General features: G+C 74.8%; 52 protein-coding genes (1 of these 52 running past the window's edge). 21 read left to right on the forward strand and 31 right to left on the reverse strand.

What is annotated here, in order from left to right; translation table 11 throughout:
• Positions 1 to 259: 259 nt before the first annotated feature.
• Complete coding sequence (locus tag ACF1AK_RS28870) at positions 260 to 694, forward strand: hypothetical protein (protein ID WP_391501763.1); 435 nt, start codon at positions 260 to 262, stop codon at positions 692 to 694.
• 74 nt (positions 695 to 768) lie between these two features.
• Here the strand turns inward: ACF1AK_RS28870 and ACF1AK_RS28875 are convergent, their stop codons facing one another.
• On the reverse strand, positions 769 to 1731 hold the full coding sequence (locus tag ACF1AK_RS28875; protein WP_391501764.1) for an electron transfer flavoprotein subunit alpha/FixB family protein: 963 nt from the start codon (positions 1729 to 1731) through the stop codon (positions 769 to 771).
• Positions 1732 to 1817: 86 nt separating this feature from the next.
• A complete protein-coding gene (locus tag ACF1AK_RS28880) occupies positions 1818 to 2603 on the reverse strand; it encodes an electron transfer flavoprotein subunit beta/FixA family protein (RefSeq protein ID WP_391501765.1) in 786 nt (261 codons plus the stop codon).
• 359 nt (positions 2604 to 2962) lie between these two features.
• On the opposite strand from ACF1AK_RS28880, the gene ACF1AK_RS28885 reads away from it, so the two are divergent.
• Together ACF1AK_RS28885 and ACF1AK_RS28890 are read left to right on the forward strand one after the other, a co-directional pair.
• A complete protein-coding gene (locus ACF1AK_RS28885) occupies positions 2963 to 4318 on the forward strand; it encodes a hypothetical protein (protein WP_391501766.1) in 1356 nt (451 codons plus the stop codon).
• Entirely contained in the window at positions 4315 to 4863 is a 549-nt protein-coding gene (locus ACF1AK_RS28890; RefSeq protein ID WP_391501767.1) for a hypothetical protein, read from the forward strand. The genes ACF1AK_RS28885 and ACF1AK_RS28890 overlap by 4 nt, the downstream gene beginning before the upstream one ends.
• 383 nt (positions 4864 to 5246) lie before the next feature.
• Here the strand turns inward: ACF1AK_RS28890 and ACF1AK_RS28895 are convergent, their stop codons facing one another.
• Positions 5247 to 7445: an ATP-binding protein gene (locus tag ACF1AK_RS28895; protein WP_391501768.1), complete on the reverse strand. Its 2199-nt coding sequence runs from the start codon at positions 7443 to 7445 to the stop codon at positions 5247 to 5249.
• Between the two features lie 256 nt (positions 7446 to 7701).
• Here ACF1AK_RS28895 and ACF1AK_RS28900 point away from each other — a divergent pair, with 256 nt between their 5' ends.
• Positions 7702 to 10785 carry a BTAD domain-containing putative transcriptional regulator gene (locus ACF1AK_RS28900; RefSeq protein WP_391501769.1) on the forward strand — a complete coding sequence of 1028 codons (3084 nt, stop codon included), beginning with the start codon at positions 7702 to 7704 and terminating at the stop codon, positions 10783 to 10785.
• Positions 10786 to 11065: 280 nt separating this feature from the next.
• On the opposite strand, the gene ACF1AK_RS28905 is transcribed toward ACF1AK_RS28900, so the two are convergent.
• The 3 genes from ACF1AK_RS28905 to ACF1AK_RS28915 form a co-directional block, all read right to left on the reverse strand.
• On the reverse strand, positions 11066 to 11866 hold the full coding sequence (locus ACF1AK_RS28905) for a family 1 encapsulin nanocompartment shell protein (RefSeq protein ID WP_391501770.1): 801 nt from the start codon (positions 11864 to 11866) through the stop codon (positions 11066 to 11068).
• Positions 11863 to 12909: a Dyp-type peroxidase gene (locus ACF1AK_RS28910; protein WP_391501771.1), complete on the reverse strand. Its 1047-nt coding sequence runs from the start codon at positions 12907 to 12909 to the stop codon at positions 11863 to 11865. The genes ACF1AK_RS28905 and ACF1AK_RS28910 overlap by 4 nt, the downstream gene beginning before the upstream one ends.
• A 167-nt stretch (positions 12910 to 13076) precedes the next feature.
• Entirely contained in the window at positions 13077 to 14447 is a 1371-nt protein-coding gene (locus tag ACF1AK_RS28915; protein ID WP_391501878.1) for an MFS transporter, read from the reverse strand.
• 188 nt (positions 14448 to 14635) lie between these two features.
• On the opposite strand from ACF1AK_RS28915, the gene ACF1AK_RS28920 reads away from it, so the two are divergent.
• Positions 14636 to 15055 (forward strand): winged helix-turn-helix transcriptional regulator, encoded by a 420-nt coding sequence (locus tag ACF1AK_RS28920; protein ID WP_391501772.1) that lies wholly within the window; start codon positions 14636 to 14638, stop codon positions 15053 to 15055.
• Positions 15056 to 15127: 72 nt separating this feature from the next.
• Here the strand turns inward: ACF1AK_RS28920 and ACF1AK_RS28925 are convergent, their stop codons facing one another.
• The 4 genes from ACF1AK_RS28925 to ACF1AK_RS28940 form a co-directional block, all read right to left on the reverse strand.
• A complete protein-coding gene (locus ACF1AK_RS28925) occupies positions 15128 to 15769 on the reverse strand; it encodes an FMN reductase (protein ID WP_391501773.1) in 642 nt (213 codons plus the stop codon).
• Positions 15766 to 16890, reverse strand: a complete 1125-nt coding sequence (locus tag ACF1AK_RS28930) for an LLM class flavin-dependent oxidoreductase (RefSeq protein WP_391501774.1) — start codon at positions 16888 to 16890, stop codon at positions 15766 to 15768. The genes ACF1AK_RS28925 and ACF1AK_RS28930 overlap by 4 nt, the downstream gene beginning before the upstream one ends.
• 44 nt (positions 16891 to 16934) lie before the next feature.
• Complete coding sequence (locus tag ACF1AK_RS28935; protein WP_391501775.1) at positions 16935 to 18161, reverse strand: MFS transporter; 1227 nt, start codon at positions 18159 to 18161, stop codon at positions 16935 to 16937.
• A 125-nt stretch (positions 18162 to 18286) separates the two neighbouring features.
• Positions 18287 to 18883, reverse strand: a complete 597-nt coding sequence (locus ACF1AK_RS28940) for a TetR/AcrR family transcriptional regulator (protein WP_391501776.1) — start codon at positions 18881 to 18883, stop codon at positions 18287 to 18289.
• A gap of 149 nt (positions 18884 to 19032) precedes the next feature.
• On the opposite strand from ACF1AK_RS28940, the gene ACF1AK_RS28945 reads away from it, so the two are divergent.
• Complete coding sequence (locus ACF1AK_RS28945) at positions 19033 to 19794, forward strand: PP2C family protein-serine/threonine phosphatase (protein ID WP_391501777.1); 762 nt, start codon at positions 19033 to 19035, stop codon at positions 19792 to 19794.
• An 84-nt stretch (positions 19795 to 19878) separates the two neighbouring features.
• Here the strand turns inward: ACF1AK_RS28945 and ACF1AK_RS28950 are convergent, their stop codons facing one another.
• Both ACF1AK_RS28950 and ACF1AK_RS28955 read right to left on the reverse strand, forming a co-directional pair.
• Entirely contained in the window at positions 19879 to 22404 is a 2526-nt protein-coding gene (locus ACF1AK_RS28950) for a collagenase (protein ID WP_391501879.1), read from the reverse strand.
• Between the two features lie 336 nt (positions 22405 to 22740).
• Positions 22741 to 23310: a DoxX family membrane protein gene (locus tag ACF1AK_RS28955; protein WP_391501778.1), complete on the reverse strand. Its 570-nt coding sequence runs from the start codon at positions 23308 to 23310 to the stop codon at positions 22741 to 22743.
• A 192-nt stretch (positions 23311 to 23502) separates the two neighbouring features.
• On the opposite strand from ACF1AK_RS28955, the gene ACF1AK_RS28960 reads away from it, so the two are divergent.
• Both ACF1AK_RS28960 and ACF1AK_RS28965 read left to right on the forward strand, forming a co-directional pair.
• Complete coding sequence (locus ACF1AK_RS28960; protein WP_391501779.1) at positions 23503 to 24099, forward strand: TIGR03086 family metal-binding protein; 597 nt, start codon at positions 23503 to 23505, stop codon at positions 24097 to 24099.
• Between the two features lie 128 nt (positions 24100 to 24227).
• Entirely contained in the window at positions 24228 to 24761 is a 534-nt protein-coding gene (locus ACF1AK_RS28965; RefSeq protein ID WP_391501780.1) for a hemerythrin domain-containing protein, read from the forward strand.
• A gap of 9 nt (positions 24762 to 24770) precedes the next feature.
• On the opposite strand, the gene ACF1AK_RS28970 is transcribed toward ACF1AK_RS28965, so the two are convergent.
• From ACF1AK_RS28970 to ACF1AK_RS28995, 6 genes are all read right to left on the reverse strand, one after another.
• Entirely contained in the window at positions 24771 to 25526 is a 756-nt protein-coding gene (locus ACF1AK_RS28970; RefSeq protein ID WP_391501781.1) for a VOC family protein, read from the reverse strand.
• Positions 25527 to 25916: 390 nt separating this feature from the next.
• Complete coding sequence (locus ACF1AK_RS28975; protein ID WP_391501782.1) at positions 25917 to 26753, reverse strand: class I SAM-dependent methyltransferase; 837 nt, start codon at positions 26751 to 26753, stop codon at positions 25917 to 25919.
• A 187-nt stretch (positions 26754 to 26940) separates the two neighbouring features.
• A complete protein-coding gene (locus ACF1AK_RS28980; protein WP_391501783.1) occupies positions 26941 to 28050 on the reverse strand; it encodes a dipeptide epimerase in 1110 nt (369 codons plus the stop codon).
• Positions 28047 to 29198, reverse strand: a complete 1152-nt coding sequence (locus ACF1AK_RS28985) for a PLP-dependent cysteine synthase family protein (protein WP_391501784.1) — start codon at positions 29196 to 29198, stop codon at positions 28047 to 28049. The genes ACF1AK_RS28980 and ACF1AK_RS28985 overlap by 4 nt, the downstream gene beginning before the upstream one ends.
• A complete protein-coding gene (locus ACF1AK_RS28990) occupies positions 29195 to 30115 on the reverse strand; it encodes a Rossmann-like domain-containing protein (RefSeq protein ID WP_391501785.1) in 921 nt (306 codons plus the stop codon). Before ACF1AK_RS28990 ends, ACF1AK_RS28985 begins: the two co-directional genes overlap by 4 nt.
• Positions 30112 to 31410: an ATP-grasp domain-containing protein gene (locus ACF1AK_RS28995; RefSeq protein ID WP_391501786.1), complete on the reverse strand. Its 1299-nt coding sequence runs from the start codon at positions 31408 to 31410 to the stop codon at positions 30112 to 30114. The genes ACF1AK_RS28990 and ACF1AK_RS28995 overlap by 4 nt, the downstream gene beginning before the upstream one ends.
• A 163-nt stretch (positions 31411 to 31573) precedes the next feature.
• On the opposite strand from ACF1AK_RS28995, the gene ACF1AK_RS29000 reads away from it, so the two are divergent.
• The 5 genes from ACF1AK_RS29000 (at position 31574) to ACF1AK_RS29020 (ending at position 37044) form a co-directional block, all read left to right on the forward strand.
• Entirely contained in the window at positions 31574 to 32206 is a 633-nt protein-coding gene (locus ACF1AK_RS29000; RefSeq protein ID WP_391501787.1) for a GNAT family N-acetyltransferase, read from the forward strand.
• Positions 32207 to 32317: 111 nt separating this feature from the next.
• Complete coding sequence (locus tag ACF1AK_RS29005) at positions 32318 to 32983, forward strand: TetR/AcrR family transcriptional regulator (RefSeq protein WP_391501788.1); 666 nt, start codon at positions 32318 to 32320, stop codon at positions 32981 to 32983.
• Positions 32984 to 33145: 162 nt separating this feature from the next.
• Positions 33146 to 34675: an MFS transporter gene (locus tag ACF1AK_RS29010; RefSeq protein ID WP_391501789.1), complete on the forward strand. Its 1530-nt coding sequence runs from the start codon at positions 33146 to 33148 to the stop codon at positions 34673 to 34675.
• 231 nt (positions 34676 to 34906) lie between these two features.
• A complete protein-coding gene (locus tag ACF1AK_RS29015; protein ID WP_391501790.1) occupies positions 34907 to 36556 on the forward strand; it encodes a cytochrome bc complex cytochrome b subunit in 1650 nt (549 codons plus the stop codon).
• A gap of 47 nt (positions 36557 to 36603) precedes the next feature.
• Positions 36604 to 37044, forward strand: coding sequence for a PPOX class F420-dependent oxidoreductase (locus tag ACF1AK_RS29020; RefSeq protein ID WP_380293382.1), 441 nt, complete (start codon positions 36604 to 36606; stop codon positions 37042 to 37044).
• A gap of 32 nt (positions 37045 to 37076) precedes the next feature.
• Here ACF1AK_RS29020 and ACF1AK_RS29025 read toward each other — a convergent pair whose 3' ends face one another.
• The 5 genes from ACF1AK_RS29025 to ACF1AK_RS29045 form a co-directional block, all read right to left on the reverse strand.
• Entirely contained in the window at positions 37077 to 37274 is a 198-nt protein-coding gene (locus ACF1AK_RS29025) for a hypothetical protein (RefSeq protein ID WP_391501791.1), read from the reverse strand.
• The gene (locus ACF1AK_RS29030; RefSeq protein ID WP_350545708.1) at positions 37271 to 37540 is read right to left on the reverse strand and encodes a DUF1876 domain-containing protein; all 270 of its coding nucleotides are present in this window, start codon (positions 37538 to 37540) and stop codon (positions 37271 to 37273) included. Before ACF1AK_RS29030 ends, ACF1AK_RS29025 begins: the two co-directional genes overlap by 4 nt.
• Before the next feature lie 398 nt (positions 37541 to 37938).
• On the reverse strand, positions 37939 to 38646 hold the full coding sequence (locus ACF1AK_RS29035; protein WP_391501792.1) for an anti-sigma factor family protein: 708 nt from the start codon (positions 38644 to 38646) through the stop codon (positions 37939 to 37941).
• Positions 38643 to 39200 carry a sigma-70 family RNA polymerase sigma factor gene (locus ACF1AK_RS29040; RefSeq protein ID WP_391501793.1) on the reverse strand — a complete coding sequence of 186 codons (558 nt, stop codon included), beginning with the start codon at positions 39198 to 39200 and terminating at the stop codon, positions 38643 to 38645. The genes ACF1AK_RS29035 and ACF1AK_RS29040 overlap by 4 nt, the downstream gene beginning before the upstream one ends.
• Positions 39201 to 39261: 61 nt before the next feature.
• Positions 39262 to 39882, reverse strand: a complete 621-nt coding sequence (locus ACF1AK_RS29045; RefSeq protein WP_391501794.1) for a hypothetical protein — start codon at positions 39880 to 39882, stop codon at positions 39262 to 39264.
• Between the two features lie 180 nt (positions 39883 to 40062).
• Between ACF1AK_RS29045 and ACF1AK_RS29050 the strand changes: the two genes are divergently transcribed.
• Complete coding sequence (locus ACF1AK_RS29050) at positions 40063 to 40452, forward strand: thioredoxin family protein (RefSeq protein ID WP_391501795.1); 390 nt, start codon at positions 40063 to 40065, stop codon at positions 40450 to 40452.
• A gap of 126 nt (positions 40453 to 40578) precedes the next feature.
• Here the strand turns inward: ACF1AK_RS29050 and ACF1AK_RS29055 are convergent, their stop codons facing one another.
• Complete coding sequence (locus tag ACF1AK_RS29055; protein ID WP_391501796.1) at positions 40579 to 41544, reverse strand: helix-turn-helix transcriptional regulator; 966 nt, start codon at positions 41542 to 41544, stop codon at positions 40579 to 40581.
• A 226-nt stretch (positions 41545 to 41770) separates the two neighbouring features.
• On the opposite strand from ACF1AK_RS29055, the gene ACF1AK_RS29060 reads away from it, so the two are divergent.
• The 3 genes from ACF1AK_RS29060 (at position 41771) to ACF1AK_RS29070 (ending at position 45417) form a co-directional block, all read left to right on the forward strand.
• Positions 41771 to 42514 (forward strand): alpha/beta fold hydrolase, encoded by a 744-nt coding sequence (locus ACF1AK_RS29060; protein WP_391501797.1) that lies wholly within the window; start codon positions 41771 to 41773, stop codon positions 42512 to 42514.
• Between the two features lie 151 nt (positions 42515 to 42665).
• Positions 42666 to 44135, forward strand: a complete 1470-nt coding sequence (locus ACF1AK_RS29065; protein WP_391501798.1) for a dihydrolipoyl dehydrogenase family protein — start codon at positions 42666 to 42668, stop codon at positions 44133 to 44135.
• Positions 44136 to 44292: 157 nt separating this feature from the next.
• A complete protein-coding gene (locus tag ACF1AK_RS29070) occupies positions 44293 to 45417 on the forward strand; it encodes a WD40/YVTN/BNR-like repeat-containing protein (protein ID WP_391501799.1) in 1125 nt (374 codons plus the stop codon).
• 128 nt (positions 45418 to 45545) lie between these two features.
• Here the strand turns inward: ACF1AK_RS29070 and ACF1AK_RS29075 are convergent, their stop codons facing one another.
• Positions 45546 to 45671, reverse strand: a complete 126-nt coding sequence (locus ACF1AK_RS29075) for a hypothetical protein (protein WP_391501800.1) — start codon at positions 45669 to 45671, stop codon at positions 45546 to 45548.
• Positions 45668 to 46870, reverse strand: a complete 1203-nt coding sequence (locus ACF1AK_RS29080) for an epoxide hydrolase family protein (protein WP_391501801.1) — start codon at positions 46868 to 46870, stop codon at positions 45668 to 45670. Before ACF1AK_RS29080 ends, ACF1AK_RS29075 begins: the two co-directional genes overlap by 4 nt.
• Before the next feature lie 188 nt (positions 46871 to 47058).
• On the opposite strand from ACF1AK_RS29080, the gene ACF1AK_RS29085 reads away from it, so the two are divergent.
• Both ACF1AK_RS29085 and ACF1AK_RS29090 read left to right on the forward strand, forming a co-directional pair.
• Positions 47059 to 47835, forward strand: coding sequence for a GNAT family N-acetyltransferase (locus ACF1AK_RS29085; protein WP_391501802.1), 777 nt, complete (start codon positions 47059 to 47061; stop codon positions 47833 to 47835).
• Between the two features lie 128 nt (positions 47836 to 47963).
• On the forward strand, positions 47964 to 48992 hold the full coding sequence (locus tag ACF1AK_RS29090) for a LacI family DNA-binding transcriptional regulator (protein ID WP_391501803.1): 1029 nt from the start codon (positions 47964 to 47966) through the stop codon (positions 48990 to 48992).
• 25 nt (positions 48993 to 49017) lie between these two features.
• Here the strand turns inward: ACF1AK_RS29090 and ACF1AK_RS29095 are convergent, their stop codons facing one another.
• The 4 genes from ACF1AK_RS29095 to ACF1AK_RS29110 form a co-directional block, all read right to left on the reverse strand.
• Positions 49018 to 50067, reverse strand: coding sequence for an ABC transporter permease subunit (locus tag ACF1AK_RS29095; RefSeq protein ID WP_391501804.1), 1050 nt, complete (start codon positions 50065 to 50067; stop codon positions 49018 to 49020).
• On the reverse strand, positions 50064 to 50990 hold the full coding sequence (locus tag ACF1AK_RS29100; protein WP_391501805.1) for an ABC transporter ATP-binding protein: 927 nt from the start codon (positions 50988 to 50990) through the stop codon (positions 50064 to 50066). The genes ACF1AK_RS29095 and ACF1AK_RS29100 overlap by 4 nt, the downstream gene beginning before the upstream one ends.
• An 18-nt stretch (positions 50991 to 51008) precedes the next feature.
• Complete coding sequence (locus ACF1AK_RS29105; RefSeq protein WP_391501806.1) at positions 51009 to 51449, reverse strand: GntR family transcriptional regulator; 441 nt, start codon at positions 51447 to 51449, stop codon at positions 51009 to 51011.
• A 94-nt stretch (positions 51450 to 51543) separates the two neighbouring features.
• On the reverse strand, positions 51544 to 53031 hold the full coding sequence (locus tag ACF1AK_RS29110; protein WP_391501807.1) for a DUF2079 domain-containing protein: 1488 nt from the start codon (positions 53029 to 53031) through the stop codon (positions 51544 to 51546).
• Between the two features lie 197 nt (positions 53032 to 53228).
• Between ACF1AK_RS29110 and ACF1AK_RS29115 the strand changes: the two genes are divergently transcribed.
• Positions 53229 to 54287: a fatty acid desaturase family protein gene (locus tag ACF1AK_RS29115; RefSeq protein WP_391501808.1), complete on the forward strand. Its 1059-nt coding sequence runs from the start codon at positions 53229 to 53231 to the stop codon at positions 54285 to 54287.
• Between the two features lie 27 nt (positions 54288 to 54314).
• Here ACF1AK_RS29115 and ACF1AK_RS29120 read toward each other — a convergent pair whose 3' ends face one another.
• On the reverse strand, positions 54315 to 54827 hold the full coding sequence (locus tag ACF1AK_RS29120) for a GNAT family N-acetyltransferase (RefSeq protein WP_391501809.1): 513 nt from the start codon (positions 54825 to 54827) through the stop codon (positions 54315 to 54317).
• A gap of 88 nt (positions 54828 to 54915) precedes the next feature.
• Here ACF1AK_RS29120 and ACF1AK_RS29125 point away from each other — a divergent pair, with 88 nt between their 5' ends.
• A protein-coding gene (locus tag ACF1AK_RS29125) for a hypothetical protein (protein WP_391501810.1) crosses the window boundary here: on the forward strand, positions 54916 to 55085 show its start. Its footprint extends 958 nt past the window's final position; the window shows 170 of its 1128 coding nt (coding positions 1-170); it begins with the start codon at positions 54916 to 54918; its stop codon lies off the right edge, out of view.

Raw genomic sequence — 55085 nt, forward strand, 5'->3', positions numbered from 1 at the left:
CCGCCGCGAACGGAGCGATCTTCGCCTCCGCCAGCGACCGCACCGCCTCCCGGAGCATCCCGTGCTCCTCGGAGACCCGGAAGAGATCGAAGTCCTGGCTCATGGTGGCCACTCCTGTTTCACGACGTTCACGACGGCACTCAGTACCCTTCATTATGCACGCGCACGACAAAAAGGGAACTCAGTGCCTTCACAGGATGGTACTGAGTTCCCTATCCTTTTTCCGGCGGTAACGACGAGTTCGCAGGGAGATGACACCGTGGTCCACGCAGCCATCGACGCCGACACCGAGTGCGCGACGCTGTACTTCCAGCGCTGCGCCTGGTGCCACAACCCGACCTTCCAGCGGTTGCTCTGTCCCACCTGCGGCTCCACCGATCTGCGGCTGGAGCGCAGCGAGGGCACCGGAGTGGTACGGCGCTGCGCCGTCGAGCAGGCCCGTACACCGCTGGCCCGGCAGAAGTCGCTGATCCGGATGGCCGAGGGGTTCGACGTCTGGTGCATCGTCAACGGCCTGCGCTCCACGGTGCCGGTGGGCACCCGGGTGCGGCTCACCGCCGCGGCCGGCTCCGAGCAGCCGGAGCTGACGGTGCTGTCGCCGCAGGAGCCGGAGCGGGCGCTGCCCGCCGAGCCGCGGCCGCTGCCGCCGGCCCAGGGCGGGTTCACCCAGCACCTGGCGGCCTTCGCGGAGTAGCCGGGGCCCACCGGAAAGGGCGTGGCACCGAGTACCCGGGGTACTCGGTGCCACGCCCTTCGGTGTCCGGACGATCAGGCCTTGCGGGCCTTGACCTCGGCGGTGAGCTGCGGCAGCACCTCGAAGAGGTCGCCGACGACGCCGTAGTCGACGAGCTCGAAGATCGGGGCCTCGGGGTCCTTGTTGACGGCCACGATGGTCTTCGAGGTCTGCATGCCGGCCCGGTGCTGGATCGCGCCGGAGATGCCGTTGGCGATGTACAGCTGCGGGGAGACCTGCTTGCCGGTCTGGCCGACCTGGCTGCTGTGCGGGTACCAGCCGGCGTCCACGGCGGCGCGCGAGGCGCCGACGGCCGCGCCCAGGGCGTCGGCCAGCTCCTCGACGACGCCGAAGCCCTCGGCGGCGCCGACGCCGCGGCCGCCGGAGACCACGATCGCGGCCTCGGTCAGCTCGGGGCGGCCGGTGGAGACCCGCGGGGTGCGCGAGACGACCGTGGCGGCGTTGCCGGTGAACGCCACGGTGACGTCCTCCACCGCGCCGGCGGCCGGGGCGGCCTCCGGGGCGACGGCGTTCGGCTTGACCGCGATGACCGGCACGCCGTTGCTGACGCGGGAGTCGACGGTGTAGGAGGCCGCGAAGACGGACTGGGTGGCGACCGGGCCGCCGTCGCCGGCGCGCAGGTCGACGGCGTCGGTGATGACGCCGGACCCCAGGCGCAGGGCGACGCGGGCGGCGATCTCCTTGCCCTCGCCGGAGGAGGTGACCAGCACCGCGGCCGGCTCCGCGGACGTGGCGATCTGGGCCAGCGCGTCGACCTTGGGGACGACCAGCTGGTCGGTGAACTCGGGGGCGTCGGCGACGTACACCTTCGCGGCGCCGTACTCGGCGGCCTTGGCGGCCAGCTCGGCGGCCTTGTCGCCGGCGCCGAGGACGACGGCGGACGGCTCGCCGATGCGGCGGGCCAGGGTCAGCAGCTCCAGGGCCGGCTTGCGGACCGCGCCGTCGGCGTGGTCGACCAGGACGAGGATCTCAGCCATGTGCTCGATGTCTCCGTGATTCGGGGGGCAGCAGGGGTGGCGGGTGACACGCACGGGGGCACGTCACCTGCGGGATGACCGGATGACTAGATGAACTTCTGGCCGGCGAGGAATCCGGCGAGCGCCTTGCCGCCCTCGCCCTCGTCCTTGACGACCGTGCCCGCGGTGCGCGCCGGACGCGCCGTCACCGACTCCACCGCCGTCCACGCACCCGCCAGACCGACCTGCGCCGCCTCGATGCCCAGGTCGTCCAGGTCCAGGGACTCCACCGGCTTCTTCTTCGCCGCCATGATCCCCTTGAACGACGGGTACCGGGCCTCCCCCGACTGGTCCGTCACCGACACCACCGCCGGCAGCGCCGCCTCCACCAGCTCCGTCGCCGCGTCACCGTCCCGACGGCCCCGGACCACACCGCCCTCGACCGACACCTCCGACAGCAGCGTCACCTGCGGCACACCCAGCCGCTCCGCCAGCAGCGCCGGCAGCACCCCCATCGTCCCGTCCGTCGACGCCATCCCACCGATCACCAGATCGAACCCGGTCCGCTCCAGCGCCTTCGCCAGCACCGCCGACGTCCCGATCACGTCCGAACCGTGGATGTCCTCGTCGTTCACGTGCACGGCCCGGTCCGCACCCATCGACAGCGCCTTGCGCAACGCGTCCTTCGCGTCGTCCGGCCCCACCGTCAGCACCGTCACCTCGGAACCCTCATGGGCCTCCGCGATCCGCAGCGCCTGCTCCACGCCGTACTCGTCCAGCTCCGACAGAAGGCCGTCCACGCCCTCCCGGTCGGTGGTGTGATCGTCCGAGAAACGACGGTCCCCCGTCGCATCCGGCACGTACTTCACACAGACAACGATCCTCAAGCTCATGAGCGGTTCTCCTGGTACGGGTGCACTGGTCGGATGCACTGGTCCACGGCCTCGGCCGCGTCGAGGGTACTGAGTGCCAGATCGGCCCTCGGCGGATCCGGCCCGTCGGCTCTCCTCGACAGCCTACGAGGCTCTCCGGAGAGAATACGGCACTCAGTACCCCTCGTAAAGGAACTCAGTACCCTTCGCGGCCTTCCGGGCGCCACGGGACGGGCCGCGGCGGGCCGGGACGGCGGGCCGCAAGGTTTGTGCAAGACCGGCCAGGAGCCCTCATGGAATCCGCCAGACCGCCCGGGCACACACCCGCCGGGGCCGCCGAGACCCGGGGCCCCGGTCCGGGATCAAGGAGGGGGAACGACATGACCTTGGTGCACGGGGAAGTCGACGAAGTCAACCACGGGGAACGGTGCGGTGCGCAGCAGCAGCCGCCGCAGGAGCACCACGACCGGGCGGACGCCCACGACCGGGCGGAAGGACCGGACGGGGCGGCGGACGGGGGCGCGGCGCGCCGCACGCGGCCCTGGGCCACGCTCACCGACTGCAAGGAGGTGCTGGTCGTCGTCCACTCGATGGTCTACGGCCAGCGGCTGCACGACATCTATCCGCTGCTCGCCGCCGACCTGCGGGTGCACGTCCAGTTCACGGTGCCGCCGCACGCGTTCAACGGGGGCGCGGCGGCCCACGTCCGACGGCTCGGGGGCACGGTGCTGCCGTGGGCCGAGGCCGTCCGGCGGGAGTTCGACCTGGTGCTGGCCGCCGGCTCGCAGGGCCTGGAGCAGCTGCGCGGCCCGCTCGTCCGGCTGCCGCACGGGGCCGGACACATCAAACTGGCGCCGGCCGGCCCCGGAGCCGGGCGCACGGTGGCCGGGCTGGGGCCCGAGTACGTCGTGTGGCACGGGCGGCTGGTGCCCACCGCGCTGGCGCTCGCCCACGAGGACGACCGCGCCGAACTCGCCCGCGGCTGCCCGGAGGCACTGCCGATCGCCGAGGTGGTCGGCGACGGCTGCTACGACCGGATCGCCGCCGCGCTCCCCGACCGCGAACGGTACCGCGCCGCGCTCGGGCTGCGGCCCGGCGAGCGGCTGGTGCTGGTCTGCTCCACCTGGGGCAGCGGCTCGCTGTTCACCCGGCTCGACGCCGTGCTGCCGCGGCTGGCCGCCGAACTGCCCCGGCACGGCTACCGCACGGCGCTGCTGGTCCACCCCAACGTGGCCGCCGCGCACAGCCCGTGGGCGGTCCGGTCGTGGGCGACGGCCACCGCGCGCGGGGCGGTCACCGTGCTCGCGCCCGAGGAGGACTGGCGCCCGCTGCTCGTCGCCGCCGACTTCGTCATCGGCGACCACGGCTCCGTCACCCTCTACGGCACCATGACCGGCGCACCGATCCTGCTCGCCGAGTACCCGCACCGGGACGTCAACCCGCGCTCACCCGGCGCGCTGCTCGCCCGCACCGCGCCCGCGCTCAGCCCGTCCCACCCGCTCACCGCCCAACTCGGCTACGCCGCCGAGCAGTACCGGCGGGAGGAGTACGCGGCGATCGCGGCCCGGATCAGCTCCCGGCCGGGCGCCTTCGACCGCCGGATGCGGCGGCTGCTCTACCGCGTCCTCGGGCTCGGCGAGCCCGCCCACCTGCCGGAACCGCCCGCGCTGCCGCTGCCCGCACCGCTCTGGGCGGCGGGTGACGGGGCCGGCCGGGCGCCACGGGGGGACGGGTGACCGTGCTGCACACCGTGCGGCTCGCCCCGGCCGACGGCCCGGCGCCGTCGGCCGGGGCGCCCGGCCCGCACGTCGAGGCCCGCATCCACTCCCCCGCCGGGGTCTGCCACGGGCTGCTCGCCACCCGCCCGCCGGCCGGCCGCTCCGGCGGGCCGCTGAGCCGCGTGTTCGTCGACGAGCACCTGGCACTCGACCTCGCCGACCCCGGCGCCGCCCGGTGGCGCCACCACGCCGACGTGCTCCACCTCGGCGCCACCGCCCCCGGCCGGCTCGCCGCCGTCCTGCGGGCCCACCCCGGCTGCGCGGTGGCCACCGCCGACGGGGCGGGCGGCACGCTGCTCGTACTGACCCGCACGGGCGGGCGCCTGACGCTGCGGCCCCGCCCGGGGAGCAGCGGCCCGTCCTCCCCCGCCCAACGGCTGGCCGCCGGCTCCCTCACCCACGCCTGGCTCGCCGCCGGGCGCACCCTCGGCGAACTCACCGCCCTCACCACCTCCGCCTACACCTCCCGCCCACCCTGCCCGGCCTGCTCCCGCGCCACCTGAACCGCCCCGCCACCGGTGCGACGGCAGCCCTGCCGGCCGGCCGCCCGGTCGGGGACGGGCCGCCGGGCGCTGCGCGCGTGGTCCTGGGTCCACGGCGGTGAGGCAGGCGGAACGACGACCCCATCCCGGGATCCGCAAGCCGGCCGGACCACCGAACGCTAAGCGGGCGCCCCCCCGGAGGGTGGGGCAGGCGGGACGGCAACCCCTCCCACCGGCCCCACCCCACACCGGAATCCGCCAACCGCACGAGCCGCCAAACGCTACGCGGGCGCGCCAGGAGTCCCCGGGGGGCGATCGAGGCGGGCCCCGCAGGGCCGCCCCGCTTCGGGGTGACGGCCACCGCCCGCCGGCCTGGGGCCGCCGCTACCGCCGGGTCCCACGGGTCAGGTGGGCGGCAGGGTGGCGAGGGCGGTGGTGAGGCGGGTGGTGTCGGGGGCGGAGAGGGCTTCGTAGCGGGCCAGGGAGGCGCGGTAGTGGGCGGCCGCTTCCGTCAGGTCGCCGCGGGCGCGGGCGAGGTCCCCGGTGAGTTCGAGGACGCGGGCCTCCCAGTGGCGGGCGCCGGCCGCGCGGAACGCCGTGAGGGCCTCGGTGTAGCACCGGGCGGCCTCGGTGTGGGCGCCGAGGGCCGTGTGGGCCTGGCCGAGGATGGCGAGTGCCCGGGCCGCCTCGTACGCGGCGGGGACGGCGACGAGGTCGCGGTGGGCGCCGGTGATGACGGGGACGGCCTCGGCGGGGCGGCCGTCGGCGAGCAGGACCTCGCCGAGCGCGAGGCGGGCGAGCGCGGTGCCGCGGACGTCCCCCCCGGCTTCCCGGAGCCCGGCCGCCGTGTGCAGGCAGTCGGCCGCCTCGGCGAGCCGGCCCGCCGTGCGGTGGGTCTGGCTGAGGCCGTACAGTGCGCCGGCCTCGGCGAGTGGCCGGCCGAGTTCGCGGGCCAGCCGGAGCGCCTCGGCGAACCAGTCGGCGGCCCGCTCCCCCTCGCCCGCGTTGCGCAGGCCGGTGCCGCCCGAGGTGAGCATCCGCAGCAGGCCGTCGGGATCGCCCGCCGTGCGGGCGGCGGTGCGCCCGATCCGGTGGGCGTCGATCCACAGCCGGGCCGGACGCAGCCGCAGGAAGAGCGGCCACATGGCGTCGACGAGCTGCCAGGCGGTGGCGGCCCGGCCGGTGGCGGCGGCCCAGCGGACGGCGTCGGCGAGCCGGCCGGTCTCCGTGTCGAGCCAGCGGACGGCGGCCTGCTCGTCGGTGAACTCCCGGGCGCCCGGCACCGGTTGGGTGGTGTAGTCGCGGCGCAGGGTGCGGTGGCCGGGGCTGAGCAGCGCCTCGGCGGCGGTGGCGGAGGCGAGGTACCAGTCGAGCACGCGGTCGACGGCGGCCCGCCCCTCCGGCCGGTCCCGCACCTCGTCGGCGCGTGCCCGGGCGTGCAGCTTCACCAGGTCGTGGAAGCGGAAGCCGTCCTCCATCTCCTCCAGCAGGTGGACGTCGATGAGCCCGCCGAGCAGCCGGTCGGCCTCCGCCCGTTCCAGGCCGCCGACCGCGCAGACCACGTCGAGGGTGAAGACCGGGAACGGCAGCAGGCCGAGCAGCCGGTACAGCCGCACCGCGTCCGGCCCGAGGACCTCGAAGGACGCGTCCAGGGCGTGTCGCACGGCTTCTCCCTCGACGTCGAGCGCGGCGAGCCCCTGGGACTCCTGGCCGAGTGCCTCGGCGGTGGCGGCGAGCGGGCGGCCGGGGCGGGCGGCGATCCGGGCGGCCGCCAGGCAGACGGCGAGCGGGAGCCGTCCGCAGCGTTCCACCACCAGGGCGGCGGCGCGCTGTTCGCGGGCCACCCGGTCGGCGCCGACGCGCTGGGCGAGCAGTTGCACCGAGGCGTCGTCGGAGAGCACGTCGACCGGCCGGAAGACGGCGCCGTCTATGCCGAGCCCGGTGAGCCGGCGGCGGCTGGTGACGACGACCACCGCGTGTTCCGAGCCGGGCAGCAGCGGGCGGACCTGGGCGGCGGTGGAGGCGTTGTCGAGCAGCACGGCGATCCGGCGGTCGGCGGCGAGCGAGCGCCAGAGCGCGGCGACCTCGGCGAGGCTGCGCGACACCGGCGCGATGCCGAAGGCCCGCAGGAAGCCGCCGAGCGCCTCGGCCGGGTCGGCGGGCCCGCCCGGGGCGTGGCCGCGCAGGTCGGCGTAGAGCTGGCCGTCCGGGAAGCGGCCGGCGAGGCGGCGCAGCCACTGGGCGGCGAGGGCGGTCTTGCCCACCCCGGCCGGGCCGGTGACCACCACGGTGACGTCGGCGGCGCCGCCCGGAGCGTCGTCCAACTCGCGGTCCAGGGCGGCGAGGTCGGCATCGCGGCCGACCAACCGTCTCGGGGTGGGCGGCAGTTGACGCGGTACCGGAAGCGTGGGAGCGGTGGCCGGCGGGGCGGCCTGGCCGTAGACGGTGAGGTGGTGGATCTCCCCGGCCTGGACGACCGAGCCGCCGACCCGGGCACCCGAGACCGAGTTCCGGGTCGCGGTGTGCGCTTCGCGCGGTCCGTGCGGTTCACGCTCTCCGTGCGGCTGATGAACTCCCGCCCCGCCGAACCGATCCTGCCCCACTGGCTCCCCCTACCGGTAGAACGATGGACTGCCGTGACGGGAGCGGCCGATGTGCACGGGCAATCGGCGTCGCGTCCATATCACATGAGGCTCCGTCGGACCGTGTTAAGTGTCAACAATGCCTCGTCGCACAGCGGGAGACGGTATGGATCCGGCCCCCGCAATCGTGGGATGCTCCCTGCGACAGCAAGCTGGTAGCCAACCGGCGGGGGGCGTCACAATGGAGTTCCATCTTCTGGGTCCGATTGAACTTTCGGTGAACGGCGAGTTGTCGGCAATTCGCTCGGACAAGGGCCGGCAGCTGCTGGCCGCCCTGGCACTGGAGGTCGGCCGCCCGCTCAGCCACGAACTGCTGGCCGGCCGGCTGTGGGACGAGGGGCCCCCGCCCAGCGCGGTGGCCAGCATCTACAGCCATGTCTCCCGCATTAGGAGCCAGTTGCGAAAGGCCGTGGCCGCCGAGGGGCTCGACGCCTCCCGCGACGCCCCGGCCATCGATTGCCGATCGCACACATATGCGCTTCGTGCCGATCCCCAATTGATCGACTGGCACCGTTTTGTCGACCTGTCTCTGCGTGCCCGCCAACTCGCCGAGAACGGCGAGGACATCCAGGCCCGTACCGTCCTGGGCCGGGCCGAGGAAATCTGGCGCGGCGAACCGCTCGCGGGTCTGCCCGGCAGCTGGGCGCAGTCCACCCGCACCACGATGGCCGACCAGCGCCTCGCCACCACCCTGCTGCGGATCGAGATCGACCTCCGGCTCGGCCGCTTCGCCGAGGTCGTCCCCGAACTCACCGCCCTGCGCGAGGAGCGGCCCACCGACGAGCGCGTCGCCGCCCACCTGCTGGTCGCCCTGCACGGCGCCGGCCGCCAGGCGGACGCGCTCACCGTCTACCCCACCGTCGTCCGCCGGCTGCGCACCGAACTCGGCACCGGGCCCGGCGAGGCCCTGGTCCGGCTGCACGAGCGGATGCTCGCCGGCGAGCCGCTCACCGGACCGGCCGGTCGCACGACCGCCGCCCGCGCGACCGCCGCCCCGCGCCCCTCCCCCGCCCCGCACGCCGGTGGTCCGCCGCCCGCCCCGGCGGGCCGCCGCCTGATCGGCCGCCGGGAGGACCTCCGCCGTCTGCTCGGTGGCCCCGAGGACGCCGTCGAGCAGGGCGCCGTGGTGGCCGTCTCGGCGATCCTCGGCATGGCCGGCGTCGGCAAGACGACGCTGGCCCTGCACGCCGCCCATCTGATGCGGGGGCGGTTCCCCGAGGGCTACGTCCACCTCAACCTCGGCGCCCACGCCGTCAACCGGAGCCCGCTCGCACCGCAGGCGGTCGCGACCTCGCTGCTGCGCCGGCTGGGGGTGCCGGCCACCACGATCCCGCTCGACAGCGAGGACCTGTTCGCGCTCTGCGCCGAGGTGCTGGCCACCCGCAGGGCGGTCGTCGTGCTCGACGACGCGGCGACCGCCGCCCAGCTGCGACCGCTGCTGCCGACCTCGCCCGCCGCGCTGATCCTCGTCACCAGCCGCCGCCGGCTCGCCGAACTCCCCGGCTCCAGACCGGTCTTCCTGGACATCCTGCCGGTGGACGACGCGGTCGCCCTGTTCACCTCGGTGGTCGGACGGGAGCGTGCCGACGACCGGAGCCGGATCGTCGAGATCGTCGACCGCTGCGGGCTGCTCCCGCTGGCCATCGAGATCGCCGCCAGCCGGTTCAAGGCCCGGCCGTCCTGGACCCTGGACCACCTCGCGCTGCGGCTCTCCCGCAAGACCGGGCGGCTCGCCGAGATCCGGCACGACACCGAGAGCGTCGCCCGCGCCTTCGAGATGTCCTACCGTTCGCTGCCCGCCGAGCAGCAGGAGGCCTTCCGGCTGCTCGGCGCCCACCCCGGGCCGGACATCGGCCTGCACGCGGCGGCGGCGCTGCTCGGCCGCCCGGTCGACGAGACGGACCACCTGCTGGAGGCGCTGCTGCACTGCCACCTGCTGCAGGAGAACGTCCCGGAGCGATATCAACTCCACGATCTTCTCCGGGAATACGCGCTCGCACTGATGAGCGATGAAGGTGCCGAGGAGGAGGCCGGGGCCGCGTTGCGGCGGCTGCTCGGATTCATGCTCCACGCGGCCGACCAGGCGGACCGGCTGCTGTATCCCCGTCGTTCACGCCTCCCTCTCCCGCAGTTTCGCCAATTGCCGGGAATGGAAACGTTGTTGTACGACCTTGACCTCGATTCGCACGAGTCGGCGCGGGACTGGCTGGACACCGAACAGGCCGCCCTGGCGGCGCTCGCCTCGCACGCCCGCACCACCGGCCATCCGGAGACCGCCGCCTGGCTGGCCCACGTGCTGGCCGGCCGGCTGGACGCCCAGGCCTACTGGAGCGAGGCCCACGACCTGCACCAGGCCGCCGCGTCGCACTGGCGTTCGGTGGCGAACGACCGCTGCGAGGCCCGCGCCCTGATCGACCTCGGCGCCACCCTCGCCAACGCCTCCCGCTACCCCGCCGCCTTCGAGGCGCTCGACCGCGGCCTCACCCTCGCCCGCGCCGAACAGGACGCCGACGCCACCGCGGAGGCCCTGAGCCTGCTGGGGAGCCTGCTCTGGCACCGGAGCTCCCTGCCCGAGGCGCTGGCGCACCTGGAGGAGGCCCTGCACATCCGAAGAGAAGGCGGCGACCTCTGGAACACCGCGCGGTGCCTCGCCAACATCGGCACCGTGGAGAATTCCCTGGGAAAGAGAGAAAAAGCGCTCGCCTCCTATGAAGCCGCCCTTCCACTGGCCGTACGGTTCCAGGACCGAACACTCGAATTCCGTATCCGGAACAATCTCGGAGACGTCCATCTGGGAATTCACGACCACCCGGCCGCACGGTGGCACTTCGAACGCGCGCTCACCATCGCCAACGATTCGACCCCGCCCTTCGACCTGGCCGTGGCGCACGCCAACCTGGCGGCCGCCCTCCCGATGCCCGACGAGTTCGACCGGGCCGTCACCCTGTACCGGTCGGCGCTGGCGACGTTCCGCGCCTCCGGGAGCATCCGGCACGAGGCGAACGCCCTCAACAGCCTGGCGGCCGCCCTGCTGGCCACCGGCCGCCCGGCCGAGTCCCGCGACCAGTACGCGATCGCGCGGCAGTTGGCCCACTCGGTCGGCGCGGCGCGGGAGGAGGCGGCCGCCCTGCGCGGACTCGCGGGCTGCGAGCTGGCCCTCGGCGCCGCCGGCCGGGCCGTCACGCTGCTGAGCGAGGCCGTCGCGCTGGCGGACCACATCAAGGCGGCCGACGAGGCCGCACTGGCCCGCGAGGCACTCGCACGGGCCCGCCGTGAGGACGAAGCCTCCGGCGCTAAATAGCGGGCTTATCACTCAGCGCCCTGCGAACTCAAGGCCGATTTGTTCCAGCACGCCTCGGGCTGATTTACTGATCGCGTTCCAGAACGACTTGGCGCCTAGCGCAGGAATGTGCGGTCAGACGTGTTCAAGATCATTACTGCAACTGCTCTTTCACTCTCCCTCGGCATCGGTTTCGGCGGGGCCTCCATTTGGGACATCGCCATCTGGTGTTGACACGGCCGAACACGACGGGGCCGGTGCGGTTCGCACCGGCCCCGTTCGCGTCCGGGGTGCCGGGGTGTCAGGCCGTGGCGAGGGGGACGGCGGCCTCGGGGGTGAGGACGCGGGCCGTGAAGGTCTCGGTCAGGTACAGATTGACGGTGTCGGCGGTGTGGGAGAGGTAGCCGACGCTGACGTCCTGGCCGAGCTGGAGTTCGAAGTCGCCGCCGCGGGTGGACAGGAGCAGGGCGCCCTCGATGGCGGGGGCCCAGATGAGTTCGCCGTCGAGGAGACGGGCGATGTGGCTGGCGACGGGGTAGCCGTGGTCGGAGGTCTCGTTGACCGCGGTGTAGGCGTCGGCGCCCAGCAGGAGCGCGTAGGGGCCGCCGACGCCGGCCAGGCGGAGGGTGGTGAGGGCCCTGCTCACGGCCTCGGGGTACTCGCGGACATCGGTGGGGAGCGGGACGGCGGGGTTGGTGGCGGCGGCGCGGATGCCCTCGATGCCGGCGGCGGGGTAGCCGTCGAAGACGGCGCGGTCCTCGGTGAGGGCGAGGCTGCGGGCGGCGTCCTTCACGGGCTGCCAGTCGGAGTCCCGGGAGCCGCGTTCGACGTCGTCCACGGCGGAGCGGTCGACCGGGAAGGGCACCCGGAGTTCGACGAGCGGCCGCACCTCGCGGGCGTGGGCCTGGACGCCGGGGTTGGGCGGTTCGATGGCGGTGAGGTGGCCGGTGCCGACCGCCGCGAGGGCGGGGCCGTCGGGGCCGTTCAGGTCGACGACGCGACGGCCGGCGAGGTGGAGCTTGAAGGTCTGCCGGGCCTCCTCCTCGATCTCCGCCCAGGCCGCGGCGGAGACGGGAGCGAGCTCGCGGTGCAGGTTGTTCATGACGCGGGGGTGCCTTTCAGGCTGCCGATGGCGAGGGAGCCGTCGGGGACGGCGGCGGAGGGGGCGGCGGACGGGACGGGGGCGGGGACGGGCGCGGGGACGGCGGCCGGGACGGCGGCCGGCGCGGGCGGCGGGTCGTCCAGGAACTCGGCCGTCGGGACGTGGAACAGGGTGCCGGTGGCCGCCGTCGAGAAGTCGAGCAGCCGGTCGTGGGCGCCGGGCGGGCGGCCGACGAACATGTTCTCCAGCATCTCCTCGGTCACCTCCGGGGTGCGCGAGTAGCCGATGAAGTACGTCCCGAACTCCCCGCCGCCGGCGAAGGAGCCGAACGCCATGTTGAACCGCATGATCTGCCGTTCCTCGCCGTCCGGGCCGGTGACGCTGGTCAGCGCGACGTGCGAGTCGGCGGGCTTCACGTCGTCGGCGAGCTCGATGTCGGTGAGCTTGGTGCGGCCGACCGCGCGTTCCTGCGCCTCGACGGGGAGGCGGTTCCAGGCGTCCAGGTCGTGCAGGTACTTCTGGACGATCACATAGCTGCCGCCCGCGAACCGCGGGTCCTCCTCACCGATCAGCACGGCGGCGTCGGCGGCCCGGCCCTCGGGGTTCTCGGTGCCGTCGACGAAGCCGAGCAGGTCGCGGTCGTCGAAGTAGCGGAAGCCGTGCACGGCGTCGACCACGGTGGCGCCGCCGGCCAGACGGTTGGTGAGCTGGCCGGCGAGTTCGAAACAGAGGTCCATCCGGGCGGCGCGCAGGTGGAACAGCAGGTCGCCGGGGGTAGCCGGGGCGTGGTGGCGGGCGCCGGCGATCTCCCGGAAGGGGTGCAGTCCGGCCGGGCGGGGGCCGTCGAAGAGCCGGTCCCAGGCGTCCGAGCCGATGCCGGTGACACAGGTGAGCCCGGCGTCGGGGGCGCGGAAGCCGACCGCGCGGCGCAGGCCCGCCAGATCGGGCAGCAGCGCCCGGACGGTGGGCTCTCCGCCGGGGTCGACGGTGAGGACGAGGAAGATCGCGGCGGTGGTGAGCGGGGTGAGGACGGGCTGCGGCATCGGCGGACTCCGGTCTCCGGGGTCTGATCATCCGTACGATTACACCCCGGACCGGACATTTCGGCGCGGTCGACGGGCCGGGCAGGGGAGGCGGGTGGACACCGGACGGCCCCTCACCGGCCGGGACCGGCGAGGGGCTCGGGGCTCGGGAGAGGCCCGGACGGGTGTCAGACGGACCTGCGGCCGCGAAGGCCGAGGGCGGTGACCAGCGCGCCGAGGGCGACCGCCGCGACCGGGATCACCAGCGCGGCCCGGAAGCCGTCCAGCCCGGACCCCCCGCCGCCGGTGACGGCCAGGTGGACGGCGGTGACCGCGGAGAGGCCGAGCGCCGCGCCGAACTGGAAGGCGGTGTTGAGCAGCCCGCCGGCCAGCCCCTGCTCCTCCTCGGCGACGCCGTCGGTGGCGGCGATGGTCAGCGGCCCGTAGGCGAGGGCGAAGGCCAGGCCGGTGAGGATCATGGTCGGGAACATCATCGGATAGCTCCAGTCCGGGCCGACCGGGAGGAACAGCGCGTAGGACAGCGTCGCCAGGCCGAAGCCGCCGAGGATCACCCGGACGACGCCGAACCGCTCCACCAGCCGGGGGGTGAGGGTCGGCGCGAGCACCGCGTCCACCCCGACGGCCAGCAGGGCGAGACCGGTCTGCAGCGGGGTCCAGCCGCGCAGGTCCTGGAGGTAGAGGGTGACGGTGAACTGGAAGCCGAAGAAGGAGCCGGCGAACAGCAGCGCGCCGAGGTTGGCGCGCAGCAGCGGGCCGGAGCGCAGCAGGCCGAGGCGGACCAGCGGGGCGGCGGAGCGCCGTTCGACGGCGACGAAGACGGCCAGCAGGGCCAGTCCCCCGGCCGCCTCGGCGAGGGTCGGGGCGGCGGTGGCGTCCGGTTCGCCGATCCGCACCACGGTGTGGACCAGCAGCAGCACGGCGCCGGTGAGGGTGGCGGCGCCGGCCAGGTCGAAGCGCTCGCCGGGGCGGCGGGCGGCCGGCCGGTCGCGCGGGAGCAGCGGCAGGGCGGCGAGCAGCAGGGCGCCGGCGAGCAGGACCGGGGCGAAGAAGACCCAGCGCCAGCTGATCGCGGTCAGCAGGCCGCCGGCCACCAGGCCGAGCGAGAAGCCGGCGGCGGCGGTGCCCGCGTAGAGGAGCAGGGCGCGGTTGCGGCGGGGGCCCTCGGCGAAGGCGGTGGTGATGATCGCCAGGCCGGCGGGGGTCATGAAGGCGGCCGCGAGGCCGGTGGCGAAGCGGGCCAGGATGAGCACCCAGGGGGCGCCGGCGAGGCCGCCGGCGCCGGAGAAGAGGACGAAGACGGTGAGCCAGAACAGGAAGGTGCGGCGCCGTCCGAGCAGGTCGGCGGTGCGGCCGCCGAGCAGCATGAAGCCGCCGTAGCCGAGCACGTAGGCGCTCAGCACCCAGCTGAGCGAGCCGGTGTCCATGCCGAGGTCGGCACGGATCGAGGGGAGCGCCACGTTGAGCATCGCGACGTCGATGCCCTCCAGGAAGATCGCGCCGCACAGGACGAGGAGGACGGCGCTCTCGCGGCCGGTCAATCGGGCGGAGGGGGGCGGTGCGGCGGGTGCGGGGGCGGGTGTGCCGGTTGCGGGCACGGCTGAGGACGCGGACACGGAGGTCTCCTGGGAGTGCGTGGGAAGGCGGGGATTCCGGACCGGGCGGTTCTCCGTCGTCCAGTCGGTTCCCTCTTGTAACCACCAGCCATCCTGAGGCAGCATCAGGGACCATGGAAGAAGGCACTGTGAAGTCACCGACGCACTGCACGGTTACCGAGGACGACTACGACGTGCTCCAGTGGGACACCCGGGAGGACTGCGAGGTGCGGCAGATCCTCGACCGGATCGCCGACAAGTGGTCGCTGCTGGTGATCGCACTGCTGGACCGCGGCTCGCTGCGCTTCACCGAGCTGCGGCGGGAGATCGACGGGGTCAGCCAGCGGATGCTGACCGTCACGCTGCGGCAGCTGGAACGGGACGGCCTGGTCGAGCGGACGGTGCACCCGGTCGTGCCGCCCCGGGTGGACTACGCGCTGACCCCGCTGGGGCGGACGCTGCACGAGACGGTCCGCTCGCTGGTCACCTGGACGGAGACGCACCAGCGCGAGATCGCGGCCGCCCGGGCCTCGTACGACGCGCGCACGGGCTGAGCGCGGGCACGACGAGGGGCGGGCCCGGTTTCCCGGGACCCGCCCCTTCGTGTGGTGCGCGGAGCGCCGCCGTCAGACCCGCAGGGCCGCCAGCTGCTCGGCGAACGGGACCACGCTCTCCGTCTCCTCGGAGCCGCCGTCCGCCGCCGGCCCGTGGGGGGCGCGGCCGGCGAGCAGTCCGGCGAGTTCGCCGGCCGCCCGGTCGATCCGGCCCGGCAGGCCGTCGGTGAGCCGGTCGCCGGTGGTGCCCCAGTCGTCGGTGGCCGCGTAGACCGCGGTCGGGACGACCACCGAGCGCAGGTAGCTGAACAGCGGGCGGACGGCGTGCTCCAGCGCCAGCGAGTGCCGGGGCGTGCCGCCGGTGGCGGCGATCAGCACGGGCTTGCCGCTGAGCACATCGGGGTCGATCACGTCGAAGAACGACTTGAACAGCCCGCTGTAGGAGGCGGTGAAGATCGGCGTCACCGCGATCAGCCCGTCGGCGCGGGTCACCGCCTCGACCGCCTCGCGCAGCGCGGCGCCGGGGAAGCCGGTGACGAAGTTGTGCGCGATGTCGGTGGCGAGGTCGCGCAGTTCGATCACCGTCACCTCCACCTCCCGCCCGTCGAGGGCGAGCCGGCGGACCGTCGCCTCGGCCAGCCGGTCCGCGAGCAGCCGCGTCGAGGACGGCTTGCTCAGGCCGGCGCTGACCACCGCCAGTCGGTACGCGGTCACTTGGCCACCTCCACGTTCTCCTCGGTGTTCTGCTCCTGCTCCCGGCGGGCGCGGTCGGCCGCGACCAGCGAGGCGTGCGTCGGCGCGTCCGGGACGCCGGCCGGGCGGCCCTTGGCGAACTCCTCGCGCAGCACCGGCACGACCTCCTCGCCGAGCAGGTCCAGCTGCTCCAGCACGGTCTTCAGCGGCAGGCCGGCGTGGTCCATCAGGAACAGCTGGCGCTGGTAGTCGCCGAAGGTCTCGCGGAAGGCCAGGGTCTTCTCGATGACCTCCTGCGGGCTGCCGACGGTGAGCGGGGTCTGCTCGGTGAACTCCTCCAGCGACGGCCCGTGTCCGTACACCGGCGCGTTGTCGAAGTACGGGCGGAACTCGCGCACCGCGTCCTGCGAGTTCCTGCGCATGAACACCTGCCCGCCGAGGCCGACGACGGCCTGCTCGGGGGTGCCGTGCCCGTAGTGGGCGTAGCGCTCGCGGTAGAGGTTGATCAGCTTCCGGAAGTGCTCCTTGGGCCAGAAGATGTTGTTCGCGAAGAAGCCGTCACCGTAGTAGGCGGCCTGCTCGGCGATCTCCGGGCTGCGAATGGAACCGTGCCAGACGAACGGCGGGACGCCGTCGAGCGGGCGCGGGGTGGCCGTGAAGGACTGCAGCGGGGTGCGGAAACGGCCCGACCAGTCGACCACGTCCTCGCGCCACAGCTGGTGCAGCAGCGCGTAGTTCTCGATCGCGAGCGGGATGCCCTGGCGGATGTCCTTGCCGAACCACGGGTAGACCGGGCCGGTGTTGCCGCGGCCCATCATGAGGTCCACCCGGCCGTCCGCGAGGTGCTGGAGCACCGCGTAGTCCTCGGCGATCTTCACCGGGTCGTTGGTGGTGATCAGCGTGGTCGAGGTGGAGAGGATGATGCGCTCGGTCTGGGCCGCGATGTAGCCGAGCAGGGTGGTCGGCGAGGACGGCACGAACGGCGGGTTGTGGTGCTCGCCGGTCGCGAAGACGTCCAGGCCGACCTCCTCCGCCTTGCGGGCGATGGCCACGGTGGCCTTGATCCGCTCATGCTCGGTCGGGGTGCGGCCGGTGGTCGGGTCGGGGGTGACATCGCCGACGGTGAAGATTCCGAACTGCATGTTGCTCACCACGCTCCAGGCTGAATCCCGCTGGGAAACCCGGCTCAGGATCCGATCGTCAAAGTTTCAACCACTTTAGCATCCGCCCCCCGGGTGTTATTCCCCCCAGCGTCCGGGCCCTGGTCCGAGACCGCACTACGGCCCCGCAGGGCGTCCGGGAGCAGGGTCAGCAGGCCCGCGACGGCCAGCGCGACGCCCAGCCAGAGGACGGCCCGCAGGCCCCAGAGGTCGATGGCGACGCCGCCCAGCAGGGAGCTGAGGATGACACCCAGCGTGATGAAGGCGTTGTGGACGGTGTTCACCAGCGGACGGGCGTTGCCGATCCGCTGCACCCGCGAGGCCATCGCCGGGTTCATGGTGACGCCGACCAGGCCGACCCCGAGCAGCAGGCCGACCGCCGGCACCCGGTGCTGGGCGAAGAGCGCGAGGCCGGCCAGGAAGAGGGTGTTCAGCGCCAGGCCGACGGCGAGCACCGGCAGCGCATGGCGGTCGGCGAGCCGGCCGACCACGGTGTTGCCCACCACGGTCGCGGCGCCGTAGGCGACCAGCAGCAGCGGGACGGAGCCGGCCGGGAAGCCGGTGATCCCGGTGAGGACCGGATTGACGTAGCTGAACAGCGAGAAGGTCGCACCGATGATCAGGGTGCTGGTGGCGAAGGCCAGCCAGAGCCGCCCGTTGCGCAGGGCGCCCAGCTCCGCGCGGAGCGAGCCGCCGCCCTCGGCGTGGTCGGCGTCCGGCACCCCGGCGACGGTGGCCAGCGCGACCGCCACGGTGAGCACCGCCACCGCCCAGAACGCCGCCCGCCAGCCGAGGTGCTCGCCGATGACGGTGGCCAGCGGCAGGCCGAGCAGGGTGCCGAGCATCAGGCCGTTCATCAGCACGGCGATCGCCCGGCCGCGCAGCTCGGGGCGGGCCAGCTGGGTGGCCATCGAGATCGAGATGCCGAAGAAGGCCTGGGCGGCGACCCCGCTGATCACCCGGGCCACCAGCATCACCGGGTAGCCGGAGGCGGTCGCGGCGAGCAGGTTGCCGACCAGGAAGACCGCGAACAGCAGCATCAGCGCCCGTTTCTGACGCAGCCTCAGCAGGGCCACGGTGAGGAACGGACCGCCGAAGGACATCGCGACGGAGAAGGCGGTGATCAGGTAGCCGATCTGCGGGACGGTCGCGTCGAGGCCCTGCGCCAGCTGCGGCATCAGCCCGGCGACGGCGAACTCACTGGTCACCATCGCGAAGATGCCGAGGGCGAGGACGTAGACGGCACGTGGCATGGGAGTGCTCCCCCGATAGTTTTGGATTGATCAGTTCAAAATAAGGGCAGGCCAGGGCAGGGGCGGGCCGCGGCGGGCGCGGAGCGGGCCGCGAGCCGCCGGGAGGGACGGGCGGACCCGTCCGGTCAGGGGGTGAGCGCGTCCACGGCGGTGGCGGCCACGGCCTCGACGGCGGCCCGGTCGGCCCCGCCCTTGGCGGCGACCCGCATCCCGGCGATCACCGCGTTCACGAACCGGGCGAGCTCGTCCGGCTCCCGGCGCGCGGCGATCTCGCCGGCCCGCTGGCCGGCGCCGATCGCGGCCGCCAGCGCACCGAGCCGCACCCGCTGGTCGCGCTCCAGCACCGCGGCCGCCTCCGGGTCGCGCCCGGCCAGCTCGACGACGGTGTTCACGGTCAGGCAGCCGATGCTGCGCCCCTGCGGGCGGTTCTCGAACTCCCCGTCGACGACCCGCGCCAGCAGGATCCGGATCCGCTCCAGCGGGGGCAGGTCCGGGTCCTCCAGCAGCGCCACCTGCGGAACGGTCATCAGCGCGTTGTAGCGGTCCAGCGAGCGCCGGAACAGGTCGCGCTTGCTGCTGAACGTGTTGTAGATGCTGCTCCGCCCGAGGCCGGTCGCCTCGCAGAGGTCCTGGGTGGAGGTGGCCTCGTAGCCGTTCGCCCAGAACGCCCGCATCGCCGCGTCCAGCGCCCGGTCCTCGTCGAAGGTGCGCGGTCTCGCCATGGCAGCACCGTAGCTGTTTTGGACCGCCCAGTGCAATACCGGCCCGGCGCCCCGCTCCCCCGGCCGGCGGAGCGGTGGCGCGCGACAATGGGAGGAGCCGGGAGGAACCGGGAGCGGCCTGCCGGAGCACCCCGAAGGGCGGCGAACCGATGGCGGCGTACATCGCGGTGAGCGCGCTGAGCCACGAGGGCCTGGTGCGCGCGCAGAACGAGGACAGCCTCGTCGCCGGGCCGTGGACGCTCTGCGCGACCGTCACCACCAACCCGCAGACCCTGCTCTTCCCGCTCGGCCCGCCCTGTCCGGTCGCGGTCGCCGACGGACTCGGCGGCCACCCCGGCGGCGAGGTCGCCAGCGCCCTGGTCGCCCGGCGGCTGGCGGCGGCCGGGCCCGGGCTCGACGGCGAGGAGAGCGTCCGGGACGCCCTGCAGACCTGCAACCGGGACGTCTACGCGGCCGCCGGCGGCGATCCCGGGCTGGCCGCGATGGGCACGACGGTGGCCGGCCTGGTGCTGCTGGAGGACCGCGTCGTGGTCTTCAACATCGGCGACAGCCGGGTCTACCGGATCGGCGACGGCGCCCTGCACCGGGTCAGCGTGGACGACAGCCCGCCGCTGCCGCCCGGGCGGCGCACCACATCGGTGGTCACCCAGACCCTGGGCGGCTCGCTCGGGCTGACCTTCGTCGAGCCGCACGTCCGCAGCGCCCCGCTGGCCGCCGGCGACCGCTACCTGGTGTGCAGCGACGGGCTGACCGACCCGGTGCCGGAGGAGGAACTCGCGGTGCTGCTCGACCGTCCGCCGGCGGAGGACGAACGGGCCGACGGGCGGGCGGTGTTCGAGCTCTGGAAGGCCGCGATCGAGGCCGGCGGGCCGGACAACATCACGCTCGCGCTGGTGCGGGTCGGGCAGTAGCCGCCCGCGGCGCGGCAGGGCCCGGCGGCGCGGTGCGCCGCCGGGCCCCCTCGGTCCGGGCCGGGGCCGGCCACGGCTCCTCGGTCAGTACTCGGCCTTGATGCTCGCGCCGGAGAAGCCCTGCTGGGCGTAGAGGCTCAGGAAGACGTAGCCGGCCGGCGGGTTGGTGATGGTCAGGGTCTCGGTGTTGCCCGCGTCGGCGGACCTGGCGGTGTAGGAGCCGGTGTAGGCCCAGCCCCGGTCGTTGAAGTAGAGGTCGGCGTTGCCGGTGCCGCCCGTGCTGGTGAGGCGCAGCTGCGTCACCCCGGCCGGGAGGTACAGGTAGAAGTGCGCGTAGTTGCCGGTGGTCGCCGCCAGGTCGGCGCGCCCGCAGTTGCGGTCCAGCTGACGGGGGTCGGCGCCGGTGCACTGGACCGGGCCCGGGCCGCCGACGGTGACGTCCTGGCGGGTGCTCGCGGTGGCGCCCTTGTCGTCGGTCACCGTGAGCGTCACGGTGAAGGTGCCGGCCCGGGTGTACGTCGTGGCCGGGTTGGCCGCGGTGCTGGTGGTGCCGTCGCCGAAGTCCCAGGCGCGGGAGGCGATCGTGCCGTCCGGGTCGGTCGAGCGGTCGGTGAAGGTGACCGACTGCCCGGAGACCGCGGCGGTGAAGGCCGCGGTGGGCGCCCGGTTGCCGGGCGGGTTGGTGTCGCCGCCGCAGGCCCCGGCGGCGCAGGCGGTCAGCCAGCGGTCGAAGTCGGCGTCGTAGCGGGTGCCGATGGTGGTCTTCAGGATGGTGCGGGCGCCGGCCCAGTCACCGGCGCGGTACTTGGCGAGCACGGCGTCCAGGTCGGCGCGGTGCTGCTCCAGCATGTAGCGGACGGCCAGGTAGCCCCAGCGGTAGACGCGCTCCTGGTCGCCGTAGGCGGTGTCGAAGAGCTCGGAGAGCCGGTAGGTGTGCAGGCCGGCGGCGGTGACCGCCGCGTTGTAGGTCTCCTTGCGGTACGAGTAGGAGACGTACTCGGCGAACCCCTCGACCCACCAGATGGTCGGGGTGCTCATGCCGGCGTCGAAGTCGCCGTACATGTCGAACCGGCCGTCGAGGTAGTGGGTGTACTCGTGGTTGAGGTTCCAGATCTGGAAGTCCGGCGTCCAGTCGGCCTCGTAGGCGAGGAAGCGCGGCTGGTTGCCGGGCTCGTCCGGCTTGCCCTCCAGGTACATGCCGCCGTTGTTGGTGTCGATGCCGTAGATGCCGGCGGCGAACACCGCGTAGTCGAAGCGGGTGTGGAAGACCACGACCTCGATCGTGGTGTTCCGGTCGTCGGCGACCGGGCCGTTGTCCTTGGCCACCGCGTGGAAGAAGGCGTCCTGGCCGTTGAGACTGGAGCAGGTGGTGCCCAGCTGGCCGGCGTCCAGCTTCTGGGCGAGCACGCGGATGCTCGGGCTGCAGCTGTGGTCGACGGTCAGCACGGCCGACCGCAGCCGGGCGGGAGCGTCACAGGTGCCGTAGTAGGCGCAGTTGCCGCTGTCGTAGGCGTCGCCCATCTCCGCGGCGGCGGCCCACTGGTAGGAGGTGCGGTCGCCCGGCGAGGACCGCTCGGCCAGCCCCTTCACCAGCGGGCGGACCCTGGGCCGGAGCGGCTCGTACTGCAGGAAGCGGCCCAGCTCGCGGGTCGCGTTGTAGACCAGGAAGGTGTAGTCGCCGCCGAGCAGGGCGCCGTTGGCGGTGGCGAAGGCGGAGAGCGCGTCGAGCACGCCGGGGTCGGCCTGCACCGCCTCGACGAAGCCCTTCGTCTGGTGGCCTCGCCACAGCACGGTGAACACGCTGTTGAGCGCGTTGCCCATGTTCACCGGGTTGTGGGTGGCGGCGTCGTACGCGCCGAGCAGACGCTTGACCACCGGCAGGTAGCGGACGTTCTCCTGCGCGCTGTCGATGAGGGTGATCGCCTCCCCGAGCGTGCCCGCGTTGGCGGCGGAGACGTCGCGGGAGTGCGCACTGTTGAAGAAGGCGTCCAGTGCGCCGCGGATCGAGGTCTGCAGGGCGGTGCCGTAGGTGCCGACGTCGGACGCGTGGTACCACTGCACGTAGTAGCCGGCCCGCAGGAACAGCACCAGCTGGGCGGTGGAGGCGGAGTTGTCGCCCGGGTAGGTGGCGGCGTTGTCGCGCAGGGCGTCGGCCACGGTAACCATCTGGGACTCGCGGAACGTCCGGTTGGCGTCCCCTCCGGTCAGCAGGAACAGGCTGTTGACGCAGCCCAGGTCGGCCGCCTTGACGGCCTGCACCAGGGCGCCGCCGGTCCGGCCGAAGTCGGGGATGTTGCAGGGCTGTCCGGCGAGGGCCGCGGGGGCTCCCGCGCCGAAGGCCTTGGCCAGTGCGGCCTGCTGCTCCGCCTTGCGCTCCGCCGCCGGCAGGCGTTCGGCGCGCCCGGGGTCGCTGGTCGAGAACGGGGCGCGCTCACGCGGCGACGCCGGCTTCTTCGCGTCGTGGCCGTCCGGCGCGTCACCGATCGCGGGCCGCGGGGCCAGGCCGGCGGGGCCGGCCGAGGTGGCGGGCGAGCCTGCGCCGGGCTGCGGCGAGGCCGGGGCGGGGGCGGCCTGGGCGCGCGGGGCGAACAGGCCGACCGCCACGAACATCACCAGGAAGAACGTCAGCAACCTGGCGACACGGGGGTGTTGGTGCAAGGGACGTGCGGTTCTCACGTGGGGGCCTCCGGGCCTTCGTCGGCCGCGTGGGGGTGCGGCCGGTGGGAGTGGTGAGGACCGTTGCGACGGCGCCGTTGGGGCGGTGGCCGTCGAGCACCGGTGGGGAGTGTGACATGTACAATGGCATGCATCACATGGCGGAGGAAGACCCAGAACCGGCAACTGCCGCTTCCCCACAGGAACTTCACGAAACGACCGCAGACGGCAGGGGCCGCCGGTCGGTCGACCGGCGGCCCCTGCCGTCCGTGACACCGCCGCCGTGGCGGCTCAGTCGCGGACGAGGAGCACCACGCCCGCGGTGACCAGGCCGAGCACGACGGCGGCCGCGCCGTACGACAGCCGGTGCGAGCGCACCACCGGCAGGTAGCGGTCCACGGCGTAGCGGCCGGGGCCGGTCAGCGCCAGCCCCGCCGCGGCGGCGATCAGCAGCAGTTCGTACTCGCTGCCGCCCTTCATGGCGAAGAAGCTGCCGTTCCAGGTGACGGCGAGGGCGTTGAGCATGGTGCCCAGGATCGCGGCGGCCGCCAGCGGGGCCAACAGGCCGACGGCGAGCGCCAGTCCGCCGCCGACCTCGGTGAGGCCGGCCACGACGGCCATGAACGTGGCCGCCGGGTAGCCCTTCGACTCGAAGAACGCGCCGGTGCCGTCGATCCCGCCGCCGCCGAACCAGCCGAAGAGCTTCTGGCTGCCGTGCGCGGCCATGGTCAGGCCGAGGGCCAGGCGCAGCAGCAGGAGGCCGGCGTCGTAGGCGTGCGGGGAGGTGACCGCGGGTCCGGAGTGTCTCCCGGCCGCGACGGGGGTGGTGGGGGCGGTCGTGCTCGGGCTGGTGCTCGGCATGCGCGTCTCCATCGAGAAAAAAGGGGGGTCGTCGATGCTGGCGGACTTGTTCAAATTCGAACCAGCGGGGTGATGCGACCGTACCCGCAAGTTTGAATTTGAACAACTATCCGGACGGAAGATTTTGGCGTGGCCGGGTCAGCATTGGTGTAGACCGGCGTACGAAGGTGCCTGGCGGGGCAGGCTCAGGGCATGGCACATCGCAAGGAACACCGGCGGGCGGAGGGCCGGGGCACCCCGTACGCCGACGCCCTCACCGCCTTCACCGAACGGGTGCGGCTGGTCACCCCCGACCAGTGGGACGCACCCACCCCCTGCGCCGACTGGACCGTGCGCGATCTGGTCAACCACCTCACCGGCGAGCAGCTCTGGGTGCCCGAACTCCTGATGGGCTCCACCATCGCCGAGGTCGGCACCCGCTTCGACGGCGACGTCCTCGGTGACGACCCGGTCGGCGCCTGGACCGCCGCCTCGGCGGCCGCCCGCGACGCCTTCGCCGTCCCCGGCTCCACCGAGCTCACCGTGCACCTCTCGTTCGGCGACGTCTCCGGCCAGTACTACCTGGACCAGCTCACCGCCGACGCCGTCGTGCACGCCTGGGACCTCGCCGAGGGCATCGGGCGGCTCACCCGGCTGCCGGACGACCTGGTCGACTTCGCGCTCGCCGAGTACACCGGCTACGGGGACCTCTCCGGCAGCGGGCTGTTCGACCCGCCGCTGCCGGTGCCGGACGACGCCGGCCCGCAGACCCGGATGCTCGCCCTCACCGGGCGCCGGGACCGCCCCTGACCTGCGGCTCCACCCGGCCTGCCGGTTCCACCCGCACCCCCCGGGGCCGCGCCGCCCGGGCAACGGGCCCGGCGCCGGATACTGGAGGTGGAGGGGCGGAACCGCAGCAGAGCGGAGAGGCGGGCGCCATGAGCCGCAGGCCGGACATCCTCGGCGAGTTCACCGCGGAGCACCGCGCGGTGGAGGACCTGCTCGCCCGGATCGAGGCCGCTGCGCCGCTCTCCGGCGCGGCCGGGCCCGCGGCTCCGGGGAGCGCGGCCGGGCCCGCGGCACCGGGCGGCGCCGCGGAGCCCGCGGACCGGCTGGTCGGACAGCTCACCGACCTGCTGTTCAGCCACTGCGCGGCGGAGGAGGAGCACCTGTTCCCGGTCGTCCAGCACGACGTGGCCGGCGGCGGCGCCCTGGTGTTCCGGTGCATCCACGACCACCTCGCGATCGGCCAGTACCTCGCCGACCTGCAGTCCCTCCCGCCCGGTGACCCCGCGCTGGAGCCCCTGCTGCGCGGACTCGCCGAGCTGCTGCGCCGGCACCTGGCCACCGAGGAGAAGCAGCTGTTCCCCGCCGCCCGCAAGGCGTTGCCGGCCGCCGCCCGCAACGCGCTCGCCGAACGGCTGCGGGCCGATCGGGCGGAGATCGCCGAGGCGGGGCCGCCGGGGCCGTGAGCCCGCGGCTCAGGGCTTGGCGCTGATCACCGCGAACCGGCCGCCCTCCGGGTCCTGGAGCCGGGCCACCCGCCCGTACGGCGAGTCGAACGCCGGGCCCAGCGCGGCGCCGCCGAGCTCCTCGGCCCTGGCCAGCGCCGCGTCGGTGTCCGGCACCGAGAAGGACACCTCCCAGTGCGGCGGCATCCCCGCCGGTCCCCCCGCCTGCTCCCGGGCGAGCGCGGCGACGCTGCGCCCCTCGGCCCGCAGCACCACCCGGTCGTGCTCCCAGCGGACCTCGAACCGCTCCGGGTCCCGGCCGTCCCAGCGGAACACCTCGCCGTAGAAGAGCGCGGCCGCGAACGGATCCGGGGTGCGCAGCTCGATCCAGACCGGCGAGCCCAGGAGGTCCAGGCGCCGGGCCCGGCCCAGCGGCCCCTCCCAGATGCCGAACACCGCGCCCAGCGGGTCGGCGGCGAACGCCACCCGGCCCGCGTCGAAGGACAGCGGCCCCACCGCGAGCGTGGCGCCGCGCTCACGGACCGCGTCTGCGGCGGCGTCCGCGCTCTCCGTGCCGAAGTAGCTGGTCCAGGCGACCGGCATGTCCCAGCCGCCGGTGGCCACGCCCAGGCCGGCCACCGCCTGTCCGCCGGCCACGGCGTGCACGTACGGGCCGAAACGGTCCGGACCCGGCTCGAACTCCCAGTTCAGCAAAGGCCCGTAGAAGGCCTTGGCCACGTCGAGGTCGCGCGCCATCAGGCTCACCCAGCACGGGACGGCCGCCACGCAGCGCACCTCGGCCGTTGTCCCACCGCTGACCATCGCGACCACCTCCGAGACCCCGGCCGCCGGGCCCCTCCCGACTCCCACGGCCGTCCGGCCGTCCGGGCGACTTCAGCCTAGGACGTACCGGACGGTTCGGGGAGGATCAGCGCGCGGGGTGGGGTGTGGGCGTGGTGAGACCCTGGTGAGGAGCGTGCATGGAAGGCTCCGCGCCCCGGGCGGTTCGGGGCACGGGCGGGTCGGGGCACGGGCGCGCCTCCGAAGCCCTGCACCGGGGGCCGGCGGCGGTCGCGGGGTTCCGGGCGCAGACGCCGGCCGAGGGGTCCGGCGCCCTTGCACCCGGACGGGTGAGCCGGTGCACGGACCTGACCGCGGCCGGGACGGCTGCCGGGGTCAACGTCCCTTCCGTGCGGAGGAGTCGAGCCGGGCGACCAGGTGGAGGCGGTCGCCGTCGGCGGTGTCGGCGGGCCGGTCGCCGTCCGTCCAGGGCGGTTCGGTGCGCGGGCCGGGCCGGTCGTGGAGGGCGAGGACGGTGAAGCCGTGGACGGCGAGCAGGTGGCGCAGCTCCTGGGGGAAGAGCAGCCGCCAGGCGGAGTGCTGCTCGACCGGCGGCGCGCCGTCGTCACTGGCCCACCTGCGGGTGCGGCGCAGCAGTTGGGCGGCGTGGTCGATCCACAGCACGGTGCGCGAGGTGTGGGTGACGCCGTCGTGGGTGACGCTGTCGAGCCGCGGGGCGTCGAGGAGTTCGGTGCGGCCGAGGAAGAAGGCGCCGTTGCGCATCTCGGCGACGAGCAGGCCGCCGGGGCGCAGGTGGTGGCGGAGCCGGCCGAACAGGGCGTCGAGGTCGGCGTTGGTGTGGCAGTAGAGCAGCGCGCTGTCCAGGCAGAGCACGGCGTCGAACTTGCCGGGCAGGGTGAAGTCGCGCATGTCGCCGACGTGGTAGGCCGGTCCGGGGTGGCGGGCCCGGGCGTGGGCGATCATCTCCGGGGAGCTGTCGAGGCCGGTGACGGTGCGCCCGGCCGTGCGGTGCAGCCAGCCGGCGTCACGGCCGGTGCCGCAGCCGAGGTCGAGGACGTCGGCCCCGGCGCCGTGCTCGCGGAGCATCGACTCGGCCCACCGGGCGGCGGTGAACCCGGGGTCGGGGAAGCGGAGTTCGTAGAGTTCCGGGCGGTCGGTGAGCAGGTTGCGGCGGGCGGCGGCCGGGTCGGGGGCCGGGCGGTGGTGGTTCATCGGGCCTCGCTGGGGAGGGGACGGCACGCCGCCCGGTGCGGCCGGGCGCACGCGGCGGCGAAGCCGGGGACGACGCGGCGGGGGCCGGGGGCGGACGCGGCGGGCAGGGGGCCGGGGGCACCGCGGAGCCGGTCGGCCGGACGCAGCCGTACCGGCGGGGCGAGGGTCCGTACGGCGCGCGGCGCCCTCACCGGCCGGCCACCGGCCGCGGCCCCGTGGTGACGGGTGCGGCGTCCTGCCCGGGGAGCGGTGCGGCGGCGGGGGCGGGCAGCACGCCGAGGCCGGCCCGGTCCGGGGTGCGGACAGTGCCGTCGGCGCCGCCGATGCCCTGCCAGGGGTCGTGGGCGAGCAGCAGGTGGCCGTCGAGGTCGAGCCACCGCGCCCGGTCCGCGAGGTGGACGGCGGGCGCGATGCCGAGCGAGCTGGCGGCCAGGCAGCCGAGCATCAGCTCGGTGCCGCTGCCGCGCAGGGCCTCGACGATGCGCAGCACCTGGTGGACGCCACCGCACTTGGCGAGCTTGAGGTTGACGCCGTGCACCCGCCCGGCGAGCCGGCAGGCGTCCTCGTAGCCGACGGCGTCCTCGTCGGCGATCACCGGGACGGGCGAGCGTTCGGCGACGGCGGCGAGCGCGTCGGGGCGGCCCGGCGGGATCGGCTGCTCGACCGCCTCGACGCCGGTGGCGGCGAAGGCGGGCAGCAGTCGCAGGGCCTGCTCCGGGGTCCAGGCGCCGTTGGGGTCGAGCAGCAGCCGGGCGTCCGGGGCGGCCTCGTGGACGGCCTGCACCCGGGCCAGGTCGAGGCCGGGGTCGGCGGCGCCCGCCTTGATCTTGAGCACGGTGAAGCCGGCGTCGGCGAGCCGGGCGGCCTGGACGGCGGCGCGGGCGGGCGGGTCGATGCCGATGGTGCGGGCGGTGGCGGCGGCGACCGGTCCGGCGCGGCCGAGCAGCCGGTGGACGGGCTCGCCGGCCCGTTTGCCGACCAGGTCGAGCAGCGCGGCCTCGACGGCGGCCAGCACCCCGGCGGGCAGCGCCGCGTAGGGGGCGGTGCCGTCGCGGAGGTCGGCGAGCGCCTGCTCGGGGTCCGGTCCGGCCTCCAGCGCGGGGCGCAGGGCGTCGAGGGAGCGCCGGATCCGGTCGGTGGGAAGGTCCAGCCAGACGCTGCTGACCGCCTCGCCGTGGCCGGTCAGCCCGCGGTGGCCGAGGGAGAGGTGGACGGCGTCGCGTTCGGTGGTCACCGAGCGCGAGATGCGCAGCGGTTCGGCCAGCCGGAGCCGGACGGTGCGGACGTCGAGCCTCATCGGCACTCCTCGGTACGGGCGGGGGCGAAGCCGGGGACGCTCACGGAGGCCCCGGCCGGGACGGCGTCGGCGGGCACGCCGCGGTCGGTGCGGCAGCGGGCCCAGCCGGTGACCTCGGCGGCCGCCGGGTGCGGGATCTCGACCGGGCGCGGCGCGGCCCGGGCGGCGTCCAGGCCGTGCCGCCGGCAGAACGCGTCGTCGTACACGGTGCCGAGGTAGCGGTGCGGGCCGTCGGGGAAGACGGTGGCGACGGCGGCGCCGGGGTGGGCGCGGGCGGCCCAGGCCGCGACCAGGGCGACCGCGCCGGTGGACCAGCCGCCGCTGACGAAGGCGCCCCGGGCGAGGCGCCGGCAGGCGTCGACCGCCTCGGCCGGGCCGACCCAGTGCACCTCGTCGAAGGCCTGGTGGGCGACGTTGCGCGGGTGGATGGAGCTGCCGAGGCCGCGCATCAGCCGGGGCCGGGCGGGCTGGCCGAAGATGGTGGAGCCGACGGAGTCGACGCCGATGATCCGCAGCCGGGGCCAGCGGCGGCGCAGTGCCTCGGCGAGCCCGGCGCTGTGGCCGCCGGTGCCCACGCTGCAGACCAGCACGTCCAGCTGGTCGAGGTCGGCGGCGATCTCCTGGGCCATCGCCCGGTAACCGGCCGCGTTGTCGGGGTTGTTGTACTGGTCGGGCCAGTAGGCGTCGGGCAGCCGGTCGAGCACGGCGCGCAGCCGGGCGAGCCGGGCGGCCTGCCATCCGCCGTGCCGGGCGGGCTGCTCGACCAGCTCCAGCCGGGCGCCGTAGGCGCGCAGCAACTGCCGCATGGGGGGTTCGAGTTCGCTGTCGCCGACCAGCACGACGGGGTGGCCGAGGGCTTGCCCGGCGAAGGCCAGGCCGACCCCCATGGTGCCCGAGGTGGACTCCACCACCGTGGCGCCGGGCCGCAGTTCGCCCCGGGCGTGGGCGCCGCGGAGCATGGCGACGGCCGAGCGGGCCTTCATGCCGCCGGCGCTCAGCCCCTCCAGCTTGGCCCAGAAGCCGGGGTGCGGGTGCGGCAGCGGGGTGGTGATCCGGGCCAGCGGGGTGCCGCCGAGCAGCGGCAACAGGGCCGGGTTGCCCAGGAGTGGGCGGTCCACGGCCGCACCGGGGTCGAGCAGGGCGGTCACCGGCCCGCACCTCCGTACAGGTGGAGGACGCTCGGTCCGCCGTCGAGCCAGAAGAAGGGGTAGGGCTCGGCGCTGACGGCGCTGACCCCGTCGCCGAGCAGGCACGGCAGGACGGCGCTGCCGGTCTGCGCGAACAGCACCAGGGGCTTGCCGGTGGCCCGGGCGTGGGCGAGCAGCGGGTCGAGGGTGCCGTTGCCGAGGGTCATGCCGGAGGCGAGGATCGCGTCGCAGTCGTCGAGGTGGGCGAGGGCGTCGGTGTGCACCGGCTCGTCCCATTCGGTGCTGCCGCCCTTGAGGTCGCAGGGCAGGTAGCCGACCTCGTGCGAACGGAGCTGTTCCAGGAGGGAGTTGACGACACCGACGACCAGCACCCGGCGGACGGCGGCGAGCGGCAGCAGCCCCACCACGGCGGAGGCGCGGACCCGTGACTTCACCAGCGAGGAGCCGGCGGGCAGGCCGTACCGCCGGGCGCCGTACGCCGGTGCGTGCGGGCGGCAGTGGCCGAGGTAGGCGTCGAGCGCGGCGACCCGGACGGCGGTGCGCGGGTGGTCGAGCAGGTCGCCGACGCTGGCGCCGACGCAGTCGGTGACCGTGTCGGCGGGCAGGTCGCCGGGTTCGACGGCGCAGGAGCCGACGGCGGCGCCGAGCCGCAGGCTGAGCACCTCGTTGCGGTAGCCGCGGGAGCGGCCGCTGTGCCGGACGGCCTGCACGGTGCTGAAGGCGAGGGCGATCCGCAGGGAGGCCGGGTCGGGTCCGTACGCCCCCGTACGGACCCGCCCGGTGATCAGGTCGAGCACGGGGCGGGGGGCGGCGGCCCCGGCGGCCGGACTCGCGCTCGGGCTCGGGCTCGGATGCGGACCAGCGCTCGCGCCCGGGCCCGGGATGGTGATCGGGCCGACGGCGGTGGCGGCGCTCATGCGGACACCTCCGCGGGCTCGGCCGGAGCGGCGGCGGGCGCGAGGCGGGGGGTGAGCCCGGCGAGCAGCCGCTCGGCCGAGCGGCGCGCCCCGTCCCCGCCGGTGTCGGCGGTCATGACGTGCCCCAGGTACTCGTTGTTGCTGGTCGCGGGCCGCACGGCGCGGCCGGATCCGGCGAGGCTCAGCTCGACCACCGCCGGGTCGCGCCGCACCGCGGCCTCGCCGTCGAAGCCGTCCAGCAGGCCGTCCTGCCCGCCGTCGGGCACCAGGAAGGCGATGGCGGCGCTGGTCACGCCGGTCGGGCGGACGGCGAGGTCGGGACGGCGGCCGAGGGCGAGGTCGACGGCGGCGGCGGCCAGGTCGACCCCGGTGACCCGCCGGACCAGTTCGGTGATCCGGTTGCCGGCCGGGCGGGGGTTGACCTCGACCACGCGCGGCCCCGTGGGGGTGAGCTTGATCTCGGTGTGGGCGACGACCCGGTCGAGGCCGAGCGCGGCCAGCGCGGCGACGGCGGTGGCGGCGGCGGCCTCGGCCTCGGCCCGGTCGAGGGCGGCCGGGAACATGTGGCCGGTCTCGACGAAGGCGGGCGCGCCGCCGATGCTCTTGTCGGTGATGCCGACGACGTGCGCGACGCCGTCCGCGGAGACCGTCTCGACGCTGACCTCCGGCCCGGTGAGCAGTTCCTCCAGCAGCACCACCGGCTCCCGCCGCTGTCCCCGCGCGTTGACCGGGAAGTCCTCCAGCGCCTCGACCGCCGCGAGGAGCTCGGCCTCGTCACGGACCGCGCGGACGAACATCCCGGCGCACAGGTCGACCGGCTTGACGACCAGCGGGTAGCCGATCGCCCCGGCGGCGGCCCGGGCCTGCTCGCGGCCGGCGCAGAGCGCGTACGCCGGCCCGGGGACGCCCGCCCCGGCGAGCCGGCGGCGGGTGAGGTCCTTGCGGCAGGCGGCCTCCACGGCCTCGGGCGCCGGTCCGGGCAGGCCGAGCCGGCGGGCCACCCGGGCCACCTGCGGGAGGTAGTAGTCGCACGAGGAGAGCACGCCGTCGAAGCCGAGCAGCGCGTGCAGCCGTTCGGCGAACCGGAGCAGCGCGTCCGGGTCGTTGGTGTCGGCGGTGAGGACGTTCTCGGCGGCGAGCAGGGGGTGCGGGCCGTCACCGGGGACGGCGGCGCGCAGGTAGTGGTGCAGGTCGCGGGTGAGGAAGGTGAAGCGGTGGCCGCCCTCCCCCAGGGCCCGTGGCAGCAGTCTGCTCATGGAGCCGACCCAGCTCTCGATCACCAGCAGATGCGCCACGGCTCTCCCTTTCGACGGACTCGGCGGACAGGCAGGACCGTAACGGGATCCGTTTTCATTTTCAACGCGCCGGACCGTGTTGTCCGTCGATGCGTCAGATGAAACTGGTTTTCATGTACTCTTGCCCCCACCCGCCGCGCCCCAGCCCTGTCGGAGTTGCCTGATGGACCGTCAGTTCCCTTACGTCGTACGCCATGCGCTCCCGCAGGACGTGCCCGGCGCCCGGCGGCTGATCCTGGACACCTTCTACCGCGAGTTCGGCTACGGCTACGTGCCCGACTGGCACGCCGATGTCGTCGACCTCCAGGGCCACTACCTGGACCACCCCCGGCACGCGCTGCTGGTCGCCGTGCACGGCGAGGAGGTGGTGGCCACCACCGCGCTGCACTCCACCGGACCGGCCCACCCGCCGCACCCGCGCGAACTCGCCCGGCGCTACCCGTCCGGGACCACCGCGCAGCTGGTCCGGGTCTACGTCCGGGCCGAGCACCGCCGGCACGGGCTGGCCCGCGAGCTCGTCCACCGCGCCCGCGCGTTCGCCGCCGGGGAGGGCGGGTACCGGCGGCTCTACCTCCACACCAACACCGCGATCCCCGGCGCCGAGGCGTTCTGGCGCAGCCTCGCGGAGGAGGTCTACGACGCGCGGCCGACCGGCGAGCACGGCCCGGGGGTGGCCACCGTCCACTTCGAGATCCCGCTGCACCGGCCCGCGGTCGCGGCCGGCCCCGGGCGGCTCGGCGGGGCCGCGGGGCGGAGCGCCGGCGAAGGGGTCGCCGCAGGCGTCCGCACGATGTGACGCAGGTCACACCCGGGAGCGAAATTTCCGGGGACGGATTCCCCGTTCAGCCCTTCGTAGGACTAAGCGGGGAGTGACTCCCCGGAACCCGCCCCCGGGAGGAGTGCACCCGTGACCACCGTCGCCCCCCGCCCGGCCCCCGCCGCGGGGCCGGCCCGCGCGCCCCGGCTGCGCGCGGACGCCAGCCGCAACCGCGAACGGATCGTGCTGGCGGCCCGGGACGCGTTCGTCGAGCACGGCGCGGACGCGCCGCTGGACGATATTGCGAAGCGGGCGGGCGTCGGAAACGCTACGCTCTACCGGAACTTCCCCACCAGGACGGCACTGATCCGCGAGGTGGCGCTGCTCGTCAAGAACCGCATCGTGGCGATCGCCGACCGGGCGGCCGCCGAGGTCGCCGGCCCGTTCGACGCCCTGGAGCGGTTCGCCCACGAGACGGTCGACGAGAAGGTCGGCGCGCTCTGCCCGCTGCTCACCAACCGGGTCGACATGTACGATCCGGACCTGGTCGAGGCGCGCGAGCGCCTGCTGGCCGTCGCCGGCGGCCTGCTGGAGCGGGCGAAGGCGGCGGGCGAGGTCCGTCCGGACGTCGACCACGGCGACCTGTTCATCGCCCTGAGCCAGCTCACCCGCCCGCTGCCGGGCACCGAGTGCCACGTCCTGGACGGGTTCGTCCACCGGCACCTGCAACTGTTCCTGGACGGCATGCGGGCACCCGCCCCGTCCGTCCTGCCCGGCCGGGCCGCGACCTTCGAGGACTTCCACGGCGACCACTGACCCACCGCGCCGGCCGACCGGCGCGCCCTGACGACCCATCCGAGGACCATCACCGCGGGGACGCGGTGCGGCCGCCCGTGCGCGCCCACCGCTGCTGTCCGCGGCCCCTGAGCGACTCCGCACCGCCCCGACCGCACACCGCACCCCTAAGTGAGTACCTCCATGCCACAAACCGACGCCCAGCCCGCCCTCCAGCCCGATCCGAGGCGCTGGAAGGCCCTGATATTCATCGGTCTCGCGCAGCTGATGGTCGTCCTCGACGCCACCATCGTGAACATCGCGCTGCCGTCCGCCCAGCAGGACCTCGGCATCACCGACGGCAACCGCCAGTGGGTGATCACCGCGTACGCCCTGGCCTTCGGCGGCCTGCTGCTCTTCGGCGGCCGGGTGGCCGACCTGTGGGGGCGCAAGCGCGCCTTCGTGGTCGGCCTGACCGGCTTCGCCCTGGCCTCCGCGCTGGGCGGCGCCGCCGTCAACACCACGATGCTGCTCGGCGCCCGCGCCCTCCAGGGCGTCTTCGGCGCGCTGCTGGCGCCCGCCGCGCTGTCGCTGCTGGCCGTGATGTTCACGGAGGCCAAGGAGCGCGCCAAGGCGTTCGGCATCTACGGCGCGATCGCCGGCGGTGGCGGCGCGATCGGCCTGATCCTCGGCGGCCTGCTCACCGAGTACATGAACTGGCGCTGGACCTTCTTCGTCAACATCCCGTTCGCCGTGGTCGCCGCCGCCGGCGCCGTCCTGGTGATCCGCGAGCCGGCCGTGGGCCGCAACCGCAACCGCCTCGACGTCCCCGGGGTGCTGCTGGTCACCACCGGTCTGGTCGCCCTGGTCTACGGCTTCACCCGGGCCGAGTCGGACGGCTGGAGCTCGGGCGTGACGATCGGCCTGTTCATCGCCGCCGCCGTGCTGCTGGCCGCGTTCGCCGCGGTCGAGCGCAGGGTCAAGGCGCCGCTGCTGCCGCTGCGCGTCGTGCTGGACCGCAACCGCGGCGGGGTCTACCTGTCGCTGGGCCTGGCCGTGATCGGCATGTTCGGTCTGTTCCTGTTCCTGACCTACTACCTGCAGATCGTGCTCGACTACAGCCCGGTGCTGACCGGCGTGGCCTTCCTGCCCATGGTGGCGGGCATGATCACCGGATCGACCCAGATCGGCGCCCGGCTGATGACCCGCGTCCCGGCGCGGTTCCTGATGGCGCCCGGCTTCCTGGTCGCCTCGCTCGGCCTGCTGATCCTGACCCAGATCGACCTGGACAGCTCCTACCCGGCGCTGATCCTGCCCGGTCTGGTCCTGATGGGCCTCGGCATGGGCACCGCGTTCATGCCCGCGATGAGCCTGGCCACGCACGGCGTCCAGCCGCGCGACGCGGGCGTGGCGTCCGCCATGGTCAACACCTCCCAGCAGGTCGGCGGCGCCATCGGCACCGCGCTGCTGAACACCATCGCGGCCAGCGCCACCACCACCTGGCTGGCGGCCCACGCAGCCGGCGCCACCACGCCGGACGCCGCCCGGGCGGTGCAGTTCCAGGGCATGGTGGAGGGCTTCTCGACCGCGATCTGGTGGTCCTTCGGCATCCTGGTCCTGGCGGGCGTGATCGCCTTCACCCTGATCAACGCCGGCCGCCCCGGCTCCGGCGGCGCCGGCAAGGGCGCCGACTCGGACGCGGCGGCCAACGAGGTGCCGGTGCTCGTGCACTGACCCCACGGGGTTCGCGACGGTGCGCCGCGGCCCGTCCGGTGTCCTGAGGACACCGGACGGGCCGTTCGCCGTTTCCGGGGCCGGACGCGGACGCCCCCGGACGCCCCGGGGAGGCGCCCGGGAGGCAGCCGGGAGGCACCCCGATGGAAGTGGGGAGCGATCCCCGATTATTCTGGTCGGACTTCGAAACGGGGATCACTCCCCGCTTCACTCCGACCGAGGTGCGTGGACATGACCCGGAATCAGGGAAACGGCGGCGGGCGCGGACAGCGCGCCGCCGACTGGACCGACGGCCGGCTGGGGATCTACACCCTGGCCCGGGCCAACCTGCGGAAGATCTTCCCGGACCACTGGTCCTTCATGCTGGGCGAGATCTGCCTCTACAGCTTCGCGATCATCATCCTGACCGGTGTCTGGCTGACGCTGTTCTTCAAGCCGAGCATGGGCGAGATCGTCTACGACGGCTCGTACGTGCCGCTCAAGGGCGTGCCGATGTCGGAGGCGTACGCGTCGACGGTCGACATCAGCTTCGAGGTGCGCGGCGGTCTGCTGATCCGGCAGATCCACCACTGGGCGGCGATCGTCTTCATCGCGGCGATGTTCGTCCACATGATGCGGGTCTTCTTCACCGGCGCGTTCCGCAAGCCGCGCGAGATCAACTGGATGTTCGGCTTCCTGCTGCTCTTCCTCGGCATGCTGGACGGCTTCTTCGGCTACTCGCTGCCCGACGACCTGCTCTCCGGCACCGGCATCCGCTTCGTCGAGGGCGCGATCCTGGCCGTCCCGCTGGTGGGCACGTACGTCCAGATGTTCCTGTTCGGCGGCGAGTTCCCCGGCACCGACATCGTGCCGCGGTTCTTCACCGTCCACGTGCTGCTGATCCCGGGCATCATGCTGGGCCTGCTGGTCGCCCACCTGATCCTGGTCTTCCACCACAAGCACACCCAGTGGGCGGGCCCGGGCAGGACGGAGAAGAACGTCGTCGGCATGCCGCTGATGCCGGTCTACCTGGCCAAGGCCGGTGGCTTCTTCTTCCTGGTGTTCGGCCTCACCGCCGTCATCTCGGCGATCGCCACGATCAACCCGGTCTGGGCGTACGGCCCCTACCGCCCGGACCAGGTGTCCACCGACGCCCAGCCCGACTGGTACATGGGCTTCGCCGAAGGGCTCGTCCGGGTGATGCCCGGCTGGGAGGTCGGCCTGGGGGGCCACACCCTCAACCTCGGGGTGCTGATCCCGTTCTCGCTCTTCCCGCTGATCCTCGGCGCGATCGCCGTCTTCCCGTTCGTGGAGGGCTGGGCGGCGAACGACCGGCGCGAGCACCACCTGCTCGACCGCCCGCGCAACGCCCCGGTCCGCACGGCGCTCGGCGCGGCCTGGATCTCGCTCTACCTGGTGACGCTGGCCGGCGGCGGCAACGACCTCATCGCCACCCACCTGCACCTGTCGCTCAACTCCATCACCTACGCCGTCCGGGTGGGATTCTTCGTCGTCCCGGTCGTGGTCTTCGTCGTGACCAAGCGCTGGTGCCTCGGCCTCCAGCGCCGTGACAGGGAGAAGGTGCTGCACGGCCGCGAGACCGGCGTCGTCCAGCGGCTCCCGCACGGCGAGTACGTGGAGGTGCACGCCCCGCTCGCGCCCGCCGCACTGCACCGGCTCACCTCGCACGAGCAGCCGCGTGCCCTCGAACTGCCCGCCCCCGTGGACGACAATGGAGTGGCCCGCCCGGCCGGGGTCCTTGACCGGGCCCGGGCGAGGCTGTCCCGTGGGCTTCACGGCGAGGGCGCCCGGATCCCCGGGCCCACCGCCGAGGAGTTCCACCGGGCCGCCGCGCACCACGTCACCGAGCACCGGGAGACCGGCGACGGTCACGGCCGCTGAGGCCGTGCCGCCCGCGACCACCCGCCGAACCGGAGAGGGAGGACACCGTGCACGACCGTACCGACCAGCTGGCCGACAGCAGATACCTCCTGCTCACCACCTTCGGCGAGGACGGACGCCGGATCCGCTCGCAGAGCTGGGTGATCGCCGACGGCACCGCCCTCGGCATCTGGACGCCCGCCCACTCCGGCGAGGCCGAACGGATCCGCCGCCACCCCAAGGTCCTGGTCGGCCCGTGCGACGCGCACGGGCGCCCGACGGGGCGTCAGCTCCCGGCCCGTGCCGCCGTCTGCGACGCGGACGCCACCGCCCGCTACCGCACCTCGCTGATCAACAAGTACGGGCTGACGGCGTTCCTGGCCCTGGCCCGCAGCCGGATGCGGCTCGGGCTCGCCGGAACCGTCGGCATCCGGATCACGCTCAACGAGCTGGAGCAGCGGCTGGTCGGGCCGGAGTGGCAGGTGCCGACCACGTACTGCCCGAACTGAGTGCCGCCGGGCGGGGGGGGCGGCGGGCAGGCTCAGGCCGGCCCGTCGTCCGGCGCGCGGGCCAGGTCCTCCGGCTCGCAGGCCTCCCGGCCGGTGCCGACGTGCACCACCTTGACCGCACGGCCCGGCCCGCCCGGCACCACCCGCTGCTCGCGGCCGCAGCGCGGGCAGATCAGCGGGATGCGCGAGCGGTGGGCGGCCGGGCCCGCGGTGCCGTCCGGTTGCGTCACGACAGCGGGTGGGTCGGGACCGGGCTGACCTCCTGGATCTCGCCGTGGGCCTTGGTGAGCAACTGCGAGGCGAGGTCGTTGAGCGCCCGCGCGGCCGCGATCTCCTCGCCGACCCTCAGCTGCTCCGGGTCGGAGGGGTGGCGGCTCGTGTACCCGTGGGCGCGCAGCTCCGTGCCGTCACCCAACCGCAGCAACGCGGCGGCGGCCGTCCGCGGTCCCTCCTCCCGGAATTCCATCTCGATGTGCCAACCGACAAGAGTCTGCATGGCGGATCACCTCCGGCGGTCGCTTCTCGTCCGGCTACCCCTCCAGAGTGCGCCGCACCTCCGGTGAACACCAGAGCAGAGGTTTTGAACGCGCTCAACCCCACGACCGCCCCGGGCCCCCGCGCCCGGGGCCGGCGCAGGAAGTCGGCCGGTCCGACTTCCCACTCCGGCCCTGGGCCGACCGACAGAGCACCATCCCACGCCGACCGGCCCCGCCGGCGGAGGCGGGAGGCCCGCACCGCGTCTTCGACGGCGGCGTGGGGGGGGGGGGGGGGCCCGGCGCCGGGCCCCCCCGCGCCCGGGGGGGGGGGGGGGGGGGGGGGGTGGGGGGGGGGGGGGGGGGGGGGGGGGGGGGGGTCTGGCGCCCGGGCCGACTTCCCACTCCGCGCCGGGTGGGGTCAGGTGGTGGGGATGGTGAGGAGGAGGGTGTCGGTGTCGAGGGTGCGGATCTCGAAGTGGGTGATGGTGGTGGGCGGGTAGGCGGTGCCGCCGGTGGTGCGGAGGGGGGTGGCGGGGGCGTAGCCGGTGGCGGGGACGTTCCAGGTGGTCACGGTCTGGTGGCCGCCGGCGGCGGAGACCGCGACCAGGTCGCACGTCAGCGGCCCCTGGACGCCGGAGAGTTCGAGGGTGACCCGGCTGCCCCAGGGGGCGGGGTCCACGCCGACCGTGGCGTGGGCGCCGGTGGCCGCGTCGGTCGCGGTGAAGCGGTGGGCGGCCGCGGTGGCGACCACGCCGGGCGCGGAGTCGGCGGTGATCACGGCGGCGGTCACCGCGGGGCCGGCGATCGTCAGCGCGGCCGCCGCGGCGACCAGCACCAGCCGCCGCACGCGCCCGCGCCGGCGGCTCTCCCGGACCTGCCCGACCAGCCGGTCCAGCAGCGCCGGGTCCGGCCGGGGGGCGGGGTCGGCCGGGTCGGCGGCGGCCGCGTACTCACCGAGCAGTGCCTCGACGGGGCGGAGTTCGGCGAGCCGTCCGGCGCACTGCGGGCAGCCGGCGGCCAGGTGGGCGTCGAAGGCGGCGCGTTCGGCGGGGTCGAGGACGCCGAGGACGTAGGCGCCGACGTCGAGGTGCACGGCCCGCGCGGGTTCGGGTCCGGACGGTGTCACGATGTCACTCCCCGTTCCTCCAGCGCGAGCCTGAGCGCGCGCAGCGCGTAGTACGCCCGCGAGCGCACCGTGCCCGCCGGGACGCCGAGTTCGGCGGCCGCCTCGGTGGCGGTGCGGCCCTTGAAGTAGGTCTCGACGATGACCTCGCGGTGCGCGGCGGAGAGGTCGCCGAGCGCGTCGGCGACCGTCATCATCCGCAGCGCACGGTCGAGTTCGTCCTCAGCCGGCATCAACTCCAGCGGCCCGGCGTCCACTTCGCGCGGGCGGGCGAGTCCGGCGCGGTGCTCGTCGATGACGATGCGGCGGGCGACGGTGGCGAGCCAGGGCCGCAGCGAACCGGCCGCCGGGTCCAGCCGGTGGAGGTTGCGCCAGGCGCGCAGCAGCGTCTCCTGCACGACGTCCTCGGCGCGCTGGCGGTCGCCGGCGACGAGGTGGAGGACGAAGCCGAACAGCGGCCCGGCGTGCTCGCGGTAGAGCGCGCGCATCAGTTCCTCGTCCGGGGCCGGCGCGCCCCGGACGGCCGGGCGGCCGTCACCGGGAGGCTCCTCGGTCACCCTCACATCCTCGCGCACGCGGACCTCCGGGTCGAACGTCGTCACGGGCCGGACGGCCGGCTCAGTAGCCGGTCCCACCGGAGCCGCCGGAACCGCTCGTGCCGGCCCGGTCACCGGTGGGGGTCACCGCGAACCAGATGCCCTGCACGCCCTGGCCCTTGGTGTCGCCGGGCTTCTCGTCGGGCGTGTAGCGGTAGAGCGGCCGACCCGCGAGGGTGAGCTGCTTGCTGCCGTCGGCGCGGGTGACGGTGCCGACCAGCTTGGCGTCGACGCCGCTGACGGAGGCCGTCGTACCGGTGGCCGGGACGGGCGGCCAGAGCGCCGCGCAGCCGCCGTTGCAGGTGGCGGTGGGCGGGTCGGCACTGTCGTGGTCGAAGCGGTAGAGGGTGTAGCCGGCGCTGTCGGTGACGATGGTGCCGAGGTGCGGGTCGTGGGTGGTCCGCAGGGCGGCGGCGGACATGCCGGGCGAGGCCGGGGCGCTGGGTGCGGCGGGCGGCCGGGCGGGCGACGAGCCGCTGTAGGACGAGCCGCAGCCCGCCACCAGGGCCGCCGCGGCCAGCCCGGTGGCGGCCAGCCCGGTGGCGGCGAGCACGGCGAGCCGTCCGCGGGGGTGCACGGGAGGGCGCCGGACTCCGTCGGTGTGATCATCGGTGGTGCCGTCGGTGCGGCGGGTGGTGCGCATGGTGACCGCTCCCCGGTCGGTGCGGGTGCACGTCGGTGCCGGACACCCTCCGGTACGGACGGGGGCGGCCGTCCGCTCAACGGACGGCGCGGTAGGGTCCGCGGAATAGCGCGCGGGCAGCAGCCGTTGTCGGGGGCACATGGCCTTGACCGCCACCACCGGAAGGGCAGGAGTCGCGACATGAGCAGTACGGTCGAGCTGACCAAGGAGAACTTCGACGAGATCGTCCCCGGCCCGGACGGCGAGGGTTTCGTCTTCATCGACTTCTGGGCGGCCTGGTGCGGCCCCTGCCGCCAGTTCGCGCCGGTCTTCGAGAAGGCCGCCGAACGCCACCCCGACCTGGTCTTCGCCAAGGTGGACACCGAGGCGCAGCAGGACCTGGCCGCGGCCTTCGGGATCCAGTCGATCCCCACGCTCGCGATCATCCGCGACGGCGTGCTGGTCTTCTCCCAGGCGGGCGCGCTGCCCGAGCCGGTGTTCGAGGACCTGATCGGCCAGGCCCGCAAGCTGGACATGGCCGAGGTGAAGCGGAAGGTGGCGGCGGAGCAGGACGGCGGGCCGAAGGCCTGAGCCCTGGCCCTCGCACGGCCCGTTCGTCATGGCGAGCCCCCGGGACGGTACAGCCGGCCCCCGGGGGCTCGCCGCCGTGTGTCCGGGGCGCGCGCGTCGGGGCGCCGTGTCACGGGCCGCCGCGTTTCAGCGCTCGCCCGCCCCGCTCCAGGCGGTGAGGCGGGCGGCGAGGGCGCGCAGTTCGTCCCGCAGGGCGTCGGGGCCGCGGACGGTGAAGGGCCAGCCGAGGCCGGCCAGCATCACGGCCATCCCGTCGAGCCGCTCGGCCCGCGCGCGGAACAGGACGCGCCCGTCCCCGGTCGCGGTGACCGTGCCCGCGGTGGGCGGGATGCGGTGGCGGGCCTCGTCGAGCGTGGTGGTGAGCACCACCTCGACCTCGTGCGTCCAGGGCACCGCGGCGAGCGACTCCAGCACCCGCTGGACCGGGTCGACGCCGGCCGGCGGCTCGAAGCCGTCCTCGCGCGGCTCGACCGCGCGGATCCGGTCCACCCGGAAGGTCCGCTGCTCCCCGCTGCGGTGGTCCAGCCCCGTGGTGTACCAGCGCCCCGAGTGGAAGACCAGCCCGTACGGGTCGAACGCGCGCTCACTGGGCGCGCCCTCCCGGTCCCGGTAGTCGAGCCGCACCCGGCGCCGGCGGCGGGCCGCCTCGGCGAGCGCGAAGAGGGCGGCGGCGGCCGGGCTGGGGCCGGTGGCGGGCGCGGCGGTCAGCCCGAGGGTCTGCTCGACGGCCGCGACCTGCTCGCGCAGCTGCGGCGGCAGCACCCGCTGGATCTTGGCGAGCGCCGACTCCCCGGCCTGCTCCCCCACCGACAGCCCGGAGCGCCGGCCGGCCAGCAGCCCGAGCACCACGGAGGCGGCCTCGTCGCCGGTGAGCATCAGCGGCGGCAGCCGGAACCCGGGCATCAGCCGGTATCCGCCGTAGCGGCCCCGCTCGGCGCGCACGGGGATGCCGAGTTCGGCGAGCCGGGCCGCGTAGCGGCGCACGGTGCGGACGTCGACCTCCAGCCGGGCGGCGAGTTCGGCGCCGGTGAGGCCGGGGCGGGCCTGGAGCAGTTCGAGCAGGGCGAGGGTGCGGCTGACCGGATGCTCCACGAGTCCTGCGCTCCTCGGGCGTGCTGCGGTTCGCCCGGACGGCGGCCGGTGTGCCGGCCGGGCCGGTCGGCGGCCCTCGCCGACGATCCCGGTTAATCCGGTCGAGTTCTGTCCGGATGTGATTCTAGGGTCGGAGTCGACGACGGGCCGCCGGGAGACCTCCCGGCTGCCCGACCGCGGCCGCGCGGCCCCGCACCATCAGGACAACAGGAGAGGACCGTTCCCCATGAGCACCTTCGTACTCGTCCCCGGTTTCTGGCTCGGCGGCTGGGCCTGGGACGCGGTGGCCGAACCGCTGCGCGCCGCGGGTCACATCGTGCACGCGGTGACCCTGCCCGGGCTCGCCGAACGGGCCGGCGAGGCCTCGCCGGAGACCGGGGCGCAGGCCCACATCGACGACCTGACCGACCTGCTGGTCCGCGAGGACCTCCGGGACGTCGTCCTGGTCGCGCACAGCGGCGGCACCATCGCCGTGAGCGGCGCGGCCGACCGGGTCCCGGAGCGGATCCGCCGAGTGGTCTGGGTCGACTCCGGCCCGATGGCCGGCGGCGTCGCGCTCGCCGAGCTCTGGGATCCCGCCTACCGCACCGCGCTGGAGGCCTCACTGGTCGACGGCTGGCGGCTGCCGCTGCCCTCCTGGGAGGTGCTGGCCTCGGGCGGCGCGGACGTGGCGGGCATCGACGAGGAGGACCTCGCCCGGTTCCGCGCGCGGGCGACCGACCAGCCGGCCCGCACGTTCACCGAGCCGGTGCGGCTGGCCGACGGGGCGGCGAAGCTGCCGAAGGCCCTGGTCTCGTGCTCGATCCCGCTGGCGCAGGTCCGGGAGATGATCGCCGCCGGGCACCCGTACTTCGCGGCGCTCGGCGGGCCGGAGTGGGAGCTGCGCGAAGTCCCGACCGGGCACTGGCCGATGTTCTCCCGTCCGGCCGAGACGGCGGCGGTGCTGGCCGAGTTGGCCGGGATCGAGTAGGACGCTCCCGGGCCCGGCCGCGCGGGCGGGGTGCCGGTGCCGCCATGCGGACCGGCGCCTCGCCCGCGTGTTCGGCTGCGCCGGGCGGGCGGGGCGTCGCAGGATGGGCACGGCACCACGGCACACCCGCGAGAGCACGGAGGAAGCACGGATGACCTCTTCCCAGTCCACCGCCCCCGAGGAGTACGACGTCATCGTGATCGGCGCCGGCCCGACCGGCGAGAACGTCGCCGACCGGACGGCCGCCGCCGGTCTGCGCACGGTGATCGTGGAGAGCGAACTGGTCGGCGGCGAGTGCTCGTACTGGGCCTGCATGCCGAGCAAGGCACTGCTGCGCCCGGTGGCCGCGCTGGCCGACGCCCGCGCGGTGGCCGGCTCCCGGGAGGCGGTCGGCGGCGTCCTGGACCCGGCCGCGGTGCTCGCCCGGCGCGACTCGTTCACCTCGCACTGGCAGGACGACGGCCAGGTGCAGTGGCTCCGCGACACCGGGATCGACCTGGTCCGCGGCCACGGCCGGCTGGCCGGCGAGCGGCAGGTGACGGTCGAGGCGGAGGACGGCAGCGAGCGGCTGCTGGTGGCCCGGCACGCGGTGGCGATCTGCACCGGCAGCCGCCCGGTGCTGCCGCAGGGCGTGCCCGGACTGGCCGACGCGAGGCCGTGGACCAACCGGGAGGCGACCGGCTCGCCGACCGTCCCCCGGCGGCTGGCCGTGGTCGGCGGCGGCGTGGTCGGCGTGGAGCTGGCCACCGCCTGGCGGGCGCTCGGTTCGGAGGTGACGCTGCTGGTCCGCGGGGGCGGGCTGCTGCCCCGGATGGAGCCGTTCGCCGGCGAGCTGGTCGCGGACGGCCTGCGGGCGGCCGGGGTGGACGTCCGCTTCGGGACGGAGGTCGCCTCCCTGGAGCGGCGGGCGGCGGAGGCGGCGGACGGCGGGTCCTCCGAGGTCACCCTGGTGCTCGGCGACGGCGGGCGGCTGACCGCCGACGAGGTGCTGTACGCCACCGGGCGTGCCCCGCGCACCGCGGACGTCGGCCTGGAGCAGGTCGGCCTGCACCCCGGCGGCTGGCTGGACGTGGACGACAGCTGCACCGTGCTCGGGATCGACGGCAGCTGGCTGTACGCGGCCGGGGACGTCAACCACCGGGCGCTGCTCACCCATCAGGGCAAGTACCAGGCGCGGATCACCGGCGCGGCGATCGTCGCACGCGCCGAGGGGCGCTCGCTGGACACCGCGCGCTGGGGCGCGCACGCCGCGTCCGCCGACAGCGCGGGCGCGCCGCAGGTGGTCTTCACCCACCCGGAGGTCGCGGCCGTCGGCCTGACCCTGGACGCCGCCGAGCGGGCCGGGCTGCGGGTGAAGGCGATCGACCACGACCTCGGCGCGGTCGCCGGTGCCTCGCTGTACGGCGACGACTACGAGGGCCGGGCCAGGGCGGTCTTCGACCTGGACCGGGAGGTGCTGGTGGGCGTGACGTTCGTCGGTCCCGGCGTCTCCGAACTGCTGCACTCGGCGACCGTCGCGGTGGTCGGCGAGGTGCCGATCGACCGGCTCTGGCACGCGGTGCCCGCCTACCCGACGATCAGCGAGGTCTGGCTGCGGCTGCTGGAGGGCTGCCGGGGCTGACCGCCCCGCCGTGCCCGTTCCGGCGGGCCGTCCGCCGGTTCCCGGCGGACGGCCCGGTGCCCGGCGCGGCGAGATGTGGCGGGCGCCCGACGGCGGGACACTGGCCCGGGGAGGGTGACCGGGCGGGGCCGTTTCGCCGAGCAGGTGGTGTGTGGCAATGAGCGAAGTGCTGTTGGCCGTCGGGACCGAGAAGGGCCTGTTCCTCGGGCGCAGCCGCGACCGGTTGGACTGGGAGTTCAGCGGGCCGCACTTCCGGATGAACGCGATCTACTCCGTCGCGATCGACCGCCGCGACCGCGGCGACGGCGGGCCCCGCAGGGACGGGGGTGTCCGGCTGCTGGTGGGCGCCGACAGCAGCCACTGGGGGCCGTCGGTCTGGCGCTCGGACGACCTCGGCGCCAGCTGGTTCGAGCCGCCCACCCCGGCGATCCGCTTCCCCGAGCACACCGGTGCCTCGCTCACCCGGGTCTGGCAGCTCCAGCCGGCCGGCCCCGAGGCCCCCGGCGTGGTCTACGCGGGCACCGAGCCCGCCGCGCTGTTCCGCTCCGAGGACGGCGGGGAGAGCTTCACGATGGTCGAGCCGCTCTGGAACCACCCGCAGCGCAGTGAGTGGGGCGCCGGGTACGGCGGCCAGGGCCTGCACACCGTCCTCAGCGACCCCCGCGACCCCCAGCGGCTGCTGGTCGCCGTCTCCAGCGGCGGCGTCTACCGCAGCAAGGACGGCGGCGACAGCTGGGAGCCGTCCAACACCGGGCTGCGGGCCGAGTTCTTCCCGGCGGAGAGCCAGTACCCCGAGTTCGGCCAGTGCGTGCACAAGATCGCCCGGGACGCCGTCAACCCGGACCGGCTCTACCTGCAGAACCACGGCGGCGTCTACCGCAGCGACGACGGCGGCGCGAGCTGGCGCTCGATCGCCGACGGGCTGCCCGCCGACTTCGGCTTCGCGATCGCCGCCCACCCGCGCCGCGCCGACACCGCGTACGTGTTCCCGCTCGGCGGCGCCGACGACCGGATCCCGCCCGGCCGCCGCTGCCGGGTGTTCCGGACGAACGACGCCGGTGACAGCTGGCAGGCGCTCGCCGAGGGCCTGCCGGGCGAGGACCACTACGGCATCGTGCTGCGCGACGCGCTGCGCACCGACGACGTCGAGCCGGCCGGCATCTACTTCGGCAACCGGACCGGCGACGTCTACGCCAGCCACGACGAGGGCGAGCACTGGTCGCTGCTGGTCTCCCACCTGCCGGACGTCCTCTGCGTCCGGGCGGCCGTGATCGCGGACTGACCCGGGAGCCGGAGCCGGGGCGGCGGGCTCAGGTGTCGTACTCGCCGTCCCACGGGGCGTGGAGGCCCAGGCCGTCGGGGTGGAGCCCGGCCTCGCCGAACCGGTGCTGCACGGCGGAGCAGCACCGGTCACCGCCCGCCTGGCGGGACGGCGTAGGTGACCGAGGCGGAGAACCGGCCGCCCCGGAAACGGCCGACGGTGCCGGTGCGGCAGCCGGGCTCGCGGGCGATCGGAATGACCTCGGGGACGCTCATGCCCGGCCACGCCGGCCCCCGCCACCGGCACCACCGGGGCGGGCCCCTCGGCGCAGGGTGCGGAAGAACGCCCGGACGTCCGCCACCAGCGGCTCCGGCGCCTGGAGCGAGGCGAAGTGGCCGCCGGTGTCGTAGGCGGTCCAGCGGGTCACGGTGTGGGACAGCTCGGCCAGGGTGCGGATCGCCCGGTCGCCGCGGAACAGCGCCACCCCGGTCGGCACGCCCGAGGGCGCCGGGCGGCCCCAGCCGTCGGCCGCGATCTCGCGGTAGAGGCGGGCCGCCGAGCCGGCCGTGCCGGTGAGCCAGAACGCGGTGACGTCGGTCAGCACGGCGTCCCACGAGGGCAGGGTCTGACGGGTCGCCACCGGATCGTGGTCGACGAAGAATTCGAGGTTCCAGGCGAGTTGGCCGACCGGTGAGTCGTTCAGCGCGTAGGCCACGGTCTGCGGGCGGGTGGACATCTGCGCCGCGTAGCCGCAGTGCGCCTGCCACCAGCGGGCGTTGGCCCCGGCCCGGGCCCGCTCGTCGGCGGTCAGCAGCGCGGACTCCGCCGCGTCGAGCGGGGCCGAGGCGTTCGGCGGCGCGTTGAGGTGGACGCCGATCACCCGGTCGGGCGCCACCCGGCCGAGCTCGGGCGAGACGATCGCGCCGAAGTCGCCGCCCTGCGCGCCGTAGCGCCGGTGGCCGAGCCGGCGCATCAGCTCGGCCCAGGCCGAGGCGATCCGGCGGACGCCCCAGCCCGGTGCGGTGGCCGGCCCGGAGTGGGCGAAGCCCGGCAGCGAGGGCGCGACGACGTGGAACGCGTCGGCCGGGTCACCGCCGTGCGCCCGGGGGTCGGTGAGCGGTCCGAGGATACCGGTGAAGTCGTGGACGGTGCTGGGCCAGCCGTGCGTGAGGACCAGCGGGAGCGCGTCCGGCTCGGGCGAACGGACGTGCAGGAAGTGCACGTTCTGGCCGTCGATCACGGTGGTGAACTGGGGGAAGGCGTTGAGCTCCGCCTCGTGCGCCCGCCAGTCGTAGCCGTCCGCCCAGTACCCGGCCAGCTCGCGCAGGTACGGCCCGGCCACCCCGTACGACCAGCCGGCCCCCGGCAGGTCGTCGGGCCAGCGGGTGCGGGCGATCCGCAGGCGCAACTCGTCGAGCTCGCCCTGGGGAACGGCGAGGCGGAACGGACGGACGGCGTCCTCGTCGGTGATCATGCGGCGACGCTAGGCGGCGAGTAGGTCCGCCGGTGTCCTACTCGCCGCCCGGCCCCACCGGTCGATCCGGTCGATCCGGTCGATCCGGTCGATCCGGTTGATCCGGACGGATCGTTCACCGAGCATGGCGGGGACGGGTACAGGGCGTGCCGAGGGGTGCGCCGACGCGCGAGGATCGGACGAACGGCGTGACGGAGCAGGATCCTGACTGGCAGTACGGCTACGGGGCGGACGGCGACGTTCTCGTGCGGTACCGGCTCGGGGAGCGGGAGGGGCGGCCCTGGGCCGATCAGCTGGAGGTGGTCGACCCGCACGCCGGCCTGGCCGCACAGGTCGCCTACGTGCGCTCGGAGTTGGCGGGCTGGGTGGTTTCCGGACCGGTCGGGCTCGGCGAGGAGCTGGTGCGGCAGGGCTCCACGGTGCTGCGCCACGGCCACACCATGGAGCGCAAGCTCACCGGCGCGGCGCCCGCCGGGGGGTGGGGGGCCTGGGCGGGGACCCCGCTGCGGGCCGGGTTCCGGGTCGTCCCGTGCGACCGGCCGGCCGAGGAGCTGGCCCCCGGCTCGCTGGCCGCCTTCGGCCCCGGCCACCCCGACCACCACCCCGAGGACGCCGAGAACGCCCGGTCCGCGGTGCAGCGGCTCGCCGAGCTGCTCGCCGGGGAGGTCATAGGGCCGCTGCTGCCGTCCAGCGCCCTGGTCGTGGACGACGCCGACCGGGTGGTGGCCGGAGCCGTGCTGACCGACTGGGACGGAATGCCCTGGATCGCCCATGTGTTCCGCCACCCGGCGCACGGCTACCCCGGTCTCGGCGCCGACCTGCTGCGGCGCACCGTCGCGGACGTCGCCCTCGCGGGCCGGACCGCGATCGGGCTGGCGGTGACCGAGGGCAACCGGGCGCGTCGGCTGTACGAGGAGATGGGCTTCACGGTGACGCGCAGCTCGCTGACGGTCATCGTCCCCTGAGGCGCCGCGGGGGTTCTGCGCCCCTCCGCGGACGTGACGGCCGGTCACGCGTACGGAGGGGCCGCCGCGTCCGTCCAGCCGGTGAAACGGCCACCGGGGCCGTCGGTGGCGGTGTGTAGGCTCGCGGCATGGCAAGGGTGACGCGGGACGACGTGGCGAGGGCGGCGGGGACGTCGACTGCGGTCGTGAGTTATGTGATCAACGATGGACCGCGGCCAGTGGCGGCCGCGACACGGGCCCGGGTGCTGGCTGCCGTCGAGGAGCTGGGGTACCGGCCGAACCGGGTCGCGCAGGCGATGGCCCGGCGGCGCACCGACCTCATCGGCATGGTCGTGCCGGACGCCCGCCAGCCCTTCTTCGCCGAACTCGCGCACACCGTGGAACGCGCGGCCGCCGAGCGCGGGCGGCTGCTGCTGATCGGCAACTCCGACTACGCCGACGAGCGCGAGGCGCACTACATCCGCGCCTTCCTCGGCATGCAGGTCGACGGCCTGATCCTGGTCACCCAGGACCCGTCCGCCCCCGGGGTCACCGGCGTGGACGCCACCGAGGGGACACCGGTCGTCCTGCTGCACCACCGCGCCGAGACCGAGCGAGGGATCGCCGTGGTCGCGGACGACGAGGGCGGCGCCCGCGAGGTCGTCCGCCACCTGCTCGGCCACGGTCACGCCGAGGTGCACTGCTTCGGCGGCACCTTCGCGCTCAGCCCCAGCGACCCGGTGACCGTGCGCACCGCGGGCTGGGCCGCCGCGCTCGCCGAGGCCGGCCTCCCCACCGAGGGCCGGCTGTCCGCGGCGCCGTTCGACCGGGTGCGGGCGCACCGCGAGGCGCTCGCGCTGCTGGCGCGCGCCGACCGGCCGACCGCCGTCTTCTGCGCGACCGACGACCAGGCGATCGGTCTGCTGCGGGCCGCCGACGACCTGGGCATCCGGGTGCCCGAGGACCTCGCGGTGGCCGGCTTCGACGACATCGCCGAGGCGGTGATCGCCGGACCTCCGCTGACCAGCGTGACCACCGCCCAGGCGGAGATGGCGCGCGCCGCCGTCGACCTGGTGCTGAGCGCGGGTGCCGACGGCGGACCGGCCCCGGCGCCGGGGGCCCGGACGTTCCCGGCCCGGATGGTGCTGCGCCGCTCCTGCGGCTGCGCCGGGGACTGAACCGCCGGGCCCGGGGCCGGGCCGCTCAGATCCCGGCCCGGGTGAGCCGGCGGAAGACGGCGGCCACGACGAGGGCGGTGAGCACCAGCAGCAGACCGGCCTCGACGAGCTGGATCGGCACGAGGTGCGACACCGGGTGGTACCGCCCCCAGGAGGTGGGCGCCGCCGCACAGACGTCGGCCACCGGCCGGCATTCGCCGGACGTCATCCTGGTGCCGTCCGCGAGCACCACTCCGTGCTCCACCAGCCAGGCGTTGGGGGGCTGGCCGAAGCCGCCCAGGGTGTTGTTGTACGGCTGCTCCTGGTCGGTCACCGGCCAGAGGGAGGGCCGCAGCATGATCATCGCGGTGTGGGCGAGCGCCACCGCCGCGCCGCTCGCCAGCACAGCGGCGACGGTGCGCCGCAGCAACTGGCCGATCAGCACGCCCAGCGCCAGGCCGAACAGCGACCAGGCGACGGGGACCACGCCGAGCACGGGGTAGGTGAAGCCCTGGAACGGCGGGTCGAAGACCCCGAAGGCCCCCCGCCGGTGCACGATGTCCGACCACCACACCCAGCTGGTCAGCCCGGCCACCAGGGCGGACAGCAGCAGCACGACGGCGCCCGGGACGGCGAGCCGGGCCGCCAGCCAGCGGCCCGGGCCGACGGACTGCGCCAGCACCAGCCGCAGGGTGCCGCGCTCGTACTCCTGGGCGAGCAGCGGTCCGCCGAGGAAGGCGCCGAGCAGGACCGGGACGGCCGTGATGGCCGGCTGCAGGATGTCCGTGAAGGCCCGGAGCAGCATCTCCAGCCGGCCGTACTGCACCCGGCACTCCAGGCTCCAGCTCTCGCCGGAGCCGCAGCCGGTCCGCCTCATCAGCTCGGTCCGGTCCTGGATGAGGACATGCAGGGCGATCAGGAGCAGCACGGTGAGGACCGCCGGAACCGCCATCGTCCGCACCGCCACCCGGCTCTGCTGCCAGGACAGCCAGAGCACGCCGCGCGGTCCCCGGGAGCGGCGGGCGGTCGCGGGCCGTCCGGCCGTGCGGTCCGCGGGCGCCGGGGCGGGCGGGCCGGTCAGGGTGCTGGTGCTCATGCGGCGGCCTCGCGATCGGGGGCGGTGACGGGGGTCAGGACCGGGGTGCGCAGGTAGGCCAGCAGCAGTTCCTCCAGGCTCGGCCGGCTCGACTCCCACGGCCCGTCGACCGGTTCGCCGGTGTGCAGCAGCGCGGTGACCTGGCGGCCCCGGACCCGCCGCTCCACGGTGGTGCCGGCGGGCAGTTCGGCCCCGTCGGCGGCGCCGATCAGCAGCTGGTGGCCGTCGAGGATCTCCTCCAGGTCCCCGGCCAGCCGGATCCGGCCCGCCTGGACCAGCAGCACGTGGTCGATGACGCCGTCGAGTTCGGGCAGGATGTGGGAGGAGACCAGGATGGTGGTGCCGCGTTCGGCGGCCTCGGCCATCAGCACGCCCATCAGTTCGTGGCGGGCGAGCGGGTCGAGGTCGGCCATCGGCTCGTCGAGCAGGAGCAGGTCGGCGCGCTTGCCGAGGGCGAGCGCGAGCGCGACCCGGGTGCGCTGGCCGCCGGAGAGCGAGCCGACGCGCGCGTCCAACGGCAACTCGCCCATCTCGACGACCCGTCGGGCGGCGTCCTCGTCCCACCCGGGGTTGAGCTCGCGCCCGAGGCGCAGGGTGCCCGCCACCGTGAACGAGGGGTAGAGCGGCTTCTCCTGGGTGACGTAGGCGACCCGCGCGCGGGACTCCGGGGTGCTCGACGTCGCGCCGAACACCCGCAGTTCGCCCTCGGTCGGCTCGATCAGCCGGGCGGCCAGGGTGAGCAGGGTGCTCTTTCCCGCCCCGTTGGCGCCGACCACGCCGCAGATCCGGCCGGCCGGGACGGTGAAGTGGCAGTCGCGCAGGGCCCATCGGTCACCCCGGTAGCGCTTGCCCAGCCCCACGGCCTCGACGGCCGGCCGCCCCTGCGCCGGTGTCGCGTCCGGTCCGGATGTCACGTCCGTCATGCGGTCCCCCCGCCCTCCCTAGTCCGTGGCGGCCGGGCCGTCCGGCCCGGCCGGCCCGTGCGGCGCCCCGGGGACGCCGGTGGCGAAGCGCTGTTCCAGCACGGAGGCCAGCAGCGCGGTGATGTCCTCGCGGTCGAGTCCGGCCGCGCGGGCTTCGTCGACCCAGCCCACCAGCCCCGCCCGCAGCGGCCCGTCGGCGGCCGCCTCGGGCCGGGCGAGCGAGCGGCGGACGAAGGTGCCGAGCCCCGGCCGGGGCTCGACCAGGCCCTCGCGCTCCAGCTCGCGGTAGGCCTTCAGCACGGTGTTCGGGTTGATCGCGGTCTGCTCGACCACCTCCCGGGCGGTCGGCAGCTTGTCCCCGGGCTGGAGCACACCGAGCCGCAGCGCCTGCTTGGTCTGCTGCACGATCTGCTGGTAGGTGGAGACGCCGCTGCGCCGCTCGATGCGGTATTCGATCACACCCGCAACACCCTTTCACTAGGTCATTAGTGGAATCGTGGCGAACCTCGGCGCCGTGGTCAAGTCGGACCCGGGGGCCCGGGGCCCGCGGGGGTCACGGACGGCGGAGCAGCCGCAGGTCGCCGTCGTCCACGACCCGCCGGTAGCCCAGCTCCCCGTACCACCCGAGCATCCGGACGGTGTCCTCGATCGCGCAGGGTGCGTGCACGCTGGGGTCGGCCAGGTCGACGGCCACCCACTGCGGGCCGTCCTGCAGCGCGTCGGCGAGCGGTGGCGCCGGTTCGCGGCAGACCAGGCCGACGGTGGTCCGGCCGGCCAGCTGCGCGGCGAGGCGGTTGGACGCGGCCACGGTGGCGCCGTCGGGTATCCGTTCCAGCAGCTCGCGGGTCTGCGCCAGGCGCGGCGAGGTGCCCCAGGCCCCGGGGGCGGCGAGCTCGTGCAGCGGGTAGACCGGGAGGGTCACGGCGGCGACCAGGCCGGCGGCCACCAGCGCGCGCCGGGCCCGGCGGACGGCGGCGGCGTCCGCCGGGGCGGGGGAAGGACCGTCCGGCGCGGGAGGACCGTCCGGCGCGGCCTGGCGGCAGGGGCGGGCGAAGGCGCCGGTCCGGTCCAGGGCGTCCACCAGGGCCGCCAGCAGCAGCGGCATCAGCACCGCGCTGTAGTGGTACCCCACGCCCCAGTAGTGCGGGTTGTCGGCGACCAGCCGCCACCCCAGGGTCGGCACGCAGAGCAGCGCCAGCGGTGACCGCAGTCCGAGGAACCCGGCGGTCGCGGCGGCCAGGCCGAGCAGCAGCCACTTCAGCGGCGGCCAGACCAGCCGCACCGCCGTGTCCCACGGCGCGCCGACGGCCTCCCCCGCGCCCAGCTGCCCCCAGTAGGCGAAGTCGCCGCCGGGGTTGAACGACGGCAGCACCACCAGCATGGTCAGCGCCGTCGCGGCCAGGCCGAAGAGCGCCACCGCGAAGCCCAGCGCCCGGATCCCGCTCCCGCGCGCCGCCCGCCCGCAGACCAGTGCCCCGACGGCGGCCACCGTCAGCCCGAGGTCCTCCTTCACCAGCACCAGCGGCAGCGCCCAGAGCAGCGCCGCGACCGGCCGCCCCCGCCCCAGCGCGGTGGCCGCGAAGGCCAGCAGCGGCACGGCGAACGCGATCTCGTGGAAGTCGTCGGCCACCGCCTCGACGATCCCCCAGGACACCCCGGTCAGACAGCCGACGGCACCGGCCAGCCGCGGACCGCCGACCTGGTGGGCCCACCGGCTCAGCGGCACCACGGCCAGTGCCATCAGCACCGCCTGGGCGACCAGCAGCGTCACGGCGCTCGGGAACGCCCGGTAGAACGGGGCGAGGGTGGCGAGCAGTGGGTGGAAGTGGTCGCCGAGCAGGTGGTAGCCGGGGCCCTTGAGCAGTACGACCGGCGCCCGCCCGTGCGCGTAGGCCCGTACCGCCTGCTCGAAGATGCCCAGGTCGTAGGCCTGGGTCAGCATGCGCCGGTGCCGGTTGACGGCGACGCAGGCGTAGAGCACGGCGAACAGCCCGGCGAGCCCCCAGGACAGCACCCGGGGCCGCCGGAGGGAGCGGAGCACCGCGCGGAGCATCCCCATGAACAAACCACCCTTCCACTATTGAATTAGTGAAAGGGTGGTGGAACTCGGGAGCGGCCGTCAACCCCGGCCGGACCGGACCGGGGGGTACCCCGCCCCGCCTACGGGGGTCAACCCCCCTGCCGGGAAGGGGGTTTCTCCGGTTCCGGGGCGCCCGGCCGGCCGCCAGACTTCCTGTCATGAGCCCACAGTCCACGGCCCTGCCGTCCCCCGTTGCGGCCGCACCGCCGCACCGCGACCCGGGCGGCAGCGACTTCGCCCAGCTCACCCGCCGCATAGCCGAGGAGGCGCTGCTCGACCGCCGCCCCGGCTACTACGCGATCCGCTTCGGCGTCACGCTGGCCGCGTTCGCGGGCGGCTGGTACGCCCTGTTCGCACTGGGCGACACCCCGCTGCAGCTCGCACTGGCGGCCGCCATGGCCGTCGTCTTCGGCCAACTTGGTCTCCTGGCACACGACCTGGCGCACCGCCAGGTCTTCTCCGACCGGCGGCGCAGCGAGCTCGGCGGGCGGATCGTCGCCAATCTGCTGATGGGCATGAGCTACGGCTGGTGGATGAACAAGCACACCCGCCACCACGCCAATCCCAACCACGAGGGCCGGGACCCGGACGTCGCGCCCGACATCGTGGTCTGGTCCCAGCAGCAGGCCCGGCAGGCGCGCGGGGTCCCCCGGTTCATCGGACGGCGGCTGGCGTTCCTCTTCGTCCCGCTGCTGCTCCTGGAGGGCCTCAACCTCAGCTACAACAGCTTCCGGGCGCTGCGCGGCCCCCAGCTGAAGCGCCGCCGGCTGGAGGGCGCCCTGCTGGTCCTGCACTTCGCGGCCTACTTCGGGGCCGTCTTCACCGCGCTGCCGGCCGGCCGGGCGGTCGCCTTCCTCGCCGTCCACCAGGCCCTGCTCGGCGTCTACCTGGGCTGCGTCTTCGCGCCGAACCACAAGGGCATGCTGATGGTGACGCCGGAGATGCGGCTGGACTTCCTCCGGCGGCAGGTGCTGACCTCGCGCAACGTCCGCGGCAACCCCGTCCTGGACACGCTGATGGGCGGCCTCAACTACCAGGTGGAGCACCACCTCTTCCCCAGCATGCCGACCCCGGCGCTCCCCCGGGCCGCCCGGATCACCCGCCGGTTCTGCGCGGAGAAGGGCATCCCGTACCACGAGACCGGGCTGCTCCGCTCCTACCGCGAGATCTTCGCCCACCTCCACCGCACCGGCGAGCCGCTGCGCGCGGACCACTGAGCGCCACGGCCCCGACGGGTCTCCCGGCTAGACGAGTTCGGCGGCGAGCAGGTCCATCAGGAGGTTGTCGTGCCAGCTGCCGTCGGAGCCGCGCTCGTACTGGCGCATCACGCCCACGGGGCGGAAGCCGACCTTCTCGTAGCAGCGGATCGCCGGGGCGTTGTCGGCCGCCGGGTCGATGACGAGCCGGTGGAAGCCGTGGTGGCCGATCAGGTGGCGGGCCAGGGTGCGGACGGCGTCGGTGCCGTAGCCGCGGCCGTGGCGGGCCGGGTCGAGGTAGATGTCCAGGCCCGCGTGGCGGTACTCGTCGTCGTCGTTGGCGTACCACTGGACGGCGCCGATGATCCGGCCCTCGGCCTCGATGACGAAGGTCTCGGTGCCGGACTCGGCGAGATCGGTGGTGACGGCGTCGGTGAGGTCGTCCCCGCCGCGCCAGCGGGCGTAGACCTCGGGGGTGCGGCGGATGGCGACCAGCGCCGGGATGTCCTCGGCGGCGGCCGGGCGGAGCGTGACGTGCGAGCCGTGCAGAATCGTCCCCATACCAGCGGATGCTGCCATGGAACGCGCCGTTCGGCGAACCGTTTTCGGCTTTGCGCGCACCGCCTGCCACCAGGGATGATTCGCCGTCGTGATACGTCTGCTGATCCTCCTCCTCTTCGTGGCGGGCTACGTCCTCTACCGGATCGTCCGCCGCAAACGGCATCTGGCATGGGCCCGCGACGGCTTCGATCCGGCGGCTTACGGGATGCCGCCGCGCGACCGCCTCGATCCCGGCCGGGCCGGGCCGCCGCCCCCGCT

Source organism: Kitasatospora sp. NPDC015120 (assembly GCF_043080305.1).
Classification (GTDB): Bacteria; Actinomycetota; Actinomycetes; order Streptomycetales; family Streptomycetaceae; genus Kitasatospora.

Excerpts from the sequence above, each read along its gene's own strand:
- ACF1AK_RS28880 (WP_391501765.1), bottom strand. The coding sequence starts at position 2,603 with ATGAGCTTGAGGATCGTTGTCTGTGTGAAGTACGTGCCGGATGCGACG.
- ACF1AK_RS28975 (WP_391501782.1), bottom strand. The coding sequence starts at position 26,753 with ATGAACCACCACCGCCCGGCCCCCGACCCGGCCGCCGCCCGCCGCAAC.
- ACF1AK_RS29070 (WP_391501799.1), top strand. The coding sequence starts at position 44,293 with ATGAGCGAAGTGCTGTTGGCCGTCGGGACCGAGAAGGGCCTGTTCCTC.
- ACF1AK_RS28980 (WP_391501783.1), bottom strand. The coding sequence starts at position 28,050 with ATGAGGCTCGACGTCCGCACCGTCCGGCTCCGGCTGGCCGAACCGCTG.
- ACF1AK_RS29115 (WP_391501808.1), top strand. The coding sequence starts at position 53,229 with ATGAGCCCACAGTCCACGGCCCTGCCGTCCCCCGTTGCGGCCGCACCG.
- ACF1AK_RS28930 (WP_391501774.1), bottom strand. The coding sequence starts at position 16,890 with ATGCAGTTCGGAATCTTCACCGTCGGCGATGTCACCCCCGACCCGACC.
- ACF1AK_RS28960 (WP_391501779.1), top strand. The coding sequence starts at position 23,503 with ATGGCACATCGCAAGGAACACCGGCGGGCGGAGGGCCGGGGCACCCCG.
- ACF1AK_RS29080 (WP_391501801.1), bottom strand. The coding sequence starts at position 46,870 with ATGATCACCGACGAGGACGCCGTCCGTCCGTTCCGCCTCGCCGTTCCC.
- ACF1AK_RS28950 (WP_391501879.1), bottom strand. The coding sequence starts at position 22,404 with ATGTTCGTGGCGGTCGGCCTGTTCGCCCCGCGCGCCCAGGCCGCCCCC.
- ACF1AK_RS29015 (WP_391501790.1), top strand. The coding sequence starts at position 34,907 with ATGACCCGGAATCAGGGAAACGGCGGCGGGCGCGGACAGCGCGCCGCC.
- ACF1AK_RS28945 (WP_391501777.1), top strand. The coding sequence starts at position 19,033 with ATGGCGGCGTACATCGCGGTGAGCGCGCTGAGCCACGAGGGCCTGGTG.
- ACF1AK_RS28955 (WP_391501778.1), bottom strand. The coding sequence starts at position 23,310 with ATGCCGAGCACCAGCCCGAGCACGACCGCCCCCACCACCCCCGTCGCG.
- ACF1AK_RS28910 (WP_391501771.1), bottom strand. The coding sequence starts at position 12,909 with ATGCCGCAGCCCGTCCTCACCCCGCTCACCACCGCCGCGATCTTCCTC.
- ACF1AK_RS29050 (WP_391501795.1), top strand. The coding sequence starts at position 40,063 with ATGAGCAGTACGGTCGAGCTGACCAAGGAGAACTTCGACGAGATCGTC.
- ACF1AK_RS28965 (WP_391501780.1), top strand. The coding sequence starts at position 24,228 with ATGAGCCGCAGGCCGGACATCCTCGGCGAGTTCACCGCGGAGCACCGC.
- ACF1AK_RS29100 (WP_391501805.1), bottom strand. The coding sequence starts at position 50,990 with ATGACGGACGTGACATCCGGACCGGACGCGACACCGGCGCAGGGGCGG.
- ACF1AK_RS29060 (WP_391501797.1), top strand. The coding sequence starts at position 41,771 with ATGAGCACCTTCGTACTCGTCCCCGGTTTCTGGCTCGGCGGCTGGGCC.
- ACF1AK_RS29065 (WP_391501798.1), top strand. The coding sequence starts at position 42,666 with ATGACCTCTTCCCAGTCCACCGCCCCCGAGGAGTACGACGTCATCGTG.
- ACF1AK_RS28940 (WP_391501776.1), bottom strand. The coding sequence starts at position 18,883 with ATGGCGAGACCGCGCACCTTCGACGAGGACCGGGCGCTGGACGCGGCG.
- ACF1AK_RS29030 (WP_350545708.1), bottom strand. The coding sequence starts at position 37,540 with ATGCAGACTCTTGTCGGTTGGCACATCGAGATGGAATTCCGGGAGGAG.
- ACF1AK_RS28935 (WP_391501775.1), bottom strand. The coding sequence starts at position 18,161 with ATGCCACGTGCCGTCTACGTCCTCGCCCTCGGCATCTTCGCGATGGTG.
- ACF1AK_RS28920 (WP_391501772.1), top strand. The coding sequence starts at position 14,636 with ATGGAAGAAGGCACTGTGAAGTCACCGACGCACTGCACGGTTACCGAG.
- ACF1AK_RS29090 (WP_391501803.1), top strand. The coding sequence starts at position 47,964 with ATGGCAAGGGTGACGCGGGACGACGTGGCGAGGGCGGCGGGGACGTCG.
- ACF1AK_RS29045 (WP_391501794.1), bottom strand. The coding sequence starts at position 39,882 with ATGCGCACCACCCGCCGCACCGACGGCACCACCGATGATCACACCGAC.
- ACF1AK_RS29095 (WP_391501804.1), bottom strand. The coding sequence starts at position 50,067 with ATGAGCACCAGCACCCTGACCGGCCCGCCCGCCCCGGCGCCCGCGGAC.
- ACF1AK_RS28990 (WP_391501785.1), bottom strand. The coding sequence starts at position 30,115 with ATGAGCGCCGCCACCGCCGTCGGCCCGATCACCATCCCGGGCCCGGGC.
- ACF1AK_RS28905 (WP_391501770.1), bottom strand. The coding sequence starts at position 11,866 with ATGAACAACCTGCACCGCGAGCTCGCTCCCGTCTCCGCCGCGGCCTGG.
- ACF1AK_RS28875 (WP_391501764.1), bottom strand. The coding sequence starts at position 1,731 with ATGGCTGAGATCCTCGTCCTGGTCGACCACGCCGACGGCGCGGTCCGC.
- ACF1AK_RS29075 (WP_391501800.1), bottom strand. The coding sequence starts at position 45,671 with ATGAGCGTCCCCGAGGTCATTCCGATCGCCCGCGAGCCCGGCTGCCGC.
- ACF1AK_RS28885 (WP_391501766.1), top strand. The coding sequence starts at position 2,963 with ATGACCTTGGTGCACGGGGAAGTCGACGAAGTCAACCACGGGGAACGG.
- ACF1AK_RS29000 (WP_391501787.1), top strand. The coding sequence starts at position 31,574 with ATGGACCGTCAGTTCCCTTACGTCGTACGCCATGCGCTCCCGCAGGAC.
- ACF1AK_RS29120 (WP_391501809.1), bottom strand. The coding sequence starts at position 54,827 with ATGGGGACGATTCTGCACGGCTCGCACGTCACGCTCCGCCCGGCCGCC.
- ACF1AK_RS29010 (WP_391501789.1), top strand. The coding sequence starts at position 33,146 with ATGCCACAAACCGACGCCCAGCCCGCCCTCCAGCCCGATCCGAGGCGC.